Annotated in this window: 44 protein-coding genes, 1 tRNA gene and 6 pseudogenes (1 of these 51 running past the window's edge); 21 read left to right on the forward strand and 30 right to left on the reverse strand. The window is 37.6% G+C overall.

Annotated features, from left to right (window positions below; translation table 11 throughout):
- The 3 genes and pseudogenes from F1560_RS22350 to F1560_RS01445 form a co-directional block, all read left to right on the forward strand.
- Window positions 1-128: pseudogene (locus F1560_RS22350) on the forward strand (manganese catalase family protein); the annotation flags it as partial.
- An 890-nt stretch (window positions 129-1,018) separates the two neighbouring features.
- On the forward strand, window positions 1,019-1,333 hold the full coding sequence (locus tag F1560_RS01440; protein WP_149472893.1) for a hypothetical protein: 315 nt from the start codon (window positions 1,019-1,021) through the stop codon (window positions 1,331-1,333).
- 29 nt (window positions 1,334-1,362) lie between these two features.
- Window positions 1,363-1,434 (forward strand) — tRNA-Gln (locus tag F1560_RS01445).
- Between the two features lie 190 nt (window positions 1,435-1,624).
- Here F1560_RS01445 and F1560_RS01450 read toward each other — a convergent pair.
- A pseudogene (locus F1560_RS01450) lies at window positions 1,625-2,055 on the reverse strand (SDR family oxidoreductase).
- Window positions 2,056-2,638: 583 nt separating this feature from the next.
- On the opposite strand from F1560_RS01450, the pseudogene F1560_RS01455 reads away from it, so the two are divergent.
- Window positions 2,639-4,071: pseudogene (locus F1560_RS01455) on the forward strand (MFS transporter).
- Between the two features lie 282 nt (window positions 4,072-4,353).
- On the opposite strand, the gene F1560_RS01460 reads toward F1560_RS01455, so the two are convergent.
- Window positions 4,354-4,692 (reverse strand): hypothetical protein, encoded by a 339-nt coding sequence (locus F1560_RS01460; protein ID WP_149472894.1) that lies wholly within the window; start codon window positions 4,690-4,692, stop codon window positions 4,354-4,356.
- Entirely contained in the window at window positions 4,676-5,008 is a 333-nt protein-coding gene (locus tag F1560_RS01465) for a hypothetical protein (protein WP_149472895.1), read from the reverse strand. Before F1560_RS01465 ends, F1560_RS01460 begins: the two co-directional genes overlap by 17 nt.
- 549 nt (window positions 5,009-5,557) lie before the next feature.
- On the opposite strand from F1560_RS01465, the pseudogene F1560_RS01475 reads away from it, so the two are divergent.
- From F1560_RS01475 to F1560_RS01485, 3 pseudogenes are all read left to right on the forward strand, one after another.
- Window positions 5,558-5,902: pseudogene (locus F1560_RS01475) on the forward strand (ABC transporter permease subunit); the annotation flags it as partial.
- A pseudogene (phnE, locus tag F1560_RS01480) lies at window positions 5,902-6,701 on the forward strand (phosphonate ABC transporter, permease protein PhnE). The pseudogenes F1560_RS01475 and phnE, both read left to right, overlap by 1 nt.
- Before the next feature lie 84 nt (window positions 6,702-6,785).
- A pseudogene (locus F1560_RS01485) lies at window positions 6,786-8,312 on the forward strand (bifunctional metallophosphatase/5'-nucleotidase).
- A 495-nt stretch (window positions 8,313-8,807) separates the two neighbouring features.
- Here F1560_RS01485 and F1560_RS01490 read toward each other — a convergent pair.
- The 13 genes from F1560_RS01490 to F1560_RS01550 form a co-directional block, all read right to left on the reverse strand.
- A complete protein-coding gene (locus tag F1560_RS01490; protein WP_149472896.1) occupies window positions 8,808-10,343 on the reverse strand; it encodes a glycine betaine uptake BCCT transporter in 1,536 nt (511 codons plus the stop codon).
- Between the two features lie 154 nt (window positions 10,344-10,497).
- Window positions 10,498-11,490, reverse strand: coding sequence for an NAD(P)/FAD-dependent oxidoreductase (locus F1560_RS01495; protein WP_149472897.1), 993 nt, complete (start codon window positions 11,488-11,490; stop codon window positions 10,498-10,500).
- Between the two features lie 63 nt (window positions 11,491-11,553).
- Window positions 11,554-11,799: a ferredoxin family protein gene (locus tag F1560_RS01500; RefSeq protein WP_149472898.1), complete on the reverse strand. Its 246-nt coding sequence runs from the start codon at window positions 11,797-11,799 to the stop codon at window positions 11,554-11,556.
- A gap of 172 nt (window positions 11,800-11,971) precedes the next feature.
- On the reverse strand, window positions 11,972-13,120 hold the full coding sequence (locus F1560_RS01505; protein ID WP_149472899.1) for an aromatic ring-hydroxylating oxygenase subunit alpha: 1,149 nt from the start codon (window positions 13,118-13,120) through the stop codon (window positions 11,972-11,974).
- 181 nt (window positions 13,121-13,301) lie between these two features.
- On the reverse strand, window positions 13,302-14,801 hold the full coding sequence (locus F1560_RS01510; protein ID WP_149472900.1) for an alanine/glycine:cation symporter family protein: 1,500 nt from the start codon (window positions 14,799-14,801) through the stop codon (window positions 13,302-13,304).
- Between the two features lie 36 nt (window positions 14,802-14,837).
- A complete protein-coding gene (locus F1560_RS01515) occupies window positions 14,838-15,440 on the reverse strand; it encodes a short chain dehydrogenase (RefSeq protein WP_149472901.1) in 603 nt (200 codons plus the stop codon).
- Between the two features lie 72 nt (window positions 15,441-15,512).
- Window positions 15,513-16,748 (reverse strand): NAD(P)/FAD-dependent oxidoreductase, encoded by a 1,236-nt coding sequence (locus F1560_RS01520; protein WP_149472902.1) that lies wholly within the window; start codon window positions 16,746-16,748, stop codon window positions 15,513-15,515.
- 2 nt (window positions 16,749-16,750) lie between these two features.
- Window positions 16,751-17,068 carry a (2Fe-2S)-binding protein gene (locus F1560_RS01525; RefSeq protein ID WP_149472903.1) on the reverse strand — a complete coding sequence of 106 codons (318 nt, stop codon included), beginning with the start codon at window positions 17,066-17,068 and terminating at the stop codon, window positions 16,751-16,753.
- A complete protein-coding gene (locus F1560_RS01530) occupies window positions 17,052-17,336 on the reverse strand; it encodes a (2Fe-2S)-binding protein (protein WP_149472904.1) in 285 nt (94 codons plus the stop codon). Before F1560_RS01530 ends, F1560_RS01525 begins: the two co-directional genes overlap by 17 nt.
- Before the next feature lie 15 nt (window positions 17,337-17,351).
- Entirely contained in the window at window positions 17,352-18,149 is a 798-nt protein-coding gene (locus F1560_RS01535; protein WP_149472905.1) for an aspartate/glutamate racemase family protein, read from the reverse strand.
- Window positions 18,150-18,227: 78 nt separating this feature from the next.
- A complete protein-coding gene (gene dapA / locus F1560_RS01540) occupies window positions 18,228-19,157 on the reverse strand; it encodes a 4-hydroxy-tetrahydrodipicolinate synthase (protein ID WP_149472906.1) in 930 nt (309 codons plus the stop codon).
- A gap of 46 nt (window positions 19,158-19,203) precedes the next feature.
- Complete coding sequence (locus F1560_RS01545; protein WP_149472907.1) at window positions 19,204-20,385, reverse strand: NAD(P)/FAD-dependent oxidoreductase; 1,182 nt, start codon at window positions 20,383-20,385, stop codon at window positions 19,204-19,206.
- Between the two features lie 46 nt (window positions 20,386-20,431).
- Entirely contained in the window at window positions 20,432-21,946 is a 1,515-nt protein-coding gene (locus F1560_RS01550) for an aldehyde dehydrogenase family protein (RefSeq protein ID WP_187773599.1), read from the reverse strand.
- 162 nt (window positions 21,947-22,108) lie between these two features.
- Between F1560_RS01550 and F1560_RS01555 the strand changes: the two genes are divergently transcribed.
- Window positions 22,109-22,975, forward strand: coding sequence for a LysR family transcriptional regulator (locus F1560_RS01555; protein ID WP_149472908.1), 867 nt, complete (start codon window positions 22,109-22,111; stop codon window positions 22,973-22,975).
- Window positions 22,976-23,060: 85 nt separating this feature from the next.
- Here F1560_RS01555 and F1560_RS01560 read toward each other — a convergent pair whose 3' ends face one another.
- The 5 genes from F1560_RS01560 to mmgD form a co-directional block, all read right to left on the reverse strand.
- The gene (locus F1560_RS01560; RefSeq protein WP_149472909.1) at window positions 23,061-24,227 is read right to left on the reverse strand and encodes an amidohydrolase; all 1,167 of its coding nucleotides are present in this window, start codon (window positions 24,225-24,227) and stop codon (window positions 23,061-23,063) included.
- 35 nt (window positions 24,228-24,262) lie between these two features.
- A complete protein-coding gene (locus F1560_RS01565; protein WP_420874423.1) occupies window positions 24,263-25,792 on the reverse strand; it encodes an AbgT family transporter in 1,530 nt (509 codons plus the stop codon).
- Window positions 25,793-26,065: 273 nt separating this feature from the next.
- The gene (prpB, locus tag F1560_RS01570; protein WP_149472910.1) at window positions 26,066-26,968 is read right to left on the reverse strand and encodes a methylisocitrate lyase; all 903 of its coding nucleotides are present in this window, start codon (window positions 26,966-26,968) and stop codon (window positions 26,066-26,068) included.
- Window positions 26,969-26,985: 17 nt separating this feature from the next.
- On the reverse strand, window positions 26,986-28,422 hold the full coding sequence (locus F1560_RS01575; protein WP_149472911.1) for a bifunctional 2-methylcitrate dehydratase/aconitate hydratase: 1,437 nt from the start codon (window positions 28,420-28,422) through the stop codon (window positions 26,986-26,988).
- Window positions 28,423-28,465: 43 nt separating this feature from the next.
- Window positions 28,466-29,575 (reverse strand): citrate synthase, encoded by a 1,110-nt coding sequence (gene mmgD, locus F1560_RS01580; RefSeq protein WP_149472912.1) that lies wholly within the window; start codon window positions 29,573-29,575, stop codon window positions 28,466-28,468.
- A gap of 257 nt (window positions 29,576-29,832) precedes the next feature.
- Here mmgD and F1560_RS01585 point away from each other — a divergent pair, with 257 nt between their 5' ends.
- From F1560_RS01585 to F1560_RS01595, 3 genes are all read left to right on the forward strand, one after another.
- Window positions 29,833-30,702: a LysR family transcriptional regulator gene (locus F1560_RS01585; RefSeq protein ID WP_149472913.1), complete on the forward strand. Its 870-nt coding sequence runs from the start codon at window positions 29,833-29,835 to the stop codon at window positions 30,700-30,702.
- Between the two features lie 115 nt (window positions 30,703-30,817).
- Entirely contained in the window at window positions 30,818-31,822 is a 1,005-nt protein-coding gene (locus F1560_RS01590) for a DUF3231 family protein (protein ID WP_149472914.1), read from the forward strand.
- Window positions 31,823-31,828: 6 nt separating this feature from the next.
- Complete coding sequence (locus F1560_RS01595; protein ID WP_149472915.1) at window positions 31,829-32,317, forward strand: hypothetical protein; 489 nt, start codon at window positions 31,829-31,831, stop codon at window positions 32,315-32,317.
- 118 nt (window positions 32,318-32,435) lie between these two features.
- Here F1560_RS01595 and F1560_RS01600 read toward each other — a convergent pair whose 3' ends face one another.
- Entirely contained in the window at window positions 32,436-33,527 is a 1,092-nt protein-coding gene (locus F1560_RS01600; RefSeq protein WP_149472916.1) for a CdaR family transcriptional regulator, read from the reverse strand.
- 146 nt (window positions 33,528-33,673) lie between these two features.
- On the opposite strand from F1560_RS01600, the gene F1560_RS01605 reads away from it, so the two are divergent.
- The 4 genes from F1560_RS01605 to F1560_RS01620 all read left to right on the forward strand — a co-directional run bounded on the left by F1560_RS01605 (window position 33,674) and on the right by F1560_RS01620 (window position 39,034).
- Complete coding sequence (locus F1560_RS01605) at window positions 33,674-34,861, forward strand: glycerate kinase (protein ID WP_149472917.1); 1,188 nt, start codon at window positions 33,674-33,676, stop codon at window positions 34,859-34,861.
- Window positions 34,862-34,927: 66 nt separating this feature from the next.
- A complete protein-coding gene (locus F1560_RS01610) occupies window positions 34,928-36,058 on the forward strand; it encodes a 2-keto-3-deoxygluconate permease (RefSeq protein WP_149472918.1) in 1,131 nt (376 codons plus the stop codon).
- Between the two features lie 123 nt (window positions 36,059-36,181).
- Window positions 36,182-37,459 (forward strand): nickel-dependent lactate racemase, encoded by a 1,278-nt coding sequence (gene larA, locus F1560_RS01615; protein WP_149472919.1) that lies wholly within the window; start codon window positions 36,182-36,184, stop codon window positions 37,457-37,459.
- 192 nt (window positions 37,460-37,651) lie between these two features.
- Window positions 37,652-39,034, forward strand: coding sequence for an OmpA family protein (locus tag F1560_RS01620; RefSeq protein ID WP_149472920.1), 1,383 nt, complete (start codon window positions 37,652-37,654; stop codon window positions 39,032-39,034).
- Between the two features lie 142 nt (window positions 39,035-39,176).
- On the opposite strand, the gene F1560_RS01625 is transcribed toward F1560_RS01620, so the two are convergent.
- Window positions 39,177-40,994 carry a zinc ribbon domain-containing protein gene (locus F1560_RS01625; protein WP_149472921.1) on the reverse strand — a complete coding sequence of 606 codons (1,818 nt, stop codon included), beginning with the start codon at window positions 40,992-40,994 and terminating at the stop codon, window positions 39,177-39,179.
- 82 nt (window positions 40,995-41,076) lie between these two features.
- A complete protein-coding gene (locus tag F1560_RS01630; RefSeq protein WP_149472922.1) occupies window positions 41,077-41,514 on the reverse strand; it encodes a hypothetical protein in 438 nt (145 codons plus the stop codon).
- A 347-nt stretch (window positions 41,515-41,861) separates the two neighbouring features.
- Here F1560_RS01630 and F1560_RS01635 point away from each other — a divergent pair, with 347 nt between their 5' ends.
- Entirely contained in the window at window positions 41,862-42,662 is an 801-nt protein-coding gene (locus F1560_RS01635; RefSeq protein WP_149472923.1) for a hypothetical protein, read from the forward strand.
- A 79-nt stretch (window positions 42,663-42,741) separates the two neighbouring features.
- Here the strand turns inward: F1560_RS01635 and F1560_RS01640 are convergent, their stop codons facing one another.
- Complete coding sequence (locus F1560_RS01640; protein WP_149472924.1) at window positions 42,742-43,794, reverse strand: C45 family autoproteolytic acyltransferase/hydrolase; 1,053 nt, start codon at window positions 43,792-43,794, stop codon at window positions 42,742-42,744.
- Window positions 43,795-44,072: 278 nt separating this feature from the next.
- On the opposite strand from F1560_RS01640, the gene F1560_RS01645 reads away from it, so the two are divergent.
- The 4 genes from F1560_RS01645 to F1560_RS01660 all read left to right on the forward strand — a co-directional run bounded on the left by F1560_RS01645 (window position 44,073) and on the right by F1560_RS01660 (window position 50,378).
- A complete protein-coding gene (locus F1560_RS01645) occupies window positions 44,073-45,566 on the forward strand; it encodes an APC family permease (protein ID WP_149472925.1) in 1,494 nt (497 codons plus the stop codon).
- Window positions 45,567-45,963: 397 nt separating this feature from the next.
- On the forward strand, window positions 45,964-47,418 hold the full coding sequence (locus tag F1560_RS01650; protein WP_149472926.1) for a sodium:solute symporter family protein: 1,455 nt from the start codon (window positions 45,964-45,966) through the stop codon (window positions 47,416-47,418).
- 29 nt (window positions 47,419-47,447) lie between these two features.
- Window positions 47,448-49,109, forward strand: coding sequence for an amidohydrolase (locus tag F1560_RS01655; protein ID WP_149472927.1), 1,662 nt, complete (start codon window positions 47,448-47,450; stop codon window positions 49,107-49,109).
- 282 nt (window positions 49,110-49,391) lie between these two features.
- Window positions 49,392-50,378 (forward strand): 2-hydroxyacid dehydrogenase, encoded by a 987-nt coding sequence (locus F1560_RS01660; protein WP_149472928.1) that lies wholly within the window; start codon window positions 49,392-49,394, stop codon window positions 50,376-50,378.
- A gap of 87 nt (window positions 50,379-50,465) precedes the next feature.
- Here F1560_RS01660 and xsc read toward each other — a convergent pair whose 3' ends face one another.
- The 5 genes from xsc to F1560_RS01685 form a co-directional block, all read right to left on the reverse strand.
- Window positions 50,466-52,250, reverse strand: coding sequence for a sulfoacetaldehyde acetyltransferase (gene xsc / locus F1560_RS01665; RefSeq protein ID WP_149472929.1), 1,785 nt, complete (start codon window positions 52,248-52,250; stop codon window positions 50,466-50,468).
- Window positions 52,251-52,273: 23 nt separating this feature from the next.
- The gene (locus F1560_RS01670) at window positions 52,274-53,188 is read right to left on the reverse strand and encodes a selenium metabolism-associated LysR family transcriptional regulator (RefSeq protein ID WP_149472930.1); all 915 of its coding nucleotides are present in this window, start codon (window positions 53,186-53,188) and stop codon (window positions 52,274-52,276) included.
- 51 nt (window positions 53,189-53,239) lie between these two features.
- Window positions 53,240-54,595, reverse strand: coding sequence for an aminotransferase (locus tag F1560_RS01675; RefSeq protein WP_149472931.1), 1,356 nt, complete (start codon window positions 54,593-54,595; stop codon window positions 53,240-53,242).
- A gap of 48 nt (window positions 54,596-54,643) precedes the next feature.
- A complete protein-coding gene (gene ald / locus F1560_RS01680; protein ID WP_149472932.1) occupies window positions 54,644-55,777 on the reverse strand; it encodes an alanine dehydrogenase in 1,134 nt (377 codons plus the stop codon).
- A gap of 266 nt (window positions 55,778-56,043) precedes the next feature.
- Window positions 56,044-56,763: a GntR family transcriptional regulator gene (locus F1560_RS01685; protein ID WP_338112788.1), complete on the reverse strand. Its 720-nt coding sequence runs from the start codon at window positions 56,761-56,763 to the stop codon at window positions 56,044-56,046.
- Window positions 56,764-57,073: 310 nt separating this feature from the next.
- Here F1560_RS01685 and F1560_RS01690 point away from each other — a divergent pair, with 310 nt between their 5' ends.
- A protein-coding gene (locus F1560_RS01690) for a Na+/H+ antiporter NhaC family protein (RefSeq protein WP_149473078.1) crosses the window boundary here: on the forward strand, window positions 57,074-57,671 show its 5' end (the start). It continues 908 nt past the right edge of the window; only the first 598 of its 1,506 coding nucleotides appear in the window; it begins with the start codon at window positions 57,074-57,076; its stop codon lies beyond the right edge, outside the window.

The following is a 57,671-nucleotide window of genomic DNA, read 5'->3' on the forward strand; positions in this document are numbered from 1 at the left end:
GAGTAATTGATGGAATGCCTAAGGGTGCGCCTGTGCCCGACTTCCCAGAACTTCCAGAGCAATTTGCCCCAGGGATTGATCGTGATGATTATCATCGGATTTTAAAACGTTTAAAAAGTAATATGTAATCTACAAAAAGAGCTAGGAGGAAATCCTCTTAGCTCTTTTCCGTTATGTTAAAAGGTAAAGTGGGAAACCTGTTCACCTTCAATGATTAATCCTTCTACTTCTTGGAAACCTACTTTTTCGAAGATTCGTTTTGCATGTTCATTCGTTGCCACAAAATTTAGTTGGTCTTCACGGAAGCGCAAGGATATCCAATCGTCTTTTGTAATGGGTTGTAAATGCAGGATATTTAAATTTCCTTTTATTGATTGGGTGTATATCCTTTAGCTCAATACATATAAAATCTAGAAAAAGGCAAAAATACCTGGTCATCAGGATTATTTTAAAAATACTTTTTACATCTTAATTAAGGGGTACTACCAACAAAACGCGGAAAACATACGCTAAGCAAAATTCGACATAAAGAAAGCCGAGTTTTCCTACGCTAAGGAATTCTCGGCATTCATTTTTATTGAATAAGAGGGCCCAGTGAATTTAAACTAGCTAGTTTCTTCATATCGGGGTAATCGTCTTGATAAAATGCTTAGCGTTGTAAATCCGCATTTTCCTGACGCTACCCCAATGACTAATTATTTGACTTTCTCCTCACCATGACCATCTAGCAGATGTTGAGTGAAAATAAAGTTCTTATTTTTGATGGTGAAAAGCCGTATTTTTCCGTTGGAAAATGCGGCAACTTCAAATATAAAAAAGTAATTGACCCAATTATAGAACAAAAATAGGGTGCAAAATTATATAATCGTACCCCCTCCAATGTAAAAAAGCTGGCATAATGGTTCAGTATTATCCAACTAAATAGTAGGATAAATTATCTTTTTACATAAATAAAAGGAACAAGGGAAAACTAATTGCCGAACGGGCAAGTTCAATAAATTAATGGGAGGTTTTTAATATGGCACAACAAAACTCACAACAACAGATACAGCAGGCTGTACAACAAGCCAAACAAGCACAACAAGCTGTTCAACAGGCACAAGCTAGTGCTAATCCACAACAACTGCAGCAGGCACAACAACAACTTCAACAAGCACAGCAAGGTTTGCAAAATGCACAAAACCAAGCTGGGGCCAATGCACAGCAAAACACTGAACTTCAGCAAGCCCAGCAACAATTACAACGAGCAACCCAGCAGGTACAACAAGCGCAACAAAATCAAGCAACTCAGCAAGCCCAGCAATCCCAAAACGAACAAAATCGTTATCAATAATACAATGTCCCCTTTTCGGGGGACTTAATTGGTCTATAGCCAAGTGGTAAGGCATCGGGTTTTGATCCCGTGATTCGCTGGTTCGAATCCAGCTAGACCAGTTTTCCCTTAATAAAAGTAACTGGGGTTATTACATTTTTAATATGGATTATATGGGGTATTTATTTCGGGATTCATTGTCTATGATGTCGGTTACAAATATCTGAAAGAGATTTGTATTAAAGGATGTTTTTTATTTAAAAAAATCGCATAGAAAAAGTGGAGACATTAAAGCAATGTTCCACTTATTTTTTACTGAACTGTAAACCCACCGTCAATAGGAATAATAGCACCATTCATGAAGTTTGCTTCATCAGATGCAAGGAATACTGCTAAATCAGCTACTTCATAGTCGTTACCAAAACGCTTTATGGGGATACTATCGGCAGTTCGTGTTTTATTTATTCCTCGGTTATTGGAGTTTGAATAGTACCTGGCGCAATTGCATTAACTTTAATTCCTTTAGAAGAATAAACAGCAGCAAGGTGTTTTGTATAGCCAACAACGCCATGTTTGGCAGCAGTATACGCTGCGCCACCCTTTTGCGCCACCAACCCACCTTCTAGATTTAAGTCGGCAACAACAACCTTTGCTCCTTCACTGGCGAAACGGCTGGATTCACTTTTTCCCATACCAGATGCCCCACCTGTAACTATTGCTACCTTATTTTTTAATCTATCCATTATTATTCCTCCCTTTCACTAAACCACAATTTAACATTCCCCTAAAATGACCAACATAAACTGATTTTATACAAAAAAATCAATTAATTGGTCCGATTATGAAAGTAAGCTGCATATAAAACCAGGTTGATTCCTTGAAATATCTTGTTTCAAGTTATGGCTTTCTTGTATCGGATAAAGTTTTATAAAAACAATAAAGAACGCACATAATAAATTTAGAAATCTTTATTAAAACATCTAACATGATTGATGCTCTGTCGACTACAGAATTAGGAAATCTGTGATAAACTTACTCGCATTTACCTAATGTGTCTATAAGTAGCAAGAGCTACCTTGTCGGACTTTACTATCATCACATCTAAAGATGGGCTTTCACTTCTGGACAGCAAATCAAGAAGATTAAACTATCAATTATGGATACTTATTGACTGAGGTTGTGCAATTTGCGATAAATACGTTTTTTAAAATTTATTTTCCAACACCCAAACCTGGATAAGAACTTATAAAAAATACACTAGATTCACGTAAATATTGCGGGAATAATCAGCAACCACCTTCGAGATGTTTATACAATGTTAAGGAGTTGACAAGAAATAAGAAAAAAATCAACGTTGTAGATATTCAAAAAGCTAAGAAAAGCGTGTTTGCTACAGGGATAGGAAACGCTATGGAATGGTTTGATTTTGGATTATATTCATATTTAGCTGTTATTATTAGTCAAAACTTTTTTACTGGTGTTGAGAATAATCAGTTACAATTAGTGCTCACATTTGCAACATTTGCGATTGCCTTTTTAATGCGTCCTTTAGGAGGTATTATATTTGGTAAAATCGGAGACAAATTTGGAAGAAAAATTGTTTTAACAACCACGATTATTATCATGGCATTTTCCACATTACTAATCGGTTTATTACCTACATATGATCAAATCGGTATATGGGCACCAATACTCTTATTAATTGCTAGGATTATTCAGGGTTTTTCAACTGGTGGCGAATATGCTGGTGCAATGGTCTATATTGCAGAATCTTCCCCAGACAATAAAAGAAATATGTTTGGAAGTGGATTGGAAATCGGTACGCTCAGTGGTTATATATTAGCTTCATTACTTGTCAGTACACTCTTTGTCATTTTATCTGATCAGCAGATGTCTTCATGGGGTTGGAGAATACCGTTTCTATTCGGTTTACCCTTAGGACTTATTGGGTTGTATTTAAGAAGACATTTAGAAGAAACACCCATTTTTGAAAATGAACTTTCTGATGATGAAGGCAAAGAGGAAAGCTTCCTATCTATTTTAAAAAATCACCAAAAGGATATTCTTGTATGTTTTGTTGCTGTAGCCTTCTTTAATATTACAAACTATATGTTATTATCATACATGCCTTTTTATTTAAATGAGATAATTGGATTATCTAGTGAAGTAGGAACTATATTAATTACTATTATAATGATAATTATGGTGCCGCTTGTGTTTATGTTTGGGAAGCTCAGTGATAAAATTGGAAACAAGACTGTCTTATTAATTGGTTTAGGAGGATTAACCCTATTATCTGCTCTCTCTTTTTATTTAACAAACTTGAATGCTCTAGTATTTATTTCATTCGGTCTCCTAATTTTAGGTGTTCTACTTTCAACTTATGAGGGTACACTTCCTGGATCGTTACCAACAATGTTCTCCACAGATATTCGATATAGAACATTAGCTGTAACCTTTTATGTCTCCGTTTCATTATTTGGTGGTACTACCCCATTAGTTGCAACATGGCTAGTCCTCCAAACCGGAAATAACTTGGCACCTGGTTTCTATCTAACAATTGTTAGTATTATCGGATTTTTGGTGGTATCATTCTTTTTCAGTAACACTTCAGGAAAATCTCTAAAGGGGTCCTACCCAACAGTTGCTACTAAATCTGAGTATAAAGAACTGTTGAAAATCCAAAAGATTCATTATGGTGGAGCGAGGAAAAGGAAAAAGCTGAAGAAAAAGAGAACAATCCTGATTCAGATAAATAGAGCAAAACATCGTGGGGAGGTGGAGACACAAGGCTCCCCTTCCTATCACATCTATGTGCCCTACAATTCGCAGCAATTCCTTTTCATTTTCTTAAGTTTCCAATTAAAAAAGCCGGGAATCATAACCATTTGTAGTAGATCTAGTTCTTCATTAATTCATCCAATGAGCTCTTAGGATGATTCTGTTTAGATTGGGCTGTTTTTTTACCTTATATTTCTACACGAACGCCTCAGTGTATTACCAGTAATATCGATTTATTGGGACCCACATATAATGAGGCATCATTGTTTGAGGATGAACACATATCCGTTGTCCTTGACGACCGCCCGGTCCAAATACGCCTGGAGGTATAGGCATGCCGCCTTGACCTTGATTTCCTTGCCCTTGTCCTTGACCACCACCCGATCCAAATATTCCTGGAGGTATAGGCATGCCGTCTTGACCTTGATTTCCTTGCCCTTGTCCTTGACCACCACCCGATCCAAATATTCCTGGAGGTATAGGCATGCCGCCTTGACCTTGATTTCCTTACCCTTGTCCTTGACCACCACCCGATCCAAATATTCCTGGAGGTATAGGCATGCCGCCTTGACCTTGATTTCCTTACTGTTGTCCTTCATTTCCTCCTTGACCAAATTGTCCGAGTATGTCTTGAGGCGTTGGCATACCGCCCTGACCTTGACCTTCGCCATTACCTTGTTGCTCCTGTCCGCCTGATTCCCCCTGCCCACCACCTTGTTGACTTTGACCTTCAGCTTGAGGCTGTGATGATGGAAAACAAACAACAGATTGCGTTGAACCATCTGGCATATTTATTTCCCCTTGTAGTCCTCCTTGATTTGATTCATCATCACCTTCCTGACCTTGTACAGGGAAACAAACCATTGGTCCTTGACGGTATCCTCCAAACGGTTGATTGTAATTAAAATAAGCCATATTCATCCTCCTTTGTAGATATTGCCTATTTTATTCACCCAGGACTTATTTAGATACAAACTTCATAAATATGATATTTTAGCCTAAAGTTAATTTTCTTGAACTACTTAGCTTTTAGCCCAGTGTAAAAACCCCACGACAAAATTTTAAATTGATTGCAGAAATTATGTTAGGAAATTAAGTGTATTATTCAGTTATTTAATATAGTAGGCGAAATAAACTTTACTTGTAATATACTATAAAACTTACTTACATAAATAAAAGAAATCAGGGAAATTTAAATGTGCTGAACGTGACACGTTTAAAAATGAAGGTTATATACCCAATGAAAAAATAATGAGTGCTAAGATACCAGGAAATAATCCAATCCCAAATAGACCAACAAATATGGAGAGAATTAATACATCGTTACCCATAGGTGGAAAAGGTATTTCAACTGCTTCGTAATATTAGGTTGGATTTCCGAACGTTGGTGGGATAGTATGTTTGATTTATCCTTGCCGGCTCCAGATAAACCTACAATAACAACAAATTCTCCATCGTTTATTATTGGGTATATTAGCCAAATTAATTAGTGAAACAATTGAATCTGTCGATATGAACCCATTAGAGGCAATGCGCGCATCTGGCGGAAATGTATTTCAGGTCATTTGGTATGCTTTAATTCCACAAGTGCTGCCACAGTTTACGTCATTGGTACTTTATGTTTTTGAAATTAATATTCGTGCCTCTGTTGTACTAGGGTTAGTTGGTGCAGGTGGTATTGGACTAATCTTGAATCAACAATTAGGTTTTTATAATTATCCAAATGCGATGATGATTATTATTCTTATCTTTGTAGTTGTCATTGTTATTGAATACATTAGTACGAAAATAAGGGAGGCATTGCTATAATGGAAAATTATTCCTTACCTCCAAAACCAAAAAAATCAGCCTTTAAAACGATTAGAAATATCGGTATTGTCATTTTAATTATCGCAATGTATATATGGACATTGTCAGTATTGATATTGACTGGGGACGAGCCATTGAACGTGCAGCAAATAACTTTTCTCGTGTGATACCAAGATTATTCAGCCCGGATTGGTCAGCAACTAGTGATGTGGCCATGAGCATGCTGGAAACAGTATTTATTGCATTTGCAGGTTCTTTAATGGCAGCTATAATTGCCATACCATTAGCATTTCTTGCAGCTCGTAATATGATGGGTGGCGTCATTGCCTCAACAATCGGGAAATGGATACTATCAGCTGTGCGTGCATTCCCAGATATCATTTTAGCGATTCTATTTGTTGTAGCTGTTGGGCCGAATGAATTTGCAGGGGTGCTTGCTATCGCAATTGGTTCTACAGGAATGCTAGGGAAAATGTTCTCCGAAATCATCGAATCCATTGATATGAACGTTGTCGAAGCAATGGAAGCAAGTGGGGCAAATAAAATACAAATTCTATTCTATGGGGTAATCCCACAGATCACACCGGAATTCTTATCTTATGCGATCTATCGTTTCGAGGTAGATATCCGTGCATCCTCCATCTTAGGTATTGTTGGTGCAGGTGGTATCGGTACAATGATAATATTTGCATCTAACAACCGAAATTGGAATGAGATGGGTACTATTTTACTTGCAATTATCATTGTCGTAACAATTATCGATTTCACCTCTGCAAGAATAAGACGAAAAATTGTTTAAGTTTTAGGCAATGATGATTATAATAAGCATGATGTCCCAAAGGAATCCTTTGGGGCATCTTTACTTTAGGAAGGATGATTTATCTTGCATACGCAATCATCAATTACATTACTCTATACAAGTGATATTCATGGCAACGCAATGCCTATTTTATATGGAACAAACGAGTAAGCACCAATTGGCTTAGCCAAATATGCTACTGTTGTGAAACGAATCCAGCAACAAGAAAAAAACTTAATCGTAATTGATAATGGTGATCTAATTCAGGGTACACCATTAATGACATATTACGTAAAAGCATATAGCAGTTATGAAAATCCAATGATTGAAATTATGAACCGAATTGGTATTGATGCTGCTGTGATTGGTAACCATGAATTTAACTTCGGGAAAAAGATACTTTCTAATGCAGTTCATCAATCTAACTTTCCATGGCTATCAGCAAATATATTAGATCAAGAAACGAAAGAACCTAATTTCGGACCACCATACATCCTAAAAACAATGGAAAACGGTATTAAAGTAGCTATTGTCGGTGTCACAACCCATTATATTCCAAACTGGGAAACACCCGCACATATTCAAGGTCTACAATTCCAGGACGCATATACAACATTAGAAAGCTGGGTTAAAACGATTCGGGAAGCTGAGAAACCAGATGTCCTCATTGCTTCCTACCATGGCGGATTTGAACGTGATTTAGCAACTGGAGAACCAACAGAAACCTTCACTGGAGAGAATCAAGCCTATCAAATGTGTGAACAAATTCAAGGTATTGATGTTCTGTTAACTGGACATCAACATCGACGATTAAACGATGTCCTTCATGATGTGCTTGTCCTTCAGCCTGGAAATAATGGACAAGTTTATGGAAAGGTTCACATCGACCTGGAACAAAGACAGGGAAAGTGGCATATTACCGAAAAGACAGGGAGTCTTCATACACTAGAAAATACGGAGTCAAACATAGAGATAATCAACTACATGCAGGATATGGAAGCATCGACACAACTATGGCTGGATCAGCCGATTGGATCCATTGAAGGAGATATGGCAATCACCTCTCCCTTCGAAGCACGTATTAAAAAGCACCCATTTATCCGATTTATCCAGGATGTACAAATTGCTGAGAGTGGTGTCGATATTTCGGTTACTTCCCTTCTAAACAATGCGTCAACTGGATTTAAGTCAGTTGTTACAATGCGTGATATCGTATCAAATTATATGTACCCTAATACGCTTGTAGTGCTTGAATTAACTGGTGAAGCAATTAAAGCTGCATTAGAAAAAAGTGCAGAATACTTTACCATAGCGGATCAACAACTAGCCGTCAATCCAACATATATTAAGCCGAAGCCGCAGCACTATAACTATGATATGTGGGAGGGTATTGAATACACCGTTCATGCCTCTAAACCCGTCGGGTCACGAGTAACTGCTATTACCTATCAGGAGAAACCGCTGGAGAACAATGAAACGTATCACGTTGTATTAAATAATTATCGTGCTTCCGGTGGTGGTAATTACGATATGTTTAAAAATAAGCCTGTCGTTAAGGAAATCCAAAAGGATACGGTTGAATTGATCCAGGCATATTTCGAAAAATATTAAACTGTTCAAGCAATTGTGAAGGATAACTTTCGGGTTGTTGTATAAACCACTTTTAGAAACATAGGTGAAAAGAGATGATATAATTATTATAAAGATGGGCGGAAGTAGTAGCCAGCGACCAACTTTTTGCTACTACTTCCGCCCATTTATCATTTAAGGCTAGTGTTCCATCCAACTAGAATCGATTTTAAATACGATTATAAAGATGTGTGATCTTTTTTCTGATACCCTTTCAAGAAAAAAACTCCCCTTTAAGCAAACTTACTTTTCCTACTTAAGGAGGAGTATATCAAGAATACTTTTCCGGATTTTTCTTCAAGGCACCCTTTACATAAATCGAAAAATCTCCATCCGGTGCCACCCTGATAGTGAAGCCGGATATCCGATCTGCAAACGCTTCCATTTATGTTAGTAATGGATCTTGCAGGCCCTTGATGGTCTCACAGATTGTACAAATCACGTGTTAATGAACGAACGGATGGGTCACCGTCAATTTTAAATTGCCTTGTTTTTTCTCTTTTGTATATTTTTCTCCTTTATACTTTCATGCTTTTCTTCTTTTAACGATTTGGTTAGTGATATTGCCATGAAGATAATAATGAATATGAACGGGAAAGCAGCAATAATTGATGCCATTTGCAATGCTCCTAATCCGCCTGACCATAATAGAATTGCGGCAATAGCTGATTGAATGACTCCCCAAGTAACTTTAATTGTATTTGGAGGGTTTAATGCTCCATTGGTTGTTTGCATTCCAAGTACGAAAGTTGCTGAATCAGCAGATGTGATAAAGAATGTGCCAATTAAAATAATAGCGATGACTGACAAAAATGTACTCCACGGGAAGTATGATAGCATGGAAAACAATGCAACTTCATAGCCATTTTGTTCAATTGCTTGGCTTAAATTAACATTCATAAACCTTTCTAAATAAATGCCTGAACCGCCTAGAATCGACATCCATAATGCGGAAAAAATAGTTGGGACAGCTAGAACACCGATAATGAATTCGCGTATAGTCCTTCCGCGAGATACACGAGCAATAAACATTCCAACAAAAGGTGCCCATGCAATCCACCATCCCCAATAGAAAATTGTCCATCCTTGGACCCATGAGTTACCTTCATTATTGAATGGTGACAAATCTAGACTCATTTCAGGAAGGTTTTGGACGTAAGAACCTAATGTTGTTGTAAAAAGGTTTAGTATAAAATTAGTTGGACCTGTAAAGAGCAAAAAAAGCATTAATAAAACTGCAATTATAACATTGGTGTTACTCAAATATTGAATCCCGCGGTTAATGCCTGAAATAGCCGAGGTCACAAACAATACGGTAACGACTGCAATTATAATAAATTGAACCGAAATTGTATTTGGGATGTTGTTGTTTAAATGGGACAAACCACCATTTATTTGGATAGCGCCTAATCCTAGAGAAGTTGCCACACCAAAAATTGTAGCAAAGACAGCAGTTATATCAATTGTTTTACCAATCGGGCCATTTACTCTTTCTCCTATTAAGGGATAGAAAGTTGCACTAATTGTTCCTGGTGCATCTTTTCTGAACTTAAAATATGCAAGCGGTAATGCAATTATAGTAAACACTCCCCAAGGATGTAATCCCCAATGAAAAATTGAATACTGAAGTGCAAGACTTGCTGAAGTATCGGTACCTCCATCTCCAATTGGAGGATTCATATAATGCGAGACCGGTTCAGCAACCCCCCAGAAAACTAGTCCAATCCCCATTCCTGCGCTAAATAACATAGCAAACCAGCTGATGATATTATATTCTGGCTCCTCGTTGTCTTTACCAAGTTTGATATTCCCATAGCGAGAGAAAATGAGGTAAATCGCAAGGATAAGAAAGATGCTGGTTGAAAGAAGGTAAAACCACCCAAATTGGGTCTGAAGGAATCCTTGAATCATACTTGTCACGAATGCAAGACTTTCAGGTGCAAAGACCCCCCAAACAACAAATAAAACAGCAATCACAACTGAAATCTTAAAAACAATTGTAACTTTTCTCATCAAATCCACCTTCCTTTCTATTAACTTTTTGTAACGAAAAGGGGCGGACGGAACCCCGCTATCGCAAATAATTATGTTATCTAGAAACCGTCCTTTCAGTGTTTAATCCAATTACGAGCTAATAACGCCGTATATCTTCATATTTTACGGGCTTTTACGCAAACAAGCTTGTACTATGAAGCGGTTGGATGCGGACTTTTGGATCAATATATGCTTTCGCGTTGTTAATTGCGGTTGGTCCTTCACCGAATCCAATTACGATTAATTTTACTTTACCTGGATAAGTGGTAATATCACCTGCTGCATAAATGCCAGGTATATTTGTTTCCATTTTTGTGTTAACAACAATGCTATTTTTTTCAATTTCCAATCCCCAATCTTTGATTGGACCTAGTGTAGACACGAAGCCGTAGTTACATAATATAGAGTCAATTTCTAACTTCATTTCCTTCTCACCTTTTACTTCTTGCAATATTACTTTTTCTACTTTCTTTTCGCCAATTATTTTTATAGGAACATAAGGTGTTAATATATCAACATTGGAAGACATTAATGCTTTTACACTGTGTTCATGTGCCCTAAATGTATCACGACGATGAACAAGGGTAACTTTTTTTGCGATTGATTCAAGCATAAGTGCCCAGTCAACTGCTGAATCTCCGCCACCGAGTAACATTACATGTTGGTCTTTGTATTGATTCATATCGTTTACATGATAATGTAAGTTCTCACCTTCAAATTGATCACATTTCTCAATATTTAGCCTGCGTGGTTGAAATGCTCCATTTCCAGCAGTAATAATAATGGTTCTTGTATAATGAACTTCTTTATTAGAAGTTAACTTAAAGGTTTGGTCTTCTAATCGCTCGAGTTTTACAATTTCCTGGTCTAAAACAATTGTTGGTTCGAACATCATTGCTTGCCTTTCCAGATTGTCAACTAATTCCTGCGCACGAACTTTCGGAAACCCAGCAATATCATAAATATACTTTTCAGGATATAATGCGGAAAGTTGCCCGCCAAGATGTGGTAAACTTTCGATTACTTTTACAGTAGCTTCGCGCATTCCACCATAGAAAGCTGTGAACAATCCTACTGGACCACCACCAATGATCGTTATATCGTATATTTCTGTCTCTCCTTTCAACTAGATCCCTCCTCCGACTGAAAAAGTACTCGATCAAACATCTATCTTTTATATTTCTATCTTTTATATATCTATCTTTTCAAAGAATTTACGATTCAATTGAATGTATTCACTTTCTTCAACTGGAACTTCGTCTTCGATATATATTGCCTCTGCGGGACATACTGTTTGACAGGCACCACAATCAATACATACATCAGGATCAATATAAAACATTACCTCTCCTTCTTTTATACAATCGACCGGGCAAACTTCTACACATTCACTTGCCATTTCATTTTTGCAAGGTGACGTAATAACATAAGCCACGTTGATACCTCCCACCTTTAAATAAAATTAGTCATTCAGGTTTTTTTCTTAATATCTCTTCATACTCGGAATTTCTGAATATATTGTGGTGGTAAGAGGATAGTCCTACCACCACAAAAGAACGTGCTATTTCAATATCTAACCCGAATTTCCTTTAGGAGAGTCAGATATATTAAGATTTTAAACCGATTGACTCTAAAACGTAATTATAAAATTTGCTAACATGGTGCTCAAGAGGAACTAAAATTCCTCCATTTTTATATGCTTTTGAGTCCATATTTTCATGGCACCATTGACAAGCAGCGAAATCCTGTTCATTTACTCGATGGAATAGTTCAACTGCATCCATTGGATCAAAATCAGACTTTGCCATTTCTTCTGGTTCAAACAGCCAGTCACAAATAACAATAGATCTATCTGCACTAACTGGATAAATCCGATGGGTAATCACATGATCTGGCGTTAGATTAATGAATACATGTGGAATAATAGTCATTCCGTAGTATAATCGGTCGTCTTCAGGCAGTAAGCCCTTTAGCTTTGGTCGACTACCCTTACCGCTTATCGAAAAGTACTCATTACCATCTTTAAAAGATGCCCCTGCCCCGACTCTGTTTTGTGTACCAACACCTGAACGAAATTCAGGTAAAGCGTCTGTTAATTCAGGGTGAATGGACGAACAATGGTAACATTCCTGGAAATTCTCAACAATAATCTTCCAGTTAGCTTTTACATCATACTGTTTCGTATGGGCAACTCTTAGTTTAGGAATTTGATACCTACCAAATGTTTCAAGGTTACCTAATCTATCAATTATTTGTTGATTTAACGATTGTTCAGCCGGTTCTGGACTTTCTGAGAAATTTATCCAAATCATTCCATTCCATACTTCCAGATTCACTTTTTCTAAACCATAACTTTCATTGTTAATTAATTGTTCACGGCATTCATTTGCATTTGGAACCCCTGCCAGGGACCCATTAAGTCCATAAGTCCAGGAATGATATGGACAGCGTAAAGCCTTCGTTGTTCCAGAGGGTTCACTACAAAGTGTTGCCCCACGATGACGACACACATTTAAGAATGCACGTAACACATTATCTTTGCCCCGAATAACCAGAACATTTTCATCGTTCATTCTGGTAGTGATATACTGCCCGTGTTCTGTAACGTCATATTCGTATCCAACAAAAAGCCATGATTCTGAAAAAATATTTCTTTTTTCCAATTCGAATATCTCCGGGGACGTATATAATTCCCCTTTTAGAGTAGGTCGGGGTCGGATATCCCCTTTATCCTTTACAACACTTTGATTCGTCATCTGTTAATCCTCCTTTATTCTTTCGATATTTATAATAATCCTCCCTTCTTGAAAGAAGCTACACTTGCAAGATGTGCAACTCCTTTCAAGCAAACTTTAAAACATCTTCCTTTTTGGATAATTTCTATCTCAGATATAATGTTTCTTTCTTCTTTACAGATTCACCTAAATTTAATTTCATCTATATAATTTTGCGCTCTTTTTTGGATACTTGTTCTTCCTTTGACGAAATTTCTTCCTTCGAATCGTACTCTTCTTCCCAGAAATCTGCGTTTTTGATACCAAGTTTACTAGGCTTAAACACAGGGTCTTTTCCTTGTTTTCTCTGCATTTCGTAATCTTTTAAAGCTTTTAATGCAGGTTTTGTTAAAAATAGGATAGCTATCATATTTAACCATGCCATGACCCCAAATCCTAAATCACCAAACCCCCAAGCTAGCGAAGCTGAATTCGTGCTATTGTAAAATACAGTAATTAAGAGCCCGAACTTTAACACAGTTAACGGCCAAGTAACTTTTACTTTGCGATTACGATTTATATAGGCAAGGCTTGTTTCTGCTTTATAGGAATACGTAATCAGACTTGTAAACGCAAAGAAAAAAATTGCAATAGCGACAAAAGGACCGCCAAGACCGGGTATAACAGATTCAACTGCTAGCTGTACATTACTAGAACCTGCTTCCACCCCACCGATATTATTAACAACCGTTGTACCATTTTCTAGTTCTACGTTATACATGCCTGTGATGATGACCATGAAGGCAGTTGCCGAACAGATAATCAGTGTAGTGATATAAACGGAAAGCGCTTGCACTAAACCTTGCTTTACAGGATGAGAAACTTCTGCAGCTCCCGATTCAAAAGTTTCACTACCAAATCCTGCAGCATTGGAAAAAGCACCTCGTTGTACGCCCCAGGCAATTGCTGAACCAATAATTCCTCCAAAAGTAGCGTCAGGGTTAATTGCACTAGAATAAATCAATGAAATCACATTCGGTATTTCCGTAAAATTGGCAAGGAGAATAATAATGCAAATGACAATATAGCTAATAGCCATCACGGGTACGATGATTTCAGCGGTTTTTGCAATTCGCTTAACACCCCCGAAAATAACAGCTGCAAGTAATAGTACTAGAAAACTACCCGTAATGACTGGATTGATCCCAAATGCTCCTTCAAGAGAAAGTGCAATTGTGTTTACTTGAATACCAGGTACTAGAATTGTCATGGAAATCATCGTAACGATAGCAAAGATTGCAGCGAACCATTCCAGCTTTAATCCCTTTCCAATATAGTACGGAGTCCCACCGCGATATTCATCATCCTGTTTGACTTTATAAATTTGAGCAAGTGTCGTTTCTATAAAAGCAGTACTTGCTGAAAAGAAAGCCATTACCCACATCCAAAATATTGCACCTGGTCCACCAAGTGTAATTGCGGTTGCTACTCCGGCAATATTACCAATACCAACTCTACTTCCTATAGACATTGATAAGGCTTGGAAAGAAGACACCCCGGCTTTAGATCCATTACCAGAAAACGTTAGCTTGATCATTTCTTTAACATATCTAATATGAAAAAAACGAGTAACAATGGAGTAAAACAATCCTACGCCTAAAATAAAGTAGACCAATACTGGACTCCATATAATCTCATTTAACCAACTAATAAAACTATCCATAGGATGCCTCCTGGTTGAACATCACATAATAAGATTCTAGTAAACATTATAACTTTGTCCTGTTTGCGCTCCTAAGATGCTCTTTTTAAACGCAAGAGCAACACTTTTCGATTTAACAGGTTCTGCCCCTACAAATAAAGAACCATATTTATCGATTGATTCTTCAACTATATTCGGGCTTACACTATTAATACGAATACCTCGTGGAAGCTCGATAGCTGCTGATTTAACAAAAGCACGAACACCGCCATTTGCCATCGCTGATGAGGCTGCCCTCACTAGGGGATCATCCATCAAGATACCAGTGGTTAATGTAATGCTTCCTTTATCTCGAATATATTCTAATCCTAGAAGCACTAAATTGATTTGTCCTAAAAGCTTACTATTTACTGAAACGAGATTTTGTTCAGGAGTCATTTCTTCAACTAACCCAAAATGCGCTGCTCCTGTTGCACATACTAGGGCATCAATTTTGCCAACTTCTTCAAACATTTTTTGGATGCTTTCTGTTGAAGTAATATCAACCTTTACTTCTGAGCTATTACGACTAGCCTGGACAATTTCTGCATCATCACCTTGCAATTCATTCACTACAGCTTTTCCTATTGTCCCACTTGCACCTACAACTAAAATCTTCATTTTTCCACCTCGTTTATTTTTAATCTATATTTCTAGTTTATGGCTACCAATAATTCTCTCAACTATTTCTCTCTAGGAAATCGATCGTTTTGGTCTCTCCATATTTCTATCTTCTAATTCAAATTCTTGATAGATTAAATCTCTTGCTTCAGCAATGTTTGGCTGAAACTGTATTAATGCTTCATCCCTTTCCTTTCTTACTGCCGCTACAGCCTTTTCTATAAGCGACTCCATCTGAAGCTTATTGCCATTTATTTCAGAGGCAATGGTAAGACCTGCCACAGTACCTTGCGCCATTGCAATCTTTGCATTCTCTACTCCAGTTATATTGCCTGCAACAAAAAGATTTTCTACATTTGTCTCCATTCGTTCACTATGAATAGGAACATGTCCTCCCAACTCCCGGACATATTTAAACACACAACCCGAAAGCGCTGCCAATTCGGATAAGGGAGCTAAACCTCCTGCTATACAAACAAAATCAGCCTTCGTTATCTTCTCCGTATTTGGGATAATTTCTCCGTTTGGCCTAACATTTACGGTCTTAACACCTGTGACCTTACTCTCTCCCAATATCTCTGTAGCTGCAGTTTTAATTTTTATTGGAATATCAAATAACTTTATACCGTTTTTAGGATAAAATTTGACTGCAAAACTTGGATGAATAAACGTTGCAAACTTTCCAGCTTGCCGCAATAAAATAGTTGGAGCCATATGCGTAAGTCGCATAAACGATTCCATCACTTTCTCTGGCGTCCCATTATCTGATAGATTAGCGTTCGCTTGCGGGATAATAATTTCTTTAACGTTTACTCCACAAAGTTTTAATTCGTTAGCTATTGCAATCGAAAGCACATTAGCACCAATGATAACACATGTATTGCCTGGTTTAACCCGATGCACGTTTCCCATCACTTGAGCGGCTCCAATGGACATAACACCAGGGATAGTCCAACCTGGAATTGGGGTTGGGACTTCCGTTGCTCCTGTCGCTAATAACAATTTATCCGTTTTTTCCATTCCTTGGGAAGTATAAGCCTTCCATCCAAACTCGGCTTGTTCTAAATCATAAACTGATACACCGCATTCTATCTTAACTCCTAAGTGAACTGCTTGTTCATGAAGTCTATTTGCAACCTCTATTCCATTCCACCAATTATCTTTTGACTCTTGATGAAGCTGCCCCAGCAGTCTGCCTCCAACTTTCGTAAATTCATCAATTACCTTTACCTTCAGCCCTTCTTCCGCAGCTGCAATTGCTGCATTTAAGCCAGCGGGGCCGGCTCCAATAATTAGTAAATTCCACAACTTCATTCACCCCTTTCGTCAAAGCCAGTTAGTGAGCCAATTTCCATTCCATTATAGATAGGAGTGATACATGCTCGAACTACCTTTCTTTTCTCTAACTTCACGCGGCATTCATAACAGTGGCCTATATTACAATAGATTCCTCTTTCTTTACCGCTTACTTCATGTTGACGAAGCGCGTATATCCCTTGTGCCAGCATTGCTGATGCAACCGTATCTCCCTCATATGCCTCATAAGGTTTACCATTGAAGTAAATCGTAACCTGCTTCCGATCTGTTTGTTTCCCCAATACTGGATGATTATCAACTCTCATTGTCATGTTTTCCACCTCCAAGCACGGCGAAAGTTGCTGGACGTATAGGAGAACGATAGCTCAGCTGTACTTCGTCTTTAATTGGTTCTTTTGTTATCTCAGCCACAACTCGATCAATTACATGTCGACATGTTCTCCCACCGCAATAGCCCATTCCTGCTCTAGTTCGTAATTTCACCTCTCTTGAGGAACAGCAATAAGTTTGTACAGTATCTTGAATTGTCCCTAAGGTTACTTCCTCACATCTACATACAATCGTTTTTTCTGCTGTCAATAAATCCCCCTCCTATCAAACGAAACCGTGATAAGGTTTCTGGGTCGTTGCCATATGTGCCCACTTTATCATTGTAATAAAGTCAAAGACCGGAAGCCTTGTTGCACGCTGAATGTCAGCAGCATACGGTGGTAAATCACTGCATTCTAGTAAGATCGCACCAATATTTGGATTCTCTTTTATAAGTTCCAACGCAGCATGAACGACTTCCTCTCGTAAAATATCATTATTAAAGCTTCCTCTGCTTTCAACTATAGCCGAAAACTCTGGTAACTCCCCTAAACCCTTGACTTTAACGTATTCAGAATTCGTTATGCCACAGCTTTCAAATAAATTTTCCGTAATTCCATGAATATCCGCAGTCAACATGCCAACTTCCTGATTACTTTTTAAACCTGCTTTTATCCATGGCAGCTGAATGACACTTGATAAGTAGACAGGTATATCAACAGCGTTTGCTACTTGTTCTTGGAAATTACCAAAGAATCCACATGCCGCACAAATGGCACGAGCTCCTTCTGCTTCCAACTGTTTTGCTGTTGCAATAACATCATCGACCAGCGTCGGATCCCCAACATGGATTCTTTCTTGCGTGCAATTTGGTACAACTTTCATCACCACAGGAAAATCATAGGTTGATAGATTTGCTACATTTCCAGGGATTGTCGGATACCAGCAATTGTCTAAAAATAAAATCCCAATAGAAAACCCTGAAACATACATCCCCTTTTTCATCGAAATAATACTGCTCTCTTTCTCTTTACCTAAATACCCATGTTCCCGTTCTCTATTCAATTCTTGCAAGTTAATCATGGCTCCTCCTTATCGTCTCGGAGAATGACTATTCTCCGAAACGATTCATCTATTTATTGTAGAAAAGCTCTGCTGACATTAATTAGAAACAACAGATTTATCCAGTTCGTTAACTTCATATCCTAGCTTTAATAGTTCTTCTTTAATATTCGCTTTTATTTCTTCAGTAGGCTGTGTTAAAGGTTTTCTCACCTTTCCGCCCTTTATACCAATCAAGTCCATCCCCGCTTTTACCGGTCCTGGATATGGATTGCCTTCTGCCTCCATCAGTCCATAAATACCTGATAGCTTTTGATTCAAAGCACGTGCTGCATTTAGATCACTCTTTTCAACTGCCAATTCGTAAAGCTCTACAAGTTCCTTAGGAAGCAAATTAACGAGAATTCCAAAAGCACCCTGTCCTCCGATAGAAAGAGAAGGAAGAATAAATGGTTCTTCACCGGTAAAGACAGTAAAGTTTTCAACATTCTTCGTTATAGCTAGAACATCACAATAGTGGCCGAAATCCGCAGATTCTTTAACACTTACAATGTTTTCTTCCTGACTTAACTCATAAATCAATTCAGGTGAAAGGGTAACGTTAGTTGCTCCTGGATAATTGTAAATGACAATTCCGATATTTGATTTCTCAGCTATTTCCTTATAAAATGCCCGGATTCCTTCTTCACTTGTCTGTTGATAATATGGAGGTAAAACAAGTCCCCATGTCGATCCACATTCTGCAGCATAATTGGCAAGTTCAATTGTCTCCACGGCTGTCTTGCATCCAACACCTGCCATTACAGGCACTCTTCCTGCAGCATATTCACAACCAGCCTTGATCAAACTTTTGCGTTCCTCTAATGACATCACATGGTATTCTCCTGTTGTGCCTCCAACGAGAAGACCATGGACACCACTTTCGATTTGAAAATCAATTACCTTCTTATAATCCTCAAAATTAATTGTTTCATCATTATTGAATGGTGTAATTAATGGTACAATAATACCTTTTGGTGCAATACTCATTATTAATTCCTCCAATTTTTTAGTTTTATTTATCTGAACATCCTCTTTATGAAATAATAGCTTCTTTATAACGCGAAAATCTGAGACGGCTTATATCAAAGTCCGTTTTTTCTCCGGAAATCAATTGGGTAATCATTTTTCCCGTAATAGGAGCCATACTAATACCGTCCCCTTCGTGTCCACTAGCAATATAGAAGCCTGGAACTTCCTCTACTTCAGACACAATTGGCAAATGATCAATTACCCAAGGTCTTATTCCGGCATACGTACGTATACAACTTACATCCTTTAAAACTGGTAGAAAACGCATCGCCCGTTCAGCAATTCCTCTAATCACTTGATTTTCCGATCGAATATCATACCCATTAAAGGCGCGGTGCCCACCTACGAGATAGTTATCCGCATCTGTTGGCTCAATCGTAAACGCAATATTATGATTTTCTACTAGCTTACTAACGTTTCGCTTATAATTGATATCCTCAAATTTGGAAAGCATATAGCCAAACTCATGCACCTTTTGATTCACAATTCTATCCGTCTTTTCTGTTACTAGAATCATCCCTTTTCTCGGGCGAATCGGAATATCGATCCCAACCATGTCACCAATTTGGCTTGCCCAGACCCCAGCACAGTTTACAATTCGTTCGGTTCGGATTATCCCTTTGTCTGTTATCACTTTTTCAATACGACCATGAACTCCTCTGTCAATCTCTCTAACCTCATGATTCGTAAAGAGCTTTAAACCATATTTCTTTGCTTCTTCTATAAAGGCGTAACAGACTAAATAAGGATTCATTGTTGAATCAACTTCCGTCCAAATTCCGCCCATTAGATCTTTGGCTAATTTAGGTTCGATCTCTAGAAGCTCCTTCTGATCAACAATTTGCATACGATATCCATCACTTCTTTGCTGTGCAGCATACCCTATGGCAATCTCTAATTCTTGCTCTGTTTCACATACATATAAACTACCTCTGGAAGAGAATTGAAAATCAAAGGATAATTCTTTGGCCAATTCTTTATACATTTGAATACTTTTATAGCCTATATCTGTATCAATCCCAGGCTTTTTATCACTTATAAGTGCTACTGCATCACAACGACTGGATGTTCCGCTTGCAATATCTCCCTTTTCTACTAAGCCAACCTTATATCCGGCTTTTGATAGATAATAAGCTGTGCTGCAACCAATAATTCCAGCTCCAATCACGATAATATCGAAATTCATGAAGCTTACCCTCCTTTCATTAGCTGTTCGCTCTATTTAGATGTATCTAGCCTTTATAAAAACCAGAAGGCTTTACTTCAAGGGCAATATTTATTTGCTTTTTATATAGGTACTCTTCAAAACCATATGTTCCTAGATCTCCACCTAAACCGCTCTGCTTGTAACCACTCCATGGGGCTTCATTAAAAGTTGGGTGGTACGTATTAATCCATGTAATCCCTGCTTGCAACCTGCGAATCACGCGTTGTGCTTTTGCACCATCATTTGTAAATACTGCTGCAAGTCCAAAGTCTGTGCCATTCGCTAATTCAATTGCTTCTTCTTCCGTTTCAAACACTTGAATAACAAGAACAGGTCCAAAGATTTCTTCTTGAACAATGCGCATGTCTGGAGTTGTATTCGTAAAAATCGTCGGCTCAACAAAGTTACCTTTGGCGAGGTCCCCTTCAGTTACCTGCTTCCCTCCACATAAAAGTTCTGCGCCCTCTGTTTTGCCAATTTCCACGTAATTTAATACGTTTTCCATATGAGATTTCGATATAAGTGGTCCCATTTCGGTAGTCTCATCCCATCCTGGACCAAGCTTAATCTTTTTTGCTCGTGAAACTAACTCTGGTACAAACTTGTCATAAATGCTTTTTTCAAGGAGGAGACGTGAACCGGCTGAACATACTTGACCTTGCCCTGCAAAGATTCCTAACAGTGCATAATCAACTGCTGTTTCAAAATCCGCATCTGCAAAAACGATATTTGGTGATTTCCCACCAAGTTCCAATCCAACTTTTTTTAGCGTATTTGCAGCATCCTTCATAATTTGCTTTCCTGTCGATGTTCCCCCAGTAAAAGATATTTTTTCAACATCAGGGTGGTTGATTAATTCATTTCCAACAACAGAGCCAGATCCGTGTACTAAATTTGCGACTCCATTTGGCAGACCAACTTCATCGATAATTTCAAACAGTCGAATTAACGTAAGTGGTGTTTGGGTAGATGGCTTAACGACTACCGTACATCCAGCCGCTAATGCGGCCGACATTTTTTGCGCTGCCATTACGAGTGGATAGTTCCACGGAACAATAATTGCAACAACTCCAATCGGCTCCCGGATAACCATTGCTTGAATTTCATCTGGAACTTCATATGTCTGTCCATGCGGCTTTGTAGCGAGACCAGCATAGTATTGGAATTGATTAATAGCATCTTCCACATCGGTAAGCGAATCATCATAAATTTTTCCATTATTTAATGTCTCAAGCATCGCAATTTCATCTTTACGTTCTTCTAGCTTACTAGCAATTTGGAGCAGGTAATCAGCTCGTGTACGTGCATATGTGCTTTTCCAGCCATTTTTATAAAAGGCATCTTTAGCAGCTATCACTGCTTGATTTACTTCTTCTATCGTACCTTCCGTGACACTTCCGATTACTTCATTCGTTGCAGGGTTGATTACCTCACGTTTATTTTTCGAAGCGCTTACTTTCCATTCCCCATCAATATACATACCTTCCACTGCATCCTTATCGCGTAAGACTGATGTATCATGGGCTACTGTCTTTAACATTTGGCCAAACTCCCTTCTCGGTGCATTCTAAAATTTGTAAACGAATACAAGATATACTTTTTTGAATTAACTATAAATAAATGCTATAGTAAAAATTATCATTAGTAAAATAACAATTTTACATACTTACCATCAAATTTATTCATGAAAGGAGGATACAAAATGAGCATTCAACGTTTTGAAATATTAAATAAGGTTGTTCAATTACAAAACATAACGAAAGCTGCAACAGAACTAAATCTCTCTCAATCTGGTATCAGCTATGCTATTAAAAATCTGGAAGAAGAGTTAGATGTACAGCTATTAATTCGTAATCGTTCTGGTGTTACGTTAACAAGTGAGGGGGAAAGAATTTATCAACATTCCCTTTCAGTTACGAAGGCTTATGAAAATTTAATCCAAGAAGCTGCAGCTATAAAAGGAATTGAAAGAGGAACGATACATATTGGCACTTTCGCAAGCGTTACCACTAACTGGATACCAAAAATTATTACAGTGTTTAAAGAAAGGTTTCCTGGAATAACCATTAAAATATATGAAGATGATTATCAAAGTTTAGAAAATGCAGTCATAGCTGGTGAATTAGACTGCTGTTTTTCAACCATATCGAACAATAAACAGCTAGCGTACATCCCATTAAAAAAAGATAAGCTCTACTGTATTGTTTCGAATGATTGTCCATTATCTAAACAAAAAGTGATGAAAATCAGTCAAATTGGAGATTATCCGTTAATTAAACCAAAAGCTGACTGGGATAATGAAATATCCGATTTTTTCAGCAGTCACAAAATCAATCCCGCAATTGCCTATGAGGTATCAGATGACCAATCCATTATTGCCCTAGTCCAGGCTAACTTAGGCATTAACATTCGTCCAGGTCTTGTTCTAACAAATCGCACTCCAAATATAACCGTACTTGATTTAGAAGACGATGCATATCGAATGATTGGATTAGCAACGTGCAATCATGTATCACATGCAACACAACGGTTTATTTCTGTTGTCACCGAGTTGTTTCAGGAAATGTAACAGACCATATATTTGTTTAATAGGACTTACAACTAAATAAAAAAGAATAAAGCAGGCAGCCTAAATTGCTACCTGCTTTCCCGTATTACTTCCCCATTTCCAGCCCAACATGAACCATCAATTTGACACCATCAATAAAACTAGCTTCATCAATTGCAAACTTGGGATGATGGTGTGGGTAATCAAACGACTTTTCTTCGTTTCTCGCTCCGATAAACACGAAAGTCCCCGGTATTACTTTGGAAAATGCTCCAAAATCTTCTCCGCCCATTACTAATGGATAATGAAACACACGTTCACCAAATAATTGTGTAGCAATATCAATCACACGATCCGTTTTCTCTTCGTTATTAAGTACGGCATCATATCCAAACTGGAAATTAAACTCAAAATCAGCACCATAGAAATCACAAACCGACGCTACTGCTTTTTCCATCTTTTCTTTTACAAGTTCTCTCGTCTCCTGGTGGATCGTTCGAATACTTCCCTGTAATGTTGCTGTATCCGGAATGACATTCGTCGCACTGCCAGCATGAAACTGGGTTGTTGAAATCACAACCGAATCAAGTGGAGAAGTAATCCGTGATACAATTGTTTGAAACTGATTAATAATCTGCGTACCGATGACGATTGGATCTATTGCATCCTCTGGTTGAGATGCATGTCCACCTTTTCCTTTAATCAAAAGGTCATACGTATCTGAATTGGATGTAATTGGCCCCTTTGTAATCCCGATTTTACCAACTGAGATCGGGGTGAACAAATGCTGCCCATAGACAAAATCAAGGTCATTGAACAGTCCAGTTGCAACCATTTCCTGTGCGCCTCCAGGTGGTTGCTCTTCCGCATGCTGGAAAATCAAATATATTTCTCCACTCACCAAGTCGATATTCTGTGATAAAACGCGGGCGGCACCAAGGAGAATTGCAGCATGACCATCATGACCACAGGCATGCATCACACCAGCTTTTTTTGATTTAAACTCTAAATCATCTCTTTCTTCTTGGATCGGCAATGCATCAATATCTGCTCGCAGTCCAATTTTTTTCCCTGGTTTTTTTCCTTTAATAATTCCCAGAACACTCGTTTTTGTTGGACGTGAAAATTCAATATGATCCATCTGTCTTAACTGATCCTCAATATATTGACTTGTCCAGTATTCTTCAAAAGAAAGCTCTGGGTGCTCATGCATCGCTCTTCTCCAGGCGATCACATCTGGTATTACTTCTTCTATCAGTTTATTCAAATCCATTCCTATCTCTCCTATCCTTGACAATCAAGATTAATTTACTGCTCTAAAAAGATTGGTCCCCCAGGTCCAACTGGCAGTCCTACTAAATACCAAATAACTAAGAATAAAGACCAAACTATAAAATAGACAATCGAATAAGGTAACAGATTGGACAGAAGCGTACCCAAACCAACATTCTTGTCATATTTTTTCGCAAATGCTAATAAAAGCGGCAAATATGGAAGCATTGGTGTAATCGGGTTCGTAACGGAATCTCCTACTCGGAATATCATTTGTGTAAATGCCGGATCGTATCCCAATAGCATAAACAAAGGTACGAAAACAGGTGCTAGAATTGCCCATTTTGCAGATGCACTTCCAATTAATAAATTGATACAACCAGCTATAATAATAAAGCCCAGAATTAATGGCACACCAGTAAAATTCATCTCTTGGAGAAATTCTGCTCCCTTAATCGCAAGAATTGGTCCTAAATTACTCCAAGAAAAGTATGCAAGCATTTGTGCTGCAAAAAAGACGAGTACAATGTAGCTTCCCATCGTAGCCATTGAATCACTCAGCACATTAGCAAAGTCTTTTGAGTTCTTAATCGTTTTCGCTTTTAAACCATAAACCAAACCTGGCACAAAAAATAATATCGTAATGATAAAAACAACGGAATTCATAAAAGGCGAATCATTCATGATAGAGCCTGTTTCTTGATTTCTGAGTACACCATTCTCCGGAATAAGCAGTGCGATAAATACCAATGCGGTTAGGACAATGGAAATATTCGCCCAACGAAGTGCCTTTTTCTCCGTATCTGAAACATTTTCTTGTGACACTTCTGCTCCATGATATGCACCTAATCGAGGTATGGTTAGTTTTATCGTTATAAAATAGGTAACGATTAACAGCAATAAAGCAGATGCAGCTATAAAATAATAGTTCATTGCGATATTTGCTGTATATGTTTCATCAATTAATCTCGCAGCTGGTTCTGTAAAGCTCATCATTAAAGCATCCGTCATTCCAAGAATAAAATTGGCCGAAAAAGAACCAAGTGCAGCAGCATACGCCATTACAAGACCTGAAAATGGATGATAACCAAGTCGAAGCATCACCATGGCAGCTAATGGAGGCAAGATAATAGGAGCTGCATCTCCTGCAACATTTCCTAGGATAGCAACTAAAATGATTGTAGGAATAATAAGTTTCCGAGGTGCTACTTCAATGATACGTTTCATTAACGTCTCAAAATAGCCAGTTTTCTCGGCAATGCCAATCCCCAGCATTACAACAAGAACCATACCTAAAGGCGGGAAAGCACTGAAGTTATTAATGCTCTCCGTTAACATAAGAACTAACCCTTCACCTGAAATCAGGTTTACCGCCTCAACAACTTCACCTGTCCCAGGATTAGTAGCTTTTAAATTAAATAAAGACGCTATAAAGGAAGCGAACAGAATAACACCCATCAATACAATAAAAATTAGGATTGGGTCAGGTAATCTATTCCCGACAGCTTCCACTTTGTTTAAAAATCTATCAATAAAACTTTGCTTTTCTTTCTTTTTCAAAATAATCCCCCGCTCATTTGTAGTGTTACAATCTTGTGAGTTTACGGGATATAACACAACTATTCACTTTAGTTAGTTAAACCGCTAAATTATCTTTCAATTTTAAAAGGATATCTTTATAAAGTCAATGTTATTTTTTAGTATGTGGTTATTGTTCTATAATTATCGATTCCTTCACACTAATTTTCAGAGTGAAATAATATCCGAAACACTAAATACTACGAGCAAACCAAAAAGGCATGGAATCCAAATTGATTCCATGCCTTTTGTTCTGAAAATCTAATCCTCTAGTACCGTCTTTGCGATTGTATTGTCCAATTCCTCGAAATCATCGTAAGAAATTGTTTTATAGAGCTCTTTTCTCGTTTGCATATTAAACACACCATCCGCTTGGGAGCCTTGCTCTTTAATCAAGTTAAAGATTCGCTCATATGCTTTCGCTGCTACTCTTAAAGATGTAACTGGATAGATTACCATCCGAAAGCCCATATTTTGAAAATCTTCCGCGGTTATAAATGGTGTTTTGCCAAATTCGGTCATGTTTGCAAGCAATGGAACTTCTAGCTTTTTCGCAAAAAGGCGAAATTCCTCATCCGTTTGCAATGCTTCCGGGAATATTGCATCTGCTCCTGCTTGTATATAGCTCTGGGAACGCTCTATAGCAGCATCTATTCCCTCTACTGCTCTTGCATCCGTTCTTGCAACAACAATTAATGAAGGAGCTACCTCTTTAATCGCTTTGATTTTTTGCACCATTTCTTCCGTCGTTACAAGTTGCTTGCCATTTAAATGACCACATTTCTTCGGTAGCTGCTGGTCTTCAATTTGCACTGCTGCTACATTCGCTTCCAGCATTTCACGAGCAGTACGAGCCACATTTAACACACCGCCAAATCCAGTATCAATATCCACTAGTACTGGCAAATTCGTTGCTCGAACGAGATCTCTTGCACGTTCTGCCACTTCCGTTGAGGTAACAATTCCGAGATCAGGTAGTCCCCTGCTTGCTGTATACGCTCCACCTGATAAATAGAGTACGGAAAAACCCGCATCTTTTGCGACTAATGCAGCCATAGCATCATGCGCACCAGGTATTTGTAATATGTTACCTGCGAGCATCTGCTCCTTAAATTGGTTTGCTAATTCTTGCTGTGTTGACTGTCGGTCCACAATCCACGCCATAAACGTAAGTCCTCCTTCTAGTTGGTAAATAACTCTACAAATTCATTGACATTCATTTTTGCTAGCTTGTTGTAGTCATAGCTAACTTCTTCAATTTTCTTGCGTTGCTTATCCGTATAGTGTGTTGCAAGGTTTTCCGTATACTTCTCAATTATTTTAGGTATTGCCTCGTCTCTGCGAAAACGATGTCCTAATGGATATTCTCGCTTTACATCTTCCGTCACTGTGCCGTCCGTAAAATGTACCTGCACCGCATTTGCTATCGAGCGCTTACTCGGATCAAGGTAATCCTCTGTGTACGCCTTATTTTCTACAACGACCATTTTATCGCGTAACCCGTCAATGATTGGATTTGCTGCAAAATCATCTTCGTAATGCTCAGCACGAATATCTCCTTCTAAAAGCCCAATAGCAGTAATGTACTGCAAGCAATGATCACGATCAGCTGGATTGTTCAAGGGACCTTTCTTATCAATAATCCGAATTGCTGACTCATGTGTTGTGATTGTAATTTTATCAATTTCATCCAAGCGATTGACTACCTCCGGATGTAACTGTACCGCTGCTTCCGCTGCTGTTTGCGCATGGAATTCAGCTGGGAAAGATACTTTAAATAACACATTTTCCATCACATAACTGTCCAGCGGTTGACTAAGGACTAATTTCTGTTTGTTAAATAGTACGTCTTGGAATCCCCATCCAGGTGCACTTAATGCTGTTGGATAACCCATTTCACCTTGAATTGCCATCATTGCTAGACGTACTGCCCTGCTTGTCGCATCTCCAGCAGCCCAAGATTTTCTTGACCCTGTATTCGGCGCATGACGGTACGTACGTAAGCTCGAATTATCGATCCAAGCATTTGTCAATGCATTTGTAATCTCTTCACGACCGCCACCTAACATCTTCGTTACAACCGCTGTTGTCGCGATTTTCACATATAGAACATGATCAAGTCCAACACGATTTAAACTATTTTCTAATGCAAGCACACCTTGGATTTCATGTGCTTTAATCATCATTTCCAGTACCTCTTCAACCTTTAGGGGTTCCCCGCCCTTCTGAATTCTAACTTGACTGAGATAATCAGCAACTGCCAGAATTCCACCTAAGTTATCTGATGGATGCCCCCACTCTGCAGCAAGCCAGGTATCATTATAATCGAGCCAGCGAATCATAGTTCCAATATTGAATGCTCCCTGAATTGGATCAAGTACATGGGGAGTTCCCGGCACTCGAACTCCATTTGGTACAACTGTCCCAGGTACTACTGGTCCGAGCAGTTTCGTACATTCTGGATAATTCAGCGCAAGTATGCCGCATCCTAATGTATCAATTAACACATAATGGGCGGTCATATAAGCTTCTTCACTCGTTATATCTTTATTCAATACGTAATCTGCAATTTCCTCTATTAATGCATCCGTTTTTTTATAAGTATCCGTTTGTAGCATCGTAAGCACCCTTCCCATTCCATTCTATTTTTCATTTATCAAATTAAACATGTCGTTCGCCAGTGTAATTAACTCTTGGCCTGAACAGTCGATTATTTTCATGCTGCTCGATTACATGTGCTGCCAGTCCTGCTGTTCTCGCACTAAAAAATATTGGCGTATACAGTGGGATGGGAATTCCAAGCTTCCAATAAACCGGTGCAGCGTAGTAGTCAAGATTTGGATAAAGTCCTTTTTCTTTCTCCATTATTTTTTCACCGGCTTCACAGATTTCAAGCAACAGATAATCTCCATCTTTTTCACAGAGCTGTCTTAATGCTTCTTTTGTGATTAATGCTCTTGGGTCCATTTTTTTCATATAAACACGATGACCGAATCCCATGATCTTTTCTTTCTTCTGTAATTTCTTTAAAAGCAGTTCCTCAAATTCTGCCACGGTCTTAACTTCATTTAACATATACATAACAGCTTCATTTGCCCCACCATGTAAATTCCCTTTTAGTGAAGCAATTGCTCCTGTTAAGGCACCATAAATATCCGAGTTCGTTGACGCAATCACACGTGCAGCAAAAGTAGAATTTGGCATCTCATGCTCACTATATAATAGAAGCAGACGATCAAAAATCTCGACTTCGAGTTCAGAAGGCTTTTCACCAGTAATCATGTATAAAAAGTTTGCACTGTAAGATAAATCCTGTAGTGGATAAACCGGTTCTTGTCCATTAATAACCCGGTGACTATTCACCGTAATTGTCGGAAGCTGTCCCAACAATTGATATGCACGTTTTTTATTAGCCGAAAGCGTTCGATCTTCAATTACATCATCATATCCTGCCAATACCGACAGACCGGTACGCATGCCATCCATTGGATGTGTTTGCTTTGGCAATAATCGAAGCACATCCATCACGTTCGCAGGTACGTCGTAGTTATGTTTCAATATTTCTTCTACCTTCGCTTTCTCAGCTGCTGTAGGCAGTGAACCTTCCAATAAAAGATACACGATTTCTGCATAATCTTTCGATTTGGATAGCTCAATCAAATCGTACCCTTGAATAATGATTTGTTCCTTCTCTACATCAAGAAATGAAATAGATGTCTCTGCTGCAATTACCCCTTCTAGTCCAGGAACATACTTTTCTTTTGTTTCCATGAATATCCTCCTAACTATTTTTAAAAATTCCGATAAACGAATACTAGAAAGCGCTACCAATAATAATCATGAAGATTTGTAATCTAACTTAATTGTTAGAGTTAATAGCGTTTCAGGAATGAATTTTTAAATCTATATGATTGCTTCCAACTTCATTATAGTATTGAATTGAAAATTATAAAAATATATAATATTAATAATTAGCCATTGATTTTTTCTATAGCTAATAGTCTTGTATAGAATGGGGGCGATTTAGGATGAACCACCAAGATTGGGAAATGTTAGCCGCACTATATTCCACCGAAAATATTACGAAGGCAGCTGAACAACTATTTCTATCACAGCCTACATTAACTTCACGTATGCAAAAATTAGAAGAACACTACGGTATAAAGTTAATTATCCGGAAAAGAAGAGGCGTTACCTTTACCCCAGAGGGAGAGCAATTAGCACAGCATGCACAAAATATGCTTCGCGAACAACGAAAGATTGAAGAAAAAATACATAACATGAAAAATCAAGTAACAGGTACACTACGAGTTGGCGTTTCTAATTTCTTTGCGTTGAATAAGATGCCAAAATTGTTACGTCTTTTTAAGAAGGAGTACCCAAATGTCGAGTGTCAAATGGTAACTGGATGGAGTAGTGAAATGCATCGACTAATTTTAAACAATGAGGTACATATCAGCTTTATTAAAGGGGACTATCCATGGAAGGAAAAAAAAGAACTTTTATACGAAGAAGAAGTATGTATTGCATCCCCATGGGATTTTAAATGGGAGGATCTGCCTCGCATGCCTCGGATTGATTATCATACCGACGAGCATATGAAAAGTATGGTTGATGAATGGTGGTACCATAACTATTCACAAAGCCCTAACATTACCATTCAAGTCAATCAAGTTGAAACGTGTAAAGAAATGATTATTAACGGACTAGGTTATGCGATTATTGCAAATTTAGTTGTTCGTCCAAATTCAGATCTCTTTATAAAACCTATCTATCACCCGTCTGGAGAACCGATTATTAGAAAAACATGGATGTATTATCATGAAGATGCCTTACAAATGAACATTGTCCGGGCATTTATTCGTTTTATTCAAACGTTGGATGTGAAGTCCTTATAACTCTCTCTTACCAAATACAAGAAATAGTTGTGAATCCGTGAATAAATTATGTTATTCATCAAAAACTAACGAGAGAAAACAATCGAACATTTTATGTAAGAGAGGATTAAAACAAATGGGAAATCATGATAATCTTAAATTAACGGCTCCAGAAATATCAACTTTATGGGCATTATATCAAAGTAATTCCATGGCTATATGTGGACTAAAATATTTTTTAGTGCACGTTGAGCATGATGAGATTCGTTCCATACTTGAACATGCATTAACATTATCCGAACAGCAGCTTGAACAAACAACCAGCTTCTTTATCAAAGAGGAATACCCGATTCCCCAAGGTTTTTCAGAGCAAGATGTCAACTTAAATGCGCCCCGTCTATTTTCTGACAAGCTTTACATTGAATTCGTAGTAAATATGACCATTATTAATTTAGCCAGTCAAGTTGCATCCTTAACTACTTCCGTTAGAAATGACTTACTTACATTCTATACGGAAAGTTTATCCGCCTCACAAGAATTACACATAAAAACAAAGGAATTATCAAAAGAAATAGGAATCCATATCCGTGCACCATACTTGCCAATTCCTAATCAAATTGACTTTGTTAAGAAGCAAAGCTTCACTGCAGGTTGGTTGACAGACAGACGCCCTCTACTAGGTTCAGAAATAACGAACCTCGTGTTTAATGCACGAAGAAATTCACTGGGACAAGCTGTTATAACCGGTTTTAGCCAAGTAGCCCAGTCTAAAGAGGTACGAAAGTATTTTGAAAGAGGCCGTGATATATCCAAAAAGCATTTAGAAGTTTTCAACTCTATACTAAGTAATAGTTACTTATCCGATGGGACAATCCTGCTAACTCCAGAAGTAACGGAGTCTACTGTACCTCCTTTTTCAGATAGACTAATGATGTTTTTAACCTCATCCTTAATCGCTTCTGGAATTGGTCAATACGGTACTTCTATGTCATTAAGCCCGAGGCATGATATAGGACTTCATTATACTCGTTTAATGGCAGAAATAGCTAACTATGCAAATGATGGTGCTAATATTATGATTGACAATGGCTGGATGGAACAGCCACCAATGGCAGCTGACCGAAAAGGGTTAGCTAAGTAGGTTAAAATGGAAAAAAAGGCAGATAAAAAAAGTAAAAAATTAGAAGTACTGTTATGGAGTATTGCTCTACCTGGATTCGGCCAATTATTAAATCGGAAATATATGAAAGGATTCGTACTAATTGGATTAGAATTTTTAGTTAACGTCATGGGAAATTTTAATACAATTATTGTACTAAGCTTCAATATGAAAATTGAAGAAGCCATTGCCCAAACAAATTATTTATGGCTTATGTTTTACCCATGTTTATATTTTTTTGCTATCTGGGATGCTTATAAAGATGCTGGAGGTGGTGAAAAACCTTTCGCTTACCTCCCCCTTGTTTTTTCAGCCTATTTTGTTACAGTAGGCTTAATTTTTTCCCCAACATTTACAATTTTTGGTGTGTACATCGGACCAATGTGGCTTCCTATCTTATTTCTACCAATTGGATTAAGTGTTGGTGCGTTCATTCGAAAGGTATTGGTTAAAATTTATGTAAAAAACTCAGTTTGAATTTTTACTGCCGGTTTTAAGAATTTTATATGAAACCGGCAAATACAAAAGTAGCTTAGTCATTTACTTATAGCACTAAACTTTCCTACCAATAAGTTCATTTTTAACAATACCTTTCTTATTCCTGTACATAAATCCACAAGGCAACTTGTAAGATCAATGCATCATTAAACCTTCTCGGATCATAACCTGTTTCATTGGCTATTTTATTTATTCGATAGATTAACGTATTTCGATGTAAAAATAATGCATCCGCCGTTTTTTGGAGGTTCAAATCATTTGCAAAGAATGCTTCTAACGTTTCTGCCTTTGTTTTATCCATACGCTGTAATATTCTGGTAGAAAACCTTTCCCCAACAGACTTATCGATTTGGTACAATAATGCCCTCACTTCAAATTGAGCAAATGAAATAATTTCTTTCTTAGGATCACTTATCTTTAAAGCCAGCTTACAATCCGAGTATGCCTGGTTTAATTGTTCTAATTCATGAAACATTAAACTATAAGCCATTCTAAATTTCACTTGCACCTTCTTTAGAAGCCTTGCTATTGATTGGACACTAGTCAGCAATTCACTTTCTTCAAGTCCTGTTACAGCAATAAAGATTTGGTTAAGACTGATAAAACCTGTTATCACATAGTTTTCACCAAATACTTTCTCCAATCTCTGAATAAAATCCTGCTTCGGAATCTTAAGCTCATCTATTTGTATGACAATAGCTGTAAAAGGAGGGGTAAGTTCTAATTTCAGCATACTTAGACCTCGATTCAATACATCGTAGGAAGGGGAACTTTTTAGCAGTTGTTCAATAATCATTTCTTTCGTACGCTGCTTCCATTCGAGCTGTGAAGCAATAAATTCTTGATTAATCATGAGTTCTGTTGCCATCTTCACTAATTCCGCAATATCCCCCATTTCATTAGGATTTCCTGTAATTCCGATAACTCCAATTATTTTTTCCTGGAATACAATTGGAAGGTTAATCCCCGGTTGTGCTCCCCCCCATGCTTCATCTTGATGGGAATAGATCGTAAGTGCTCTTCCGCTCTTTAATACTTCAACCGCTCCCTCATGAACCGTATGTAACCTTTTTTCATCCTTTGTGGCAATAATAGTTCCTTTCGTATCCATAATATTAACGTTACGATCTAAACGTAATGAGGTTTCTCTTACGATTGCATTTGCAATTTCCTTCGTTATCATTTCCATGTCTCGTTATCTCCTTTGGTTATCTCGCGCAAAATAAATCTGATTTATCTCCATTTTTTCATATGGTATAACCATATACATTTTTAGTCAAGATTCGTATAATTTAATCTACAGATATTGAAAACGTTTACTTAGGATGTGATTGCATGAAAATCATTATTGCACCAGACTCCTTTAAAGGGAGCTTAAGTGCAGTTGAAGCGGCAAATGCAGTTGATAAAGGAATCAAAAAGGCTTTTCCGAAAGCGGAAACAGTGATGTTACCTGTTGCAGATGGTGGCGAAGGAACGTTAGAAACGCTCGTCACTGCAACCAAAGGAGAAATAAGAGACCTCACAGTTATTGGACCTTTAGGGAATGAAGTGAAGTCATCCTATGGTGTTTTAGGAGATAAGAAAACCTGTGTTATTGAAATGGCAACAGCATCAGGACTTACACTTCTTACAGATGAACAGCTTTCTCCTTTAAAAGCAACAACATACGGAACTGGTCAGTTGATAAAACAAGCAATGGATGATGGATTTACTTCATTTATCATTGCCATCGGTGGATCAGCAACCAATGATGGTGGAGCCGGAATGCTCCAAGCACTCGGACTAAAGCTTTTCAATAAAGATGGTAATGAAATCGGATATGGTGGTGGAGAATTAGATAAGATCGCTTCGATTGAAGATCAATCTTTCGATTCGCGCATTAAAGATTGCAACTTTCTAATTGCTTCTGATGTGGAAAATCCACTTATCGGACCAAACGGCGCTTCCCATGTTTTCGGGCCACAAAAAGGAGCAAGCCCAGAAATGGTTGAACTTCTTGATCAAAACCTTACCCACTGGGCCGACCATGTTGCCGAGCTTACAGGGATCCACCTACACAACCTACCTGGCGCAGGGGCAGCAGGAGGTATAGGAGGAGCATTTCAAGCTTTCTTCCCCTGTGAAGTAAAGCGCGGCATTGATGTTGTATTAGAGCATAGTAAATTCGCTGAATTGTTGCCAAATACCGATTTAGTCATTACAGGTGAAGGTAAAGTAGATGGTCAAACGGCGTCAGGAAAAACTCCGCTCGGCGTCGCTCAAACCGCTAAAAAACAGGATGTTCCGACTATTATTATAGCTGGCTCAATTGGAGATGGAATTGAAGTACTTCATGAATTTGGAGTTATAAGCATCCATAGTATTATCAGCCAACCTATGACACTAAAGGAATCGATAACAAATGCAGCTAAATTATTAGAACAAAGTGCTGAACAGGTTATACGAACCTACTATCATTTTAGACATCAAAACAATCAAACAAATAGCCACATCGCAACGAACGGGCTGCATTCAACCTAAACATACTAATGCTAACTTAGGTGTTTTCTTAATATTCTTTTTTACCACCAAAAGGAGGAGCGATTTATGAACATAAAAGACACAATTGAAAAAGTACCTGGGGGACTAATGGTCGTTCCACTTTTACTAGGAGCTTCCTTAAACACGATTGACCAAATGCATATACCTGCAGTAATGAATGTTTTAAAATTCCTAGGTGCACCACAAACAGAGGAAGGTTTTTACGAGTTTTTAAGAATCGGTGGTTTCTCTCAGGAACTATTTAAGGATAGTGCACTTGTATTAATTGCTTTATTTCTATTCTGTGTTGGAAGCCAAATGAATCTAAGGGTTGGTGGAAAGGCATTAAAAAAAGGTGTCCTGCTAACTGGGTCGAAATATTTCGCTGGTGTGGCAGTAGGTATGGCTTTTGGTTACTTTTTTGATCCGATGAGTGGGTTGTTTGGACTTTCTACTCTTGCGTTAATTGCTGGGATGACAAATAGTAATAGTGGGATGTACGCTGCCTTAACTGGTAAATTTGGAAATAGATCTGATGTCGGTGGACTTTCTATTCTTGCGATCAATGATGGACCATTCCTAACATTAGTTGCACTAGGTGTATTAGGGACAGCTTTCCCGATGATATCGTTTATAGCAGTCTTACTACCAATTGGAATTGGTATGCTGTTAGGTAACTTGGATCCGAAAATACGAGAATTCTTAAAACCAGGCGAATCGATTACAATCCCATTTTTTGCATTTGCACTAGGAGCAGGCATGGATTTGGCAAACTTCTTTAATCCAGCAGTTCTTGCAGGTGGTTTGACACTCGCGATTCTAACTTTCGTTTGTTCTGCTGGGATGGGTATTCTGATGTTTAAATTATTTAAAGAAAAAAGCTTTATTGCACCAATTTCTGAAGCTTCAACAGCTGGAAATGCTGCAGCAACACCAGCCGCCGTTGCAGCCGCAGCAGCTGTTGCTGTTGGCGCAGGAGCAATGACACAAACAGAGTTTGAAGCAATCCAAAACATTGTCCCTATTGCTACAGCCCAAATTTCAATTTCGACCATTACTACTTCATTGCTCTGTCCTTTAGGCGTAATTTTAATGGATAAATACCAACGTAAAAGAGGAATTGATGGTACCCGTGAGGATCTTGGTCTTAATAAGGATAAAAGCACTCCGGAAGCCAAACATGTTGTAAACGATTAGTCAATTGGAAAGCGCTATCTTTTTTCACGCGCAATCCGTATATTATTTGGTGCCACAAAACATTCCTTTTGCCAGCACAATTATATACGGATGAAAACTATCAATGAAATGAGGGATCCCATCATGAAGACAGATCTATTATATGGAAAGCGTGGAATTTCAATAGAATTGCCAGACAACGCTTTTCTCATTGAACCGAAAAATTTGCCAAAACTCGATGATGAAAAAGACGCGATCCGGCAAGCGTTGCGAAACCCAATTGGTGCCGCATCATTGAAGGAATCTGTTAAATCAACGGATACGGTGTCTATTGTGATAAGCGATATTACGAGACCAACACCAAATCACATACTCGTTCCCCTATTGATAGAGGAATTAAACCATGTCCCATTAGAAAACTTCGTCATTATTAATGGGACAGGAACACATCGTGACCAAACACGAGAAGAATTTGTCCAGATGCTAGGAGAATGGGTAGTTGACAATATTCGAATCATTAATAATCAATGTCATGATAAAGATACACTTGTTAACCTTGGTAAAAGCAAATTCGGTTGTGATGTCTACCTGAATAAAGAATATGTTGAATCGGATTTTCGTATTGTAACAGGATTTATTGAACCACATTTCTTTGCTGGTTTTTCTGGTGGACCAAAGGGAATCATGCCAGGGATCGCCGGAATTGAAACGATTTTAACATTCCATAATGCAAGAATGATTGGTGACCCCCTTTCTACCTGGGGAAATATGGAGAATAATCCGGTACAAGATATGACACGTGAAATTAACAGTCTATGTAAGCCAGATTTTATGTTAAACGTTACATTGAACCGAGAAAAAGAAATAACAAATGTGTTTGCAGGTGAATTGTACGAAGCACATGATATTGGTTGTGCATTCGCAAAAGAGCATGCAATGTTCCATTGTGAGGAACGCTTTGATGTTGTCATTACATCCAATTCCGGTTATCCATTAGACCAGAATTTATATCAGGCAGTAAAAGGGATGAGTGCTGCACATAAGATCGTGAAGGAAGGCGGATCTATTATTGTCGCATCGGAATGTTCAGATGGGCTGCCTGATCACGGAAACTATGCAAAAATATTTAAAATGGCTGACAATCCACAAGAATTGCTAGATATGATAAATAACCCAGAATTTAAAATGTTTGATCAGTGGCAGGTTCAAAAGCAAGCCGTTATCCAAGTTTGGGCTGATGTGTACGTTTATTCTAAACTATCAGATCATCAAGTAAAAAATACAATGTTAAAGCCTACCCATGACATCGAACAAACCATAGAAGATTTAAAGAAAAAATATGGTGACTCCATGACAATTGCCGTTCTTCCACTTGGTCCACTAACCATTCCATATGTGGAAGAAAAAGTGAGTATGAAATAAGGAAGCCTTTAATGGCTTTCTTATTCCATACTTCATTATTAAAATGAACGAGAAATATACAAACTCGCTATACACCCTTTTCCCATTCCAAAATCCTCTTTTATTCCCAATCTTAGTATGGTAATCTATAATGAGGCAATTTTATAATTTTCCTACACTATTTTGAATGAATATGGAGAAGGTGAGCTGAATTTGAAAAGGTCTTTAATTTTCATAGCTTTTTTAGTATTAATGATCATTCTTATAGGCTGTAAAGATACAACAAACGAGGAAGCAAATGCAATTAATACTGAAAATAATAATTCAGATGAAGAACAACGTAATCCTATAGAAGCAGAAGATAAGGAAGAACCTATCAAGGAAAGTCCAGTGGATTATAAAGAGGATATTGGCAACCTAAAGGTATGGATCGGTGGCGAAATGATTATTGAGGACGATCAAATTATTGTAGAAGGCCAAAGTAACCTATTACCAGGGTCGATTATTAGCTCGACGGGAAGCAGCACATTACCAATCGCAGCTTTTATGAAGAATGCAGAGGTACAAGCGGATGGTTCCTTCCGATTTGAATATCCTGGCTATGATGGGAGTGCGATAATTGATTTCCGATTATCCTCTTTGGGTGAGGATACGACAAAGCATTATGGTATATACTTCAATCAAGTGATAGGGCCTCAACTATACAAAACGTCAAGAAGTGATCAGTACGAGGTTCGAACAACTTTGTTATTAGATGCAGACCAGGAAACTCCATATACGCTACCAATTGAAACGCCAGAATGGGATGAACTTCCAAATGATTATGGAGATTCGAATGTTTGGATGGATGTCGAGGTAACGACGGATCATAAATTTATCTATGTGCATGGAAAAAGTAATCTACTTGAAGGGACATGGTTAGGTGGCGATTTAACGAACGCTACAGATGTTATTGTACCATTTTCCTATGATTATACGAATGTAAATCCAGATGGTTCCTTTGATCTTAAAATACCTTACCTATCCTTGCGTCCTGGTATGTACATTCCTCTTCAAGTTCATGCGAATCAAAATACTTGGGATGATGTTCTAGCGGCTTATGGAGAAGACTTTGGGAAGTTGGAAGGAGATCTTTTACAAACTTCTGAAGATGGAAGCCATTATCTTGAAAAGCTTGTTGAATTAGATATTCCAGACATGGAACCACCAGAAAAAGTGGATTTAACAGTTGCTGATGAAGAGATTAAAATGCAAGTGCCCGATGATCTCCTGTTTGATTTTGATGAAAGTATATTAATGGATTTTTCCCAAGAGACATTGAATAGTATCCTTGCTGAATTAGAAGAATTAGAACCTGAAACAACGATTCATATCAATGGCCATACAGATGATCAAGGGGATGCATCGTATAATTTGAATTTATCTTTAGAACGAGCTGAATCCGTCTTTCATTATTTGGAAGAACATGGTGATATTAGCCATCTAACGATTCATACAGAAGGATACGGCGAAACTGCTCCAATTGAATCAAATGAAGATGAAGATGGCAGAAGTAAAAATCGCCGCGTTGAGATTGTCATCAATCCAGAAAGTTAAGTACGATGGGATTTTCCACAAAGTAATTTAGTGGGAAATCCTTTTTATATTCATCTAATCCCCATTCGTTACGCTATTGATTTGTACGTTACCCATTCGAAAAAGAATAGAGCCATACCGAGATTCCCCGGTATAGCTCTCCCTATTCATCAATATTTACTAATACTACTTCATTACCATCTTTTTCTACGATATATTTCCAAACATAATCATTTGTTTCTTCTTTACCACTCTCATAGATTACTTTAATTTTTTCTTCTGTGGTTACCATCCATTTATCTTCTTTTTCTTCGATATTTGTTACCACTGCATTAATTACCTCTTGCGTTACCCCATTTTCATTCAATCGATCTACAAGACCTAATTGCATATCGTACAATTCACTTCCATCTTTAATGAAAGGTTTTACGTAATTATAATCATTCGTATTAATTGCCTCTACAAGGTTATAAATATAATTTAATGTGACTTCCTCAATTTGATCATCACTTATTACTTCACTCGTTGAAACTACTGTAGATTTATCCGCCTTGTGTAATTCTTTAGATCCTTCCAATTTCACCAAGGAATTACTATCATCAAAGTCACTCGACCAAAAACTATTCGCATAACAGTCATCTATTAACCACTGGTCATCCTCATTATAGACTATTTCCAGATTACAATAATTAATTCTTTCTGCTAAATTCGCTTCTTCATCAGAGTAGTGAAACGCGGACGTAAAATAAAAAGCAGTTGGAACAGCAACAGTTGATTCTTCCTCGTAAAATTGAAGGTTGTTAAAATCAACTTCAATCTTATCTAATTGTCCCGTAAAATAATTCTCCATATCCTTGTCATATTCGAAATTTGATACAAACGTATCTTTCATTTCATCTGTTATATTAGAAAATAAGTTTGCATCATGTCCAGCATGTGCTTTGACATATTCTTCTCCATATACGCTAATTTCTTCTGATAATGATTCTATTAAACCCTCACTAATTTTATCAACATATAGTTCATAATACGTATCTTCTAATTTCAGCTTATCTAATTTAACCTTTCCCCATTTCGTTTCAATAACTGGAGTTACAGTAATGGAACCATCTAAATCCAATGGACCAAGTTCATTTATGACTAGGCTGTCATTAAAATTAATTTGTTGGTCGTTCAATTCAATGTAGGCTTTTTCAACTGGAACTCCATTTGTATTGTATAAATCCAACATTACATAATCGGCTTCCAATTCTACGTCATGCATAACCCAGTCGCTATACTCATCTGCTAGAATAACGGTATCGTTCGCCTCTACTTCTGTATACTCGCCACTAAATTTACTACTCAAATTATAAATTCCTGGAGACATTGGTCCATATACAATTCGGTAATCTTCATCCTCATGAATTGAAATCTCTGAATCATTAAATGTATTCACTACACCTTCAAATGGATTGTAAACCTCGATGTATTGAGATTTTACCGAAATACTAAGTCGATCGAATATTCCAAGCCATTTCCCATTTTGAACCAGGGTAAATAGCTCATTTTCAGCCAAAAATCTTTCAGAACTTATAGCAGCTAAATTAATATATTCATTATCTGCTTTCGCAAGAGAAATTAAGGCTTCTATCTCAGCATCGGATAACTCAGAATCATAGTTCAAAACAGCTATATTCTGAATCACTTTCTGATTTTCTTCTTTTAATGCTTCGACAAATCTTTCAACCGTATTTTCGGCTGACATATATGATTTCCCCCACATATAAAATCCGGCAAAAATAACGAACAAACCTGCTGCAACACTCACAATCATTTTTTGCTTTTTCGTAAGCTTTCTACTTTGTTTCGACTCTACTGGCGGATTTACTTGCTTTTTAGGATCTGTCTTACTTGGCGTTTCCAGTTTATGCCCGCAATGTTGACAGAATTTTAACGAAGAGGCTATAGAACCCCCGCACTCTTTACAAAATTTATTCATATGTATGATATCCTTCTTTTTTATGTTATTAATTTGTAAACTCTACGTTCTATGTATACTACTAATTGCATTTTTATGTTATCTACTTCAACATTTCCTCTAAATCCTCTAAATCAAAATCTTCTGCATCAACTATAAAATAACTTCCACTCACTTTTTTCAATACCCAGAAAAAGAAATCATCCTCATCTAATTGCGTAGCAACCAATTCCCAATTCTCCCCATACATATCATCTAATTCTTCAATAGCTTCTGGTTTTAATTCTTTTCGCTTTACCTCTTTTAAGTTCATATTTTCGATACCACCAATATCCAAAACACTCCAAGATATGTCATCCATAACCTCATCCAGATAGTAGCTATCATATCCGTCAAATTGCGAAAAGAGCTGGGCGACTTTTTCACGATCCCCATCAAGAGATGCCCTATACACATCCTCAACAGCAGAAACAGCTCCTTGACTACACCCACTTAAAAATAATACCAAAATAAATAATCCAAAAATAAATTGCTTTCTCATGATGCTCCTCCTATTCTTCTTTTTTATAGCAGGGAAAATAAATGAATTGATATAAAAACAGTATAAAATCCCCGTATAAATTACAGCACAAGAATAATTATAGGTTATTTGCACTAGTTTGTTAAGCCTATAATAATATAAAAAATTATAACTATTAAATAATAAAAATTACCTTTTAATCATAAAATAGTTTGTTATAATAGTAATTTGTAGCCTAATAATAATAGGTACTTATTACCATTCAACGATATGAAAGGAGGTTTATTAGGTATTTAAGCATATACATACAAGTCATGTTAGATTACATATTTGGTAAATAAAATTTACTTAAAAAGGAGAGTTTAATTATGCTAATATGTCCTAAATGTAACTTCCAACAGGAATCAGGCAAGTTTTGTGGTGCTTGTGGAGAACAAGTAATAGAAAGTGATGAAGGACAAACCCAAAGCCCTCAGCAGGAAGTAAGAGCAGGATTTGAGCAAGCTGCAACGGCTACAGCCATCCAGCCATCAGCCTCTGCAATTAAAAGTGGTGTCAGTCATTACTGGTCTTATTTTTTAAATTTACTTAAAAACCCGACACACGCTTTTGCGTCAACTGAAAAACACTTTGTTAGCGGCTTAATTACACTGGGATTATTTGCTATTATCTATGCATTTAGTCTTTATTTCCTAGCAAGTACTATTGCACGTTCACTCGGTGGCTTCTTTAGTGTTACTATACCTTTCTTTGATCTAACATCCAGATTGATATTTGGCGTTATTCTATCATTTGCTATTACCTTTGGAAGTGCATTCGCAATGACAAAGCTAGCAAAGAATCAGGAATCATTCAAAACTTTATTAACACAATATGGCAGTATTATCGTACCTTTCACTGCACTAAATGTTGTTGCTATGCTGGGCGGTATTATAGGATCCATTGAATTGACAATCGTTCCATTAATCTTATCCATGATTTTTGCTTTTGTTTTTATCCCTGTATTATTTGTTTATGAAAAAGCATCAAAAGTAAATCCAAACGGGCAAAAAATCTACCTCAGCTTAGCAACAGTAGTTTTAATTACAATCATTTCATATATTTTAGGAGAACTATTATTCTCAAGCATCATTGAAGATGTGGAAAGAATTCTTTATCGTGTATTATAAAAAAAGAACAGGAACCTTATGGATAGATATTTAAGGTTCCTGTTTTTATCTGGGCATGCAATCCATCGTTTCGGTTTTACTATCGAGGATTTACATCCATATGAGCAAATCCAGCACTAGTATTTATCTCCCCGTAGATTTTACTTCTTTCTAAATCGCTACCATTCAACCATGATTCAAAATCAATTTTCACAGGATCCTGATTGCCTCCAAGCGCAATCCATGCCTGCTTTTCTTTCGGAAAATATGCCGACGTATGTAATGTACCTGACCAGCTTTTGTAGTTACTTACAAATACCCCTTTATCTGTATCATTCAATAGTCGAAATGCTTGATAAGCATCCGTTGCTTGTGACTTTTGATTGTTGATTGCATTCAGTCTTTCTTGTGACTCCGCAATAAAACGGCGATTCTCATGCTGCAGAACCTCAAAATGATTCGTACAGACATTCGATTGATGTACCTGAACAGATCTTGGCGTTGCTTCAATTACATAGGTTTCTTCTTTTTCATCCAACACAATATAACTAAATGAGGTCCGGTGTGGTATCTCTTTTACAAGCTCAATTGCTTCTTCGACAGTAGCACACATTTCTAAAATAATTCTTCCGATCATATGACAAATAAATCCGTCACCCGGATTTTTACGATGCATGAAGTTGTAACCCATTACTAGCCCCTTTTCATTCATGCCATCCATTCGACCAGTTACTCGTTGGGATGGCCCGATAACAGCATATCCACCATCGCTTGGCTGGAATATATTATAGCGTCCCTCATATGTTTTCGGATGATAATCATAGTTCCGAATCATATAATCCTTCCCAGTTAAAATCGAACAGCCACTATAGACAGGTTGCACACGATAGTTACCAAAGTCACGAAGAATGATGGACATTGGCTGTTCAAGCGCATCTCGCAGTCCGAGCAACTCTTCCCATATTCCCGGTGCAAACCGCATAAATGCTTGTTTTGCTTCAGCCTCATCAATTGTGAACCGTGGTCTTCTCAATTTCCAATCGCGATGTCTATTTTTAATAATTAATGACTCTTTCAGAAGCTCACCTTGCATATAGCCATAATCATAATGATTCCCACGAAATTGAATAATATCACTATAAACGTTTCTCACCTGCGATCACCCTTTGTTGGTAATTTATTTTTTCTCTTTTAAGGTTATGTTTGGAATAAAATTCAAGCTACTATAGCTTATCATTTTTTAATTGGGGAAGGAAAGAATGGCTTAGGACACTCCTATAATCTTTTTTGAATACTATTCAATTCCTCAATAACTTCTATTACACATTCAAATAATCAAAAGTTCCGAAAATTATTGATTAATAAAACACATCATGCTTTAATTTATATAACCTATTGACAACGCTTACAATATGAGAGGAGAATTTAAATATGGAAGAGCGTCAGCAATTAAAAAAGACATTGAAGCCACATTGGGTTTGGGCAATTGCATTTGGATCAGCAATTGGCTGGGGAGCTTTTGTGCTTCCAGTAGACTGGCTATCTATGGCCGGGCCACTTGGCGTAATTATCGGATTTTCAATTGGGGCAGTTTTAATGATCATTATTGGAGTTAGCTTTAGCTCTCTTATTGAAAAACTTCCAGTTACTGGAGGAGGATTCGCGTATGCCTATTATGGTCTTGGGAGGTACCATGCTTTTATCTGTGGGTGGTTCCTTACATTAGGGTATGTTGCAATTGTTGCGCTAAATGCATCTGCACTTGCACTTCTAGGGAAATTCGTCTTACCTTCCATTGTTGAACGAGGTTATATGTATTCAATTGCAGGCTGGGAGGTTTATACAGGTGAAGTTATCGTTGCCTGTGTTTCATTAGCTGTTTTCGCCCTTGTCAATATCCGTGGGGCAAGTTCTTCTGCCTTTAGTCAATTTGTATTTTGCATCTGCTTATTTGGCGGGGTTACGTTATTAACCATTGCTATGATTGTTCATCCTACAAGTTCCTTTTCCAATTTACAACCGCTCTTTCAACCTGGGGTCGGTTCTATCGCATCGATAGCAGCCATTATTGCAATTGCACCATGGGCCTATATTGGTTTTGATAATATCCCTCAGGCTGCCGAAGAATTTAATTTTTCACCGAAAAAAGCTTTTCGTATTATCGTCATTGCCTTAGTTTTCGCAGCTCTTACTTATTCGATGACTGTTATTGCAACTGGGATTGGTCAACCTTGGATGGAAGCTGTTCAAGCAGGATCTGTTTGGGGAACTGCTATGATTGTTGAAAATGCCTATGGAACAATTGGTGTTATTTTATTATCATTTGCATTAATCATGGGTATCCTTACAGGATTGAATGGGTTCTACATGTCCGCCAGCCGATTATTATTTGCAATGGGGAGAGCGAAAGTACTTCCAGCAGCTTTCGGAAAACTACATCGCTCACATAAGACACCACATGTTGGCATTTTATTCACATTAGCTTTTACGCTTTTTGCTCCTTTCTTTGGGCGAGAAGCATTGTTATGGGTTGTGGATATGTCCGCACTAGGAGTAACCATCGCATACTTCTATACATGTTATATAGCTTATCGACTATTCAAATGGTCAGATAATAACGATAAACGTAACAATAAACGTGCTACTGTTGCACCAAGAAGAAAGTTTCTATGTCTGTTAGGTATCCTAAGCAGTGCCGGATTCCTTCTATTATTAATCGTACCAGGGTCTCCTGGATTTTTAAGTACCCCTTCATGGATTGCTTTATTTGTTTGGTTAGGTCTCGGCGCCCTGTTCTTCCTCGTTAAATTTAAACATATTCGAGCTATTCCAAAAGCAGAAATGGATCATTTGATTTTAGGAGACTTTAAGGATAAAGAGGAAACATCTGATATGCGAGATGATTTGGAGAATGCATCATCTTAGAATAAATTTGTTTTGTCTTGTTTCAAAAAGGAGTTTATTAATATCTATATAAACTCTTTCTAAATTTAAATACTTTAGAATAATATAGATAAAAGTACCATTTGTTGTTTTAAGTAAAATACAATTTTTTGAACCAAGAGAATGATATGGTTAAATAATAACCCTCTTATTAAACATAGAGGTCCGGATGTTCTGACCTTAATAAATTTAAAATTCAACTAATGTTTAACGTTAAATTCTAATACTATCTAAACAAAATCACACTTTACCTAAGGTATGATTTATGTAAAGACTCTACCTAGTGATCGATCGTATACCTTTTTCTTTAAGTTTCAATGAAAAAGAAAGCTTCATTAGCTATCCGTTATATAAAATTTAATTATAAAGGGGAGATCATATGAACTGGTGGCTAATTTGGATTATTGTCTTTTTAGTTGTAATTTTTGGAATTAGTATTATTTCCTCAAGAAAAGTTAAAACTGCAGATGATTATTTAATGGCGAACTTTAGCTTAGGGTTCTTTCCAATTACCGGAACAGTTATTGCAACAGTTACAGGTTCTGCAGCGCTAATCGGCGCAGCTGGAAAAGGCTTTGAAATAGGAATTTCTTATTTCATTACCTCCATCAGTTTCGTCTCTTTTACCATTTTATTTGTCGCCATTCTCACACCGACAATTCGGAAGCTAAAACTATATACAATACCGGACTTATTTGTAAAACGATTTGGAAAATCATCCGCCCTTCTCCCAGCACTAATCATTGGATTACTTTATATGACTCCTACTTTTGCAATGCAACTTGTTGGAATGGGCTCTATCCTTTCTTCAACATCTAATATTTCTGTTACATGGGGAATCTTTATTGGTTTTGTAATCAGTGTTATTTTCACACTCATGGGCGGGATGTTTAGTGTAGCGTGGACAGATACTGTACAAACGATCGTTATTTTAGCAGGTGTTATTTTAATGTTTTTCTTAGGGTTAAACCATATTGGTGGTGTAGAAGTTCTTAAAAATGAAACACCGAAACATCTTTTCAACTTCTTCAGTATTGGTGGTAAAGAGTTATTAAACTGGTTCCTTGTTTTCGGACCTTTTTATATCGTGTGGCAAACAACTTGGCAACGCTTATCTGCTGCAAAATCTACTAAAGTAGCAAAATGGTCCGTCACAACTGGTTTTATCATCTCAGGATTTATTAGCTTCTTAGCTGTTCTTATCGGAATTATGGCTCTTCAAACATTAAGTACAAGCACTGCTCCTGATCAAGTATACACTCAGTTTTTAGTAGACGTATTTCCAGCGGCTCTTGGTGGATTATTCATGGTTTCACTATTAGCAGCTCTTTTAACTGGTGCAACATCATTTCTTTTAAGTGGTGCAATTAATATTGCTAAAGACATTTATCAAGAATGGATTGCACCTGGTGTTGAAGATGCCCAACTATTAAAAGTATCCCGTATATCCGTTCTTGGTATGGCTGTATTAGGTCTTGTAATTGCACTCTTTATTACAGATATCATTACCATTTATCAATTTGCTCTATCCTTCACGGCAGTAACACTCGTTGCACCTGTACTAGCTGCGATGTTCTGGAAGCGTGCAACAAAAAAAGGTGTAATGGTAAGTATGGTTGGAAGTATACTCGTTTCAATGATTTGGAAGCTTTCTGGAACACCTTTTGGAATCCATGAAATTGCACCTGGATTAATTACATCGTTCCTACTATTAATCATCGTTAGTTTATATACGGAACACTCTGCAGATGAAGAAGTTACTTCCTATTATTTCTCATTAAAGGAAATGAAAGATCCTGCGGAAGATGCAATAGAAGAAAAAACAGGGTCATAACGAATCACATTTTTAAAGGAGAGGAAAAAATGGAAAACATAGACTTACTCATTACAAATGCAACTATACTAACCCTTGATAAACAAAACAGCCGTTCCGGTTCACTAGCAGTTACAAATGGACGTATTAGTGGAATCTGGACAGAATCTGAACCACCTAGCACTATTATTCTAACACCACGTACAGAGGTTCTTAATTTAAATGGGAGAACAATAATTCCTGGTTTCATAGATACACATAATCATATCTTAATGTACGCTCTTAATAAAAATAAGGTGAATTGCAGTACACCACCAAACAGCAGTGTTGATGATATATTGGAACGAGTTAAGCTTATGGCAATCGACACGCCAAAAGGAAAATGGATTGAGGGATATGGTTATGATGATACATTACTGAAAGAACAACGACATCCAACAAGAGAAGAGTTAGATCGTGTTGCTCCTGATCATCCAGTATTTCTCACGCATATTTCCAGCCACTTTGCAGCTGTTAACTCAAAAGCACTTATACTAGCTGGTATAGATGAATCTGTTTCTAATCCTCGAGGTGGACATTTTGGACGTGACATAAACGGTCGCCTAGACGGTGTTCTTCATGAGATACCTGCAATGGAATACGTTCAAAAGTATGTTCCAGTTCCTAGTGTAGATGAGATGATTACAGCACTAGGAGAAGGTTCAAAAGATTATTTATCACAGGGAATTACGACTAATTCTGACGCTGGAGTAGGTTTGTTTATTGGTGAAGCAGAATTAGAAGCTCATATCGTTGCAGCAAAAGAAGGGATCAATCCAATGCGTTCCCAATTAATGGTGATGCACACCCTTTTACGTAAAGGTGAAAAGTTCGGGAATTACTCAGCAGAACAGCTAAATGAAGAAATAATGAAGTCATCCAATGGCAATGCTCGTTTAGATAGTGCAAAAATGTTCCAAGATGGCTCTATTCAAGGGTTAACTGGTGCTCTAAGAGAACCATATTATAATAATCCTGATGTAGTTGGAGAACTGCTTTATCATCAGGAGGCTTTCAATGAAGAAATTCTAGACTTACACAGACGAGGATTCCGGGTTACGATTCATGGAAATGGCGATAGAGCAATTGGCTCCATTTTAGATAGCTATTCTTATGCATTAGAAAAAGCACCAAAAGATAACCATCGTCATCGGATTGAACATGTACAAACAGCAACTATAGATGATCTTGATAAAATGAAACAACTTAGTGTGGCAGGTTCTGTATTTATTAATCACGTCTATTATTGGGGAGATAGACATAAACGTTTATTCCTTGGACCTGAGCGAGCTAGTAGGATTAGTCCGCTAGCCGACATGGTGGATCGAGATATTTTATTCACATTACATTCCGATTGCCCAGTTACTCCAATTTCACCTTTATTTTCAGTTTGGGCTGCAGTTAATCGCCTTACGAAAGAAGGAGAAATACTAGGAGCTGATCAAAGAATTGATGTGGTAACTGCCTTAAAATCAATGACAATATTTGGTGCAAAACTGAACTTCAACGAAGCAAACGTAGGTAGTATTGAAATAGGAAAACAAGCAGATTTCACAGTATTGGGCGATGATCCAACACAAGTAAATCCAATGGAGATTAAAGATATACCAGTTGAAGCGACATTAATCGGCGGGAAAATTGTTTATGAAAAGGAAGGTGCTTTGTTAGGGTAGTTTATTGTTAAAGATAAGCATCCTATGTTCTATGAAAACAGTAATATTTAACCATTACACTCAAACTAGAGCTTCGCTCAAATTTCGGCAAGGAGAATCAGAAATCCCGTCATTGCGGGGTTTCTTTTTTTATAATTAAGCTACGTTTCCCACTCACCTTATAAGCCAATATAATTTTCACTAAATTCAAAATCATTGACATTCCCCCTAATGAAAGTTAATTTAATAATGATATGAATACAACCATCGTAAACTGATAGATTACTTGAAGGAGCTAATCAAATGAAGAAAAAAATTATTGTTTATGAGCGGCTTGAAAAACCCGTACTTGAAAGTCTACAAAACAAGTATGATGTGAAATTTTTAAAAAATATCGATGCTAAAACCAACGAAGAATTTCTCGAGCATCTGAAAGATGCAGAAGGTATTATTGGACTAGCTTTAGAAGTTAATAAAGCATTATTAGACAATGCCCCGAATTTAAAAATCGTTAGTAATGTTTCCGTAGGTTATAACAATTTAGATATCGAAGAGCTATCAAAGCGAAACATCATGGCGACAAATACACCGGATGTCCTAACAGATACCGTTGCTGATACCGTATTTGGCATTCTACTCGCAGCTGCAAGACGTATTCCAGAGCTAGATCATCTCGTTAAGTCCAAACAATGGATAGAAGCACTAGGACCAGAATATTACGGAGTCGATGTCCATCACAAAACAATCGGTATTATTGGAATGGGGAGAATTGGACAAGCAATTGCGAAGCGCGCAAAGTTTGGATTTGATATGAATGTTTTGTATCATAGCCGTACACGAAAGCACGATGCAGAGGAAAAATTTGACGCGACATACTGTAGTTTAGAGAAATTGTTAGCTGAATCTGACTTTCCAGTGTTAATTACTCCGTTAACTGCAGAAACGACAGGACTTATTGGCAAGAAAGAATTTCAACTTATGAAGCATTCAGCTATTTTTATTAATGCTTCACGTGGAAAAACAGTTGTAGAAAAGGATTTAATAGAAGCATTACAAACTGGGGAAATTGCTGCTGCAGGGTTGGATGTATTTGAACAAGAACCTGTTGAACCTAATAATCCATTATTAGATATGAAAAACGTTGTTACCCTGCCACATGTTGGATCCTCTACATATGAAACCGAGTTGAAAATGTCGGAGTTAGCAGCTAGAAACCTTGAAGCTGGTCTTAATGGAGATAAACCACCTACCTTAATCAATCCAAAGGTTTGGGAGCTTTTAACTAAATAGCAGGCCACTCTCCTTATATAATTAAAAATGAAATAAAAAACCTCTATACCACATATTACATAGGTATAGAGGTTTTCAATAATAAATTTAGTTTTTATCAGAACCCCATGTTTCATAATCCAAATGCTTATATTTATCTAAAAATCTTGTCGGTAACTGCAATGCATCTCTTCTAAATGGTGGCGCCAGCTGTGTCCCATCTACATAAATGTTTAAAACTGCTGGTTGACGCTTTTCTAATACTTCTTTAACCACTGGTCCAATGTCTTCTGGCTTTTCTATCGTATAACCTAAGGCACCCATTGATTTAGCGACCTCGGCAAACTCTGGCGCTTGGATGTTCGAGCCGATAAATCGGTTATCGTAATAATCTACTTGATTTTTCTTTTCTGCTGCCCATGATCTATTATTGAACACACAGGCGATAACTGGAATATTTTGCTCAACAGCAGTACTTACCTCGTGTAAGCTCATTCCCCAAGCTCCATCTCCGATAATTGCTACGACTGGTGCATCTGGTTCTGCTAGCTGAGCTCCGAGTGCTGCAGGATATGCAAAGCCAGTGTTCCCAAATGTTAATGCAGCAATATGACGTCTAGTCTGGTTAAATCTTAAATAGGCATTTGCTGTCGATGACACATTCCCAATATCTGTGGAAATAATCGTATTGTCCGGTAATACTTTTGTTAGTTCTAAGAGCGCGCGTCTCGGATTAATTGGACTGCCGTCTTCCATCGCAAGGTCTACCAATTCTTTTTCCCATGCCGCTTTTTCCTTGCTTACATCCTCTAATCGTTTTTGTTTTTTCTCTGGATTAGGAACTGCCTCTTTCAATTGTTTATAAATCTCGTCACTTGTTGCTTTTGCATCACCAATAATTCCTACTTCAACCGGATGTGTTCTAGCGATATTTCTTGGATTGATATCCACTTGAATAATTTTTGCCGTTTTCGGGAAATAATCGATATCGTAACAAGGTAATGTACCAAAGACGGACAACCTCGTTCCAATCGCCAGGACTACGTCAGCTTTCTTTAACGTATTCATTGCAGATTTAGCTCCCATATACCCAATTGGACCAACTGCTAGTGGGTGATCAGCTGGAAATGCGTCATTATGCATATAAGAAACTGCTACTGGAATTGTCAGATGCTCTGCAATTTTAACAACGGTGTCCACACCATCTGCATCAACTGCTCCACGTCCTGAAATGATCACTGGGTTTTGTGCATGTTTTAAAAGCTCTACTGCTTGTTTGGTTAAGACAGGGTCTCCACTTCCTCTAGAATCTACACGATATTGATGTGGCTGAAGGATTTGATCCTCAAGCTCCCCGTAAAATAAGTCTCTTGGAATATCGTAAAGGACTGGACCACGTTCGGCATAAGCAATCCGGAAAGCTGTTCGTAAACAGTCGGCTACACGACTCTTATGTGTAACGCGCACCGTTTCTTTTGTAATTGCACTAAAGATGGAAACCTGATCAGCTTCTTGGAATCCATCCCACCCGATGGTTGGTGTTCCTGCAGAAGGTGATATAATTACCATTGGGGTATGCGCTTGGTTTGCTGCTGCTACAGACGTCACCATATTTGTAATCCCAGGACCATTTTGTCCAATGACAACTCCAGCAACACCAGACACCCGTGTATACGCATCCGCCATATGTGCTGCACTTTGTTCATGCCTTACGGGTAAGAAACGAATACCAGCGGTTGGGAATAAATCAAGCATATCCATAAAGGCTGAACCAACAATTCCGTATACTTCTTTTACCCCTTCTGCGACGAGCGTTTCAACAATTGCTTCACTTGGCGTCATTTTTACCTTTTTAGCGACACCCTTTTTCATTTCTGCTTGCTGTTTTACCATTAGAAATTCCTCCTTTTAGTCGATTAAATAACTTGTATGGTTTGGCCATTTGCATCTTTTTTCAATTCATTCAAAAACAAATCTGCAGTTGACTTTAAAATCTGATCTTTACGCATTGCAATATAGAAGTAACGATAGAATGCTATATTTTTAATCGGATATGATGTCAGCAACCCTAGCTTTTTCTCTTTTGAAATCGTTGCTCTAGAAATAATCGACACACCTAATCCGGCTTCAACTGCAGCTTTAACAGATTCTGTACTCCCTAGTTCCATCACGATGTTTAGTTCACTTTCTAATATACCTACCATCTGTAGATAGTGATTCACTACTGCCCTTGTACCAGACCCTTTCTCTCTCATGATAAGTGGGATCGTCTTCAAGCTTTCGGCGGAAATCTTACCATCACTTTCTTTAAAAAAATCAGGAGCTGCTATCAGCAACAGTTCATCTGTTAAAAACGGTTCCAAAATAATTTGTGGATCATCAATTGGAGTTTCAATTAATCCGACATCGATGGAATGATTTTTTATACAGGAAATAATCGTATCGGAATTAGAAATATCTGCACGAATCTGTACCATCGGAAAGTTATCTTTGAATCGCTTCAAAAAAGTCGGAAGAATGTATTCACCAATTGTAAAACTACACCCTATCTCTAAATCCCCATGTATATTGCTACCGATTTCCTGTATTTTTTCTTGTGCAGCGTCACTCAGTCGGATAATCTCCCTAGCATAGTTTATTAAAATCAACGCAGCCTCTGTCATCTCAACCCTTTTTGTTGTTCGTTCAAATAGCTTGGTATGAAGTTCCTCTTCCAGTGCTTTAATCTGCGAGGTAATGGTTGGCTGGGAAACAAATAATACTTTAGCTGCCTCCGAGAAACTCTTTTTTTCCGCAACAGCTACAAATGTTTTAAGTCTCTCATAATTCACGTCTAATCCATCCCCTCAGATCCCCTAACTTTCTTCATAGAACGTGCTTCATTAAAGACTACGAATTGCTGACTCTAATGTATCAATTAAAAACTCCAGATCTTCTTCTGTACTTGTTAATGGAGGTGCTACAATAATGACATTATTTTGTCCTGGAACGGTATCACCATTTTTTCCAATGATTAACCCTTTTTCTTTACACAATCCTATTACTTCAGCTAATTTTGCATCTGCTAGCGGAAGCTTTGACTGTTTATCTTCTACCATCTCAATCCCTAGCAGAAAACCAATTTGCCGAACTTCTCCTACATTTTTGTGATCCATTAATTGATGCAAATCTGCCAATTTTGATTCGGCAAGCGTACGAACTCGTTCTACAATGTTTTCACGTTCAATGATCTCAATATTTTTAAGTGCTACTGCACATGCTGCTGGATGTCCTCCATATGTGGAGACATGACGAAAATGCGAATCCTTTCCTGTTTCTCGAAATACATCATATATTTCAGATTTGACAGCAGTAGCTCCTAAAGGTAGATACCCACTCGTTAGCCCCTTCGCCATTGTCACAATATCAGGCTGTACCCCTGCCGCATGCTTAAATCCAAACATTTTCCCAGTACGTCCATAACCAGATACAACTTCATCCATAATGAGAAGCACATTGTATTTCTTACAAATTTCCGCTACTCGTTGAATGTATTTCATTGATGGAACAATGACACCGCCGCCAGAAATAAATGGCTCCATGATAAATGCTGCAACGGTTTCTTCCCCTTCCCAGTTAATCATTTCTTCCAACAGCTGGGCTGCCTTCAAATCTGATTCTTCTGGACTTCCATCGAAAATGGAACGATAGCTATACGGCGGATAAACATGTAGAAATCCTGGAACACCTGGATCATATTTTACCCGTCTATTAGCTTGTGCTGTTGCACTTAGTGCGCCTAACGTCGATCCATGGTAACCACGGTAACGAGAAATAACCTTATATTTCTGGGGATTCCCGGTTTGGTTATGGTATTGTCTCGCGATTTTAAATGCTGTTTCATTTGCTTCAGAACCACTATTGGAGAAAAACGTTTGATACTTTCCGCCGAGCAATTCACTAATTTTAGCTGCAAGTTTAATTGCAGGCTGATGATTCATCGTTAATGGAAAATAGGAAAGGTTTTTCATTTGCTCTGCCGCAGCATCAGCTATTTCCTCGCGACCATGTCCGAGATTTAAGCACCACAGTCCAGATACTCCATCCAAGTATCGTTTACCAGATTCATCCGTAAACCACGAACCTTCACCTTTAACAGCAACCACTTGTTCCGCCTCTGGATTGTAACGATGCATAGCATTCCATAATAACGATGCTTCTTTTTCAACCACTTGATTCATTTCTCTTTCCGTCTTCATGCTTCTTACCTCCATTCATTTCGTTAGATTATTAATCAAGTAAAACATTTAATAAGCGGAAACTGGATTGTTTAGAATCGATTCAATTGATTTGTATGGTATGTTATGTGCTTTAGCAATCGTTTCATGTGTAATATAACCCGCATGTGTGTTAACGCCTTTGGCAAACACTTCGTTCGTCTGAACAATTTCTTGTAACCCCTTATTTGCTAGTAATACACCATATTGACTTGTATTGTTCGTCAGTGATAGCGTAGACGTTCGGGCTACTGCGCCTGGCATGTTAGCAACAGCGTAATGAAGAACACCATGCTTTGTATAAATCGGATCTTCATGTGTCGTTATTCGATCAATTGTTTCAATCGAACCACCTTGATCAACCGCAACATCAATAATTACTGATCCGGCTTCCATTTCTTTCACCATATCTTCTTTCACCAATTGCGGGGCTTTTGCACCTGGAATGAGAACCGCGCCAATTAACAGGTCAGCCTGTTTCACAGCTTTTCGAATGTTATGGGCATTTGACATTAATGTCGTAACTCGCCCTTCAAACAAATCATCTAATTCACGTAACCGTTTCGAGTTTACATCCAGTATCGTTACATTGGCTCGTAATCCAACTGCCATCGTTGCTGCATTTGTACCTACAGCACCGCCACCAATAATCACTACGTTACCAGGCTCCACACCCGCTACCCCACTAAGCAGAATTCCTTTACCACCCTTTGAGTTTTCCAAAAATTGAGCACCAATTTGAACTGCCATTCTTCCAGCAATTTCACTCATTGGGGCTAAAAGCGGTAAAGAACCATCAGGTAGTTGAATCGTTTCATATGCTATAGCAGTAACTTTCTTTTTCAGTAGTTCCTGTACCAATCCAGGTTCAGCAGCAAGGTGTAAATAAGTAAAGAGAATTTGTCCTTCTCTAAGATACGGATATTCTTCTGGTTGTGGTTCTTTTACCTTGAGTACCATATCCGCTGCCCATGCATCAGTGGCTTTATCAACAATTGTTGCTCCAGCTTCTTTATAATCCTCATCAGAGAAACCGCTTTCAATTCCAGCGTAACGTTCGATTACGACCTGATGTCCTGCCTGAACAAACGACGTAACACCCGAAGGAGTTATTGCAACACGAAGCTCATTACGTTTAGCCTCTTTTGGAATCCCAACAATCATGCCCTTCATTCCCCCTTGTTATGAATTTGTAAAACGATAAGGCTGACCCATCATGATGATACTGACGTCCGAACCAGTTGTAATGTAATGGTCTGCTCTTAGTATAAATCAACCGATAACAAAATTCAATATATTATATAAATTCAGTTATTTGAAATAATAATAAGTTATATTACAGCTGGTAATAATTTAATTTCGATCAAGCTTTCAAAAGAGGATAAACAAGAAGCCAGTATCTTCCTCAAACAAATTTTATACGCAAGCTTTTATCCAAACTTACGCGACAAATTTATTTTGAATGTATACAGGTCATTCCGATAAAATGCTTTTTCGAATTCGATAATTTCACGATCACGATTTCGAATAATACGTTCAGCAATCAACGCATTTGTTCCATCTAGCATTTTCATAAACTCCTGATCCTCGTCTAGAAAATATCCACTGCTTATTGTCTGTTCTGCTTCAGCAAGCCTGATTCCTAAATGATTTTCCAGCAAATCATATAATGTAGCATCATTGAGATCGTATTTGATTAATTTTTCCCCAATCTGGACGGGATAGTAATGTCGCTCCACACCAATCGGCATATCATCTGCAAAACGAATACGTTTAATAAAGTATGCTTCTTTTAGACCAGTTTTTTCTTGAATATATGGAGTGGTTTCCGTCAAATAATGAGTAACTAACTGTGCGCCTGGCTTCTTACCCATTTGCAAAATCGTTTCAGTTGTACTGCTTAAATTACCTAGCCAATCTTGAATTGGTTTTAATGAAACAAATGTACCTTTTCCGTGCCTTTTTTCTAATACCCCTTCACGAACTAAAAGATTAATAGCTTCTCTAACTGTACTACGACTAACATTATATTCCTCCATAAACTGCCTTTCACTTGGAATTTGACCGGCAAATACCTTTTCTTCAATTTTCTTTTCAATAATATTTTTTAATTGAATATGTAAAGCTATCGGATTATTGTAATCAAGCACGATACGAGCCCCTTTTTATTTTTTACATAAATCATAGCAGAGATTAGGTGGATAGAAAAGATTAATGGGATTTTACATTCTTCTGCTAAAATTCCATCCTATCTTTTATCACTATGTAATAGGTTTGCGTTTTAATAAAGTAATCCCCACATACTAGGATAAATTAGACTGTTATATTTTCATTATCCGAATAAAATTGTTATTTACAATCGAATTTTTCCATAGTATACTAAAATTTATATTTTTACATAAAAATGAATAATTATACATCTATCTTTTTTCATTTACAGGAGGGTTTACGTTGGAACACATGGGATTTATATCATTAATACCGCCAATAATAGCGGTTATTCTCGCAATTATTACAAAAAATGTTGTCATTTCATTATTTTCTGGTGTATTTATTGGCGTCTTAATTCTATCAGGGGGAAATCCACTTGAAGCAACGATGTCAACAATCGGTAATTATATTTATCCACAGCTTTCGGATGGATATAATGCCGGTATTCTTGTATTGCTATTTTTCATCGGAGGGTTTGTCTCACTGATGGAGAATTCAGGTGGAGGTGCAGCACTTGCCTATAATACCATTAAATACATAAACTCCCGAGCAAAAGCACAAATATCTGCTTGGATTGGCGGCCTCATCATCTTTTTCTCTGATCTCGGTACACCTTTAATCGTTGGACCAGTTTTCGAAAAAGTGTTTGATAAATTAAAAATATCTAGAGAAAAGCTCGCATGGATTATTGATTCTACAGCTTCACCGGTGGCAGTTCTCATTCCTTTTATCGGTTGGGGTGTCTACATTATGGGATTAATCCGCAATGAATTCGACTTATTGAATATAAGCGCATCTGAATTTAATACACTTATTCAAGTTATCCCATTTCAATTTTATGCAATTT

This window comes from Oceanobacillus polygoni, assembly GCF_008304605.1.
GTDB lineage: Bacteria > Bacillota > Bacilli > Bacillales > Amphibacillaceae > Oceanobacillus > Oceanobacillus polygoni.

Excerpts from the sequence above, each read along its gene's own strand:
- F1560_RS01465 (WP_149472895.1), bottom strand. The coding sequence starts at position 5,008 with ATGGCTTATTTTAATTACAATCAACCGTTTGGAGGATACCGTCAAGGA.
- F1560_RS01610 (WP_149472918.1), top strand. The coding sequence starts at position 34,928 with ATGAACATAAAAGACACAATTGAAAAAGTACCTGGGGGACTAATGGTC.
- F1560_RS01525 (WP_149472903.1), bottom strand. The coding sequence starts at position 17,068 with ATGACAATGAGAGTTGATAATCATCCAGTATTGGGGAAACAAACAGAT.
- xsc (WP_149472929.1), bottom strand. The coding sequence starts at position 52,250 with ATGGTAAAACAGCAAGCAGAAATGAAAAAGGGTGTCGCTAAAAAGGTA.
- F1560_RS01595 (WP_149472915.1), top strand. The coding sequence starts at position 31,829 with ATGGAAAAAAAGGCAGATAAAAAAAGTAAAAAATTAGAAGTACTGTTA.
- F1560_RS01590 (WP_149472914.1), top strand. The coding sequence starts at position 30,818 with ATGGGAAATCATGATAATCTTAAATTAACGGCTCCAGAAATATCAACT.
- F1560_RS01545 (WP_149472907.1), bottom strand. The coding sequence starts at position 20,385 with ATGAATTTCGATATTATCGTGATTGGAGCTGGAATTATTGGTTGCAGC.
- F1560_RS01635 (WP_149472923.1), top strand. The coding sequence starts at position 41,862 with ATGCTAATATGTCCTAAATGTAACTTCCAACAGGAATCAGGCAAGTTT.
- F1560_RS01605 (WP_149472917.1), top strand. The coding sequence starts at position 33,674 with ATGAAAATCATTATTGCACCAGACTCCTTTAAAGGGAGCTTAAGTGCA.
- F1560_RS01440 (WP_149472893.1), top strand. The coding sequence starts at position 1,019 with ATGGCACAACAAAACTCACAACAACAGATACAGCAGGCTGTACAACAA.
- F1560_RS01655 (WP_149472927.1), top strand. The coding sequence starts at position 47,448 with ATGGAAAACATAGACTTACTCATTACAAATGCAACTATACTAACCCTT.
- F1560_RS01630 (WP_149472922.1), bottom strand. The coding sequence starts at position 41,514 with ATGAGAAAGCAATTTATTTTTGGATTATTTATTTTGGTATTATTTTTA.
- F1560_RS01490 (WP_149472896.1), bottom strand. The coding sequence starts at position 10,343 with ATGAGAAAAGTTACAATTGTTTTTAAGATTTCAGTTGTGATTGCTGTT.
- F1560_RS01510 (WP_149472900.1), bottom strand. The coding sequence starts at position 14,801 with ATGGATAGTTTTATTAGTTGGTTAAATGAGATTATATGGAGTCCAGTA.
- F1560_RS01645 (WP_149472925.1), top strand. The coding sequence starts at position 44,073 with ATGGAAGAGCGTCAGCAATTAAAAAAGACATTGAAGCCACATTGGGTT.
- F1560_RS01550 (WP_187773599.1), bottom strand. The coding sequence starts at position 21,946 with ATGTTAAAGACAGTAGCCCATGATACATCAGTCTTACGCGATAAGGAT.
- F1560_RS01585 (WP_149472913.1), top strand. The coding sequence starts at position 29,833 with ATGAACCACCAAGATTGGGAAATGTTAGCCGCACTATATTCCACCGAA.
- F1560_RS01660 (WP_149472928.1), top strand. The coding sequence starts at position 49,392 with ATGAAGAAAAAAATTATTGTTTATGAGCGGCTTGAAAAACCCGTACTT.
- F1560_RS01555 (WP_149472908.1), top strand. The coding sequence starts at position 22,109 with ATGAGCATTCAACGTTTTGAAATATTAAATAAGGTTGTTCAATTACAA.
- prpB (WP_149472910.1), bottom strand. The coding sequence starts at position 26,968 with ATGGCGTGGATTGTGGACCGACAGTCAACACAGCAAGAATTAGCAAAC.
- F1560_RS01560 (WP_149472909.1), bottom strand. The coding sequence starts at position 24,227 with ATGGATTTGAATAAACTGATAGAAGAAGTAATACCAGATGTGATCGCC.
- F1560_RS01575 (WP_149472911.1), bottom strand. The coding sequence starts at position 28,422 with ATGCTACAAACGGATACTTATAAAAAAACGGATGCATTAATAGAGGAA.
- F1560_RS01505 (WP_149472899.1), bottom strand. The coding sequence starts at position 13,120 with ATGACGAATCAAAGTGTTGTAAAGGATAAAGGGGATATCCGACCCCGA.
- F1560_RS01460 (WP_149472894.1), bottom strand. The coding sequence starts at position 4,692 with ATGAAGGACAACAGTAAGGAAATCAAGGTCAAGGCGGCATGCCTATAC.
- F1560_RS01625 (WP_149472921.1), bottom strand. The coding sequence starts at position 40,994 with ATGAATAAATTTTGTAAAGAGTGCGGGGGTTCTATAGCCTCTTCGTTA.
- F1560_RS01535 (WP_149472905.1), bottom strand. The coding sequence starts at position 18,149 with ATGATTAACTTGCAAGAATTGAATAGAGAACGGGAACATGGGTATTTA.
- F1560_RS01650 (WP_149472926.1), top strand. The coding sequence starts at position 45,964 with ATGAACTGGTGGCTAATTTGGATTATTGTCTTTTTAGTTGTAATTTTT.
- ald (WP_149472932.1), bottom strand. The coding sequence starts at position 55,777 with ATGATTGTTGGGATTCCAAAAGAGGCTAAACGTAATGAGCTTCGTGTT.
- F1560_RS01675 (WP_149472931.1), bottom strand. The coding sequence starts at position 54,595 with ATGAAGACGGAAAGAGAAATGAATCAAGTGGTTGAAAAAGAAGCATCG.
- F1560_RS01515 (WP_149472901.1), bottom strand. The coding sequence starts at position 15,440 with ATGAAGATTTTAGTTGTAGGTGCAAGTGGGACAATAGGAAAAGCTGTA.
- F1560_RS01600 (WP_149472916.1), bottom strand. The coding sequence starts at position 33,527 with ATGGAAATGATAACGAAGGAAATTGCAAATGCAATCGTAAGAGAAACC.
- larA (WP_149472919.1), top strand. The coding sequence starts at position 36,182 with ATGAAGACAGATCTATTATATGGAAAGCGTGGAATTTCAATAGAATTG.
- dapA (WP_149472906.1), bottom strand. The coding sequence starts at position 19,157 with ATGAGTATTGCACCAAAAGGTATTATTGTACCATTAATTACACCATTC.
- mmgD (WP_149472912.1), bottom strand. The coding sequence starts at position 29,575 with ATGGAAACAAAAGAAAAGTATGTTCCTGGACTAGAAGGGGTAATTGCA.